Origin of the sequence: Actinotignum timonense (genome assembly GCF_030216305.1) — a bacterium.
GTDB lineage: Bacteria > Actinomycetota > Actinomycetes > Actinomycetales > Actinomycetaceae > Actinotignum > Actinotignum timonense_A.
Genome location: NZ_JASOKT010000002.1, coordinates 173015 through 230452, shown reverse-complemented (window position 1 = coordinate 230452; position 57438 = coordinate 173015). Strand labels below are relative to the sequence as shown.

Below are 57438 nucleotides of genomic sequence, written 5' to 3'. Positions count from 1 at the left end.
TCCGGCGAAGTCGGGGGGATGCGCGCGGATACCACCATGATCATGCATATCAGCGCTGATCGTAGCCGCGTGGATATTGTGTCCGTGCCCCGCGATACCCTCGTAGATATTCCCTCCTGCACGATTCGTACGTCTTCCGGGGGTTCGGAAACGGTCACCACCCGCCCCGCCCCCGAAACCATGTTCAATTCCGCCTTCGCTATTGGCGGCCAGTACGGCGATGTTGCCAGCGCGGCCGCCTGCACCATGACCACCCTCCACCAGATGACCGGCATTACCTTCAACGGTTATATCGTGGTGGATTTTGCGTCCTTTATTTCTACCGTGGATGCCCTGGGTGGGGTTCCCATGTACTTCGCGGATGATCTGTACGACGAGCGCGCCGGCCTCGATATCGCTTCCGGCTGCCGCCTCCTCAACGGCACCCAGGCTCTGGCCCTGGCCCGGGCCCGCTACAGCGTGGGGGACGGCTCGGATATTTCCCGCATTGGCCGCCAGCACGAATTGGTGAGCGCGGTGGCCGCCGAAGCCCTCCGCTCCAATCTGCTCACCGATTTCGGCCGCCTCATGCGCCTGCTCGATGCCGCCACCCAATCCCTGCAAACCTCCCAGGAGATCGGTTCCATCAGCAATATTGTGGGCCTGGCAAATTCGTTGCGTTCCATCGACCCGGCCAATATCCGCTTCTGGACCATGCCTTTCGCGTGGGCCGGGAACCGCGTGGTCGCCACCGATAGCGCCGAATACGTGTGGGAGGCGCTCCGCCGCGACGTTCCGGTACGTGCGGAAAAGAATGCCGACGGCGTTTTCGTTGGCCTTCCCCCGGAAGGCAGCCCCGATGCTCTTCCCAGTACCGCCGCGGGTGCTACGCCAAGTGCCGGCAGCACCGCTGCGGGCAGCGAAGGAGCGGCCGGAGCCGCGGGGGCCACTGAGGGCGATACCGATGCCACCAGCGACGCGAATTCCGAGAGCACGCCTACGCCGGCCGCTCCCGGCACGGATGAGACCGCTTCCGCCACTTCTCCCACCACCGCCCAGAGCACCGAGTCCGCGCCCGTGTGTACCCGAGAGAATGCGATTCCCTGAGCATGAACCGTTTCCATGGGGCTACCCCACCGCCGTCCTTCCCGCCTAAGCGCAGGCTTCCGCGGCCTTCCGCGCAGGGCGCGCAGCCGGTCGGCCGCGGCCGCGCCGTGCCGCCCCAGGCACGCGAACAGCATCCTGATGTTTCCGGGGATCCCCGCGGCGCCGGGATTGCCCCCGCCGCCGGTGCTATCCCCGCTGCCGGAGCCACCCGCAATGCCGGGGCTCCGCGCCGGCCCGCTCCCGTGCAGCCCCCCAGCTTTGCGCCACAGCGCCAGGTAGCGCCCGCTCGCCCGGCTGAATCTTTCGAACAGGCGCCCTCCTACCCGCCGGCTGCTTCCCAGGCGCCGGCTCGCGCCTACGCTCCCCACGCTCCCAACGGTGGCTTTGCGCAGCCCGCCGATTTTGGGCAACCCGCACCGGAGATGCCCGAAATGGGTGCGCCTGCCCGGCGCGCGCGGCGCCGCCATCCGTGGCGCTGGGTAGCTGGCGGCGTCGTCGTTCTTCTTATTCTCGCGGTGACCTGGCCTACCTACCTGTTCTTCTACGGCAACTCCAAGCTCACCCGCGCGGATGCGCTGAGCGGGGCCGCGGGAACGGCCGGGACCACGTACTTGATTGTGGGCTCGGATGTGCGCGAGGCGGACGGCATTGATGACCCGACCGAAGGCGAGCGCGCGGACACCATTATGCTGCTGCACGTGCCCGAATCCGGGGCGCCGGCGCTGGTCTCCCTCCCGCGTGATTCTTACGTGAACGTGCCCGGGGAAGGCGAGCAAAAGCTCAATTCTTCCTTCGCGCTGGGCGGGCCGCGGCTGCTGGTGGAAACGGTGGAGGAACTTTCCGGGATGACCGTGGACCACTACATCCAGATTTCCATGGCCGGGGTGCAACAGATTGTGGACGCCGCCGGTGGGGTGCGCCTGTGTTACGACGCCGACGTGGACGATGCGGACTCGGGCATGGTGTGGGAAGCTGGCTGCCACGATACCAACGGCGCCCAGGCCCTCGCTTTCGCGCGGATGCGTAAATCTGATCCGCTGGGTGACCTGGGGCGTACCAACCGGCAGCGCCAGGTAGTCTCCTCCCTGATTGGCAAGCTGAAAACCCCGGCAACGCTGCTGAATTTCCCGCTGCAGCGGCGCATGGTCGGCACCGCCGGCTCCATCCTCACGGTGGATGAGGGGACCTCGCTGTATAACGTGGGGCGGGCCGGTCTGGCGCTCGGGAGCGTGCTGGGCGAAGGCGGCCTGGCCGGAGTTCCCCCGATTGCCGATCTGGACTACCGGGCCAACGGACAGTCCAATGTGCTCCTCGATCCGCAGCGCACCCCGGAATTCTTCCGGAAGATGCGCGAGGGGACCCTGACTCCCGCCGATATGCTTCCTAGTTTCTAAAGCGTGATAGTCTCAGCGCGATGACTAGCCCAGCACCAGAGCCAACACCAGAACCGCGTCCCTCCGCCCGCGCCCGGGTGGACAAGCTCGTGCGCCGTTTGCTCAAAGGCCAGACCTTCCGGCAGTGGCTCGTGGAATTCATGCAATTCTGCACGGTGGGCTTGGGTGCCTATATCGTCAATGTGGGTATTTTTAATCTGCTGGCGCATACCGGCCTGGTGCGCCTGCCCGGCGATCAGTCCATGACAGCGAAAGTCATTTCCGTTACCCTCTCCGTGATTTTTTCTTGGGTAGCGAACCGCTTGTGGACCTTCCGCACCCAGCGTTCGGCGGAAAAAATGCGGGAATTCCTGCAATTCGTGGCGGTGAATCTGTGCGGGATGGCTATCGAGCTGGGTTGCTTATGGTTCTCCCGCTACGTGCTGGATATGCGCTCCCAGCTGGCCGATAATATTTCTTCCAATGTGGTGGGGCTGATACTAGGGACCGCCTGCCGCTACGTGCTCTACCGCTACGTGGTGTTCCGGGTGCGCGAGTAGCAGATTTTAGAAGCGCCGCCGGCGTGCCCCGACCGAAATTTCCCCGCCCGCGGGGAAAACTTTCGCCGGGTCGAGGGCCGCCGGGAGCGCGGCGAGGACCACCGAAAAAATAGGGGGCTGGGCCTGGGATAATTCCAGGCGCCCGCCGTTGCGTTCGGCTAGTTGGCGGGCCAGCGGCAGGCCGAATCCGGTGGAGCCACCCAGGGAGAATCCCTGCGTGAAAATAGCTTCCACGAATTCGGGGGCTACCCCCTCCCCCTCGTCGCTAATATCGATAATGACGCCTCGGCCGGCTGGGCGCGAGGTGACCGTCGTCGTTCCCGCCCCGTATTTCAGCGAGTTTTCCACGCACGTGGCAATAATTTGGGAAAGCGCCCCGGGATCGGAAAGCACCGGGCCGTGCTCCCCCACCGTGAAAACCACCTCGCGGCCCGCGGCCGCGAAAGCGCGCTCCCATTCCACGCCCTGCTGCGTGAAAATGGGTTGCAGCGCCACCGCTTCCGTAGCGCTTTCCTGGGCGCGTGAGGCGTGCAGCAGATCGGTGACCACCCCGGTGAGGCGCTCCACCTGTTCCAGGCAGCGAGTGGCTTCTTCTTTGACATCCGGATCGTTGCTCAGGTACTGGATTTCTTCCAGGCGCATGGATAGCGAGGTGAGCGGGGTGCGTAGCTGGTGGGAGGCGTCGGCAGTGAATTGGCGTTCGGCGGAAAGCCGCCCGGCCATCCGATCCGCGGCCCGCGCGATCTCCTCAAAAACCAGGTCGATTTCTTCGATACCGGAGGGCGCCATTTGCGGGCGGGTGGTTCCCGCACCCAGCTGTTCGGCGGCGGCCGCCAGGTAGATGAGCGGCGCGGAGATACGGCGCGAGACCCGCATGGCGATCCCCACTGCCACCAAAATAGCCACGATAATCGCCAGGATTTCCGCGCCCAGGAAAAGCAGCATATCCCGGCGGGCCCGCGCCTCATCGAGGGCATTGCGCGGAATCGTCACCCCGCCCATCACCAGCGCCGGAATCCCGACCAGCAAAATGGCGGCCAGCGCGGTGCGGATCGTCATCCGCAAAGAACGTGCGCGCATGGGTTCTTCTTAGCGTGTTTCGAAACGGAAGCCCAGTCCCCGCACCGTGGAGATATAGCGAGGGCTGTCAACGTCGTCGCCCAATTTACGGCGCAACCACGAAATATGCATATCAAGTTTCTTCGAGGCGGAAGCCTTTTCATCCCCCCACACTTCACTGAAGAGCGCTTCACGCGAAACCACATCCCCCGCGCGGCGAATGAGCGCGGTGAGCAATTCAAATTCTTTTGCGGTGAGCGCCAGCTCCACGCCCCCGCGCGTCGCCCGGCGCGCCCCGGTATCCACCGAGATATCTTGGGCGGTGAAATGATCGGTGCCCTGTTCGGTGCGCCGCAGCAGCGCCCGCACCCGGGCCAGCAGTTCCGCGAGCCGGAATGGCTTGGTGACGTAGTCATCCGCCCCGCTATCCAGACCCACCACCATATCGACTTCTTCGGCGCGTGCGGTGAGAATAAGGATGGGGAAGGTGTGGCCTCGCCCACGGGCCTGCCGCGCCACGTCCAGGCCGTCCATATCCGGCAGCCCGAGGTCCAAAACCATAATATCTACTCCGTGAGCGAGCTGTTCCAGAGCATCCAGCCCGGTATCAACACACGTCACGGCATATCCTTCCCGCGTGAGCGCACGGGCCAGCGGTCCGGAAATAGCGGCGTCATCCTCAACAAGAAGCAAAGTAGTCACACTGAAAGTCTAAGCTATTTTCTTTTTTCACTCAGGGGCGTGGCCTGGGGGCGCGAAGCGGCGCCGAAACACCGTTTTTAATGCGCCCGGATGCGGCGCAGCTCCAGCACCTCGGTGGCACCCAGGCCCTGGAGGGTAGGAGTCCCCACCGAGATCGTGGTGAAACGGTTCTCCCCCACCGCCTTGAGCGCGGTAGCCACCGGCCGCGAGGTGAGCACCGTGCCCGGGGAGGCCACATCCGCCAGCCGGGACGCCATATTCACCGAGGGCCCGAACACATCACCGAAACGCCCGAGCACCGGCCCCCAGGTGAGAGAGGCCCGCACCGCCGGAATTTCCGGGGTATCGCGCAGAGCCTGGGTCACATCGCACACAATATCCGCCCCGGTGACGATATCGTCCGCGATAAAGAGGAACGCATCGCCCATGGATTTCACCACGCGCCCGCCCCCGCCGGTGATCACGGCCCGGCAGGTGTAATCGAAACGCTCAATAAACTCCATGAACTGCCGCGATGTCATCCGCTCGGTCCGGTTCGTGAAAGACACAATATCGATAAAGCCGACGGCGCGCGGCAGCTGCGGGATCGCATCATCCTCATTAATATGCGCGATTTCCGCTTCAGTGTGGCGCAGCAGCGCGGCGGCCTGCCGCGACCAGGTGTAGGCCGCGGTGCGCCGCAAAAACTCTTCAATATCCGGGAAATGATCGAGCACCCAGCGCCGCGCATCCACCGGCCCGAGCCCGCCGCTAGTTTCCGCCAGCTCCAGGAGAGTCTCCACATGCCATTGCAGCATGCGATCCACGTTGTGGGCACTGGCGCGCAGCAGCGAGGTGAGGGCCGATTCGGTAAGCGGAGATTCCCCGAGCGATTCCGCCATCGCCCACATCGCCCGAATATCCCCGTCCGTAAACACGAGTTCGCTATCTTCATCCACGATGGAGGGGAAACCGAGGGCCAGCCAAAAACGCCGCACCCCTTCCGTATCCATATTGGTCAGCTCCGCCGCCTGGCGCAGGGTATAGCGCGGCAGCCCGCCCTCGAGGTGTTCCATATAGGCGGAGAAAGCGGTGCCTTCCGTTTCCGCAGGCTGCGGCTCCCGTTGCGTTTCTTTTTGCGGCGACGACGCCGGCGCAGCCGGCAGTGCGGACTGAGAAGCGCGGGTGGCGCCCCCGGGCCGGCTACCAGTATCCGGGAGGGAGGTGCGCGAGCGCTGCGGGGTGCGGGCCGCGGTTTCCCGGCTCGGCACAAAATTACGATCCACCGGGGCTTCCATGCGGGCGGCAGTCCCGGAGCGCGGCACCCCCGATTCGGGGCCAAGGGGCAGATCGGCTGCGGTATTACGCCGCAACTGGGCCATATCATCCGCGCTCAGCTGCGCGCTAGCGGCCGGCTGGACCCCACCCCCGAGGAGGTAGGCGATGAGGTCCGGGCTCATGGCCGGGCCAATGCTGGAGCGCTCCCGCGCGCCGCGGCCCACCCCGGCCCCGGTTCCGCGTGATGTTTCGGATTGGGGTGCGGGGCGCGGCGCGCTAGCGAATTGCTCAGCCACACTCGCCCCTTCCCTAGCTGCTTAGCACCGGCGCGGCGCCACCTCAGGTGAGGAGAACGGGGAGCGCCAACCGCCGGCTATAAATAAAGTGCCTTCCATCACAGTATACTAGTCGTCCTTGACACTAACGTCCATGTTTTCATCCGGGGATTTTGCTGGGAGTGGAGTGGCGGGTAGCCGCGGGCTATTCTGGAGCAGTGGAGAATAAACGAGAACACACAGATATTGATGCCCTCGCGGACCGCTATTTCCAGCGCGTCCTCGATACCTCACCCGAAACGGTGACGTTCACCGGCCTGCCCGGTGCCCCCGAAACCAAACTTGATGATTATTCCCCCGCCGGGATTGCCGCGCATATCGATAACGTGCGGGAGACCCTGGCGGCCCTCGATCACCTTGAGGAACGCGATGCCACGGATCGGGTGACCGCAGCCGGCCTGCGCGATCGCCTCGGCCTGGAAATTGAGCTGTATGAAGCCGGCGAAGAAGTCGGCAAGCTCAATGTTATTGAATCCCCACTCCAGGGGATTCGCGATGTTTTTGATGTGATGCCCCAGGACAGTGCTTCCGATTGGGAAACCATCGCGGCGCGCCTGAGCGATGTGCCGCGGGCCCTGGCCGGCTACCGGGAATCCCTGGCCCAGCGGGCCGCGTCCGGCCCCGTTTTCGCGGCTCGGCAGGTGGAGCGCTGCCTGGAGCAGGCCCTCGCTGCCGCCTCCGATTCGGGTAGTTTCGCCGGCCTGGCCCAGCGCGGTGCGGCCACCGCCCCGGAACTTACTGAGGCTTTGGAGAAGGGCGCAGCTCAGGCCCGCGCCGCTTACGGGGAGCTGGCGGAAACCCTGCGGGGTCTGCTCCCGGGAGCTACCGAAAATGATGCGGTGGGCCGGGATCGTTACGCGCTGCATTCGCGCGAATTCCTGGGCGCCGTCGTCGACCTGGATGAAACATACGAGTGGGGTATCCACGAACTGGAGCGAATCGACGCGGAACAGCAAGCCATCGCGCGCGAGCTGTACGGGGAGGGCGTGAGCGTGAATGAGGCCCTCACCCGCCTCGATGAGGAGGAACGCTACACCCTGCACGGCGTGGAGGAATTGCGTTCGTGGATGCAGCAGACCGCCGATGGTGCCATGGCCGCGGCCACGCAGTACTTCGACATTCCCGAAGCGATGCGCACCATCGAATGCATGATCGCGCCCTCGAATTCGGGCGGTATTTACTACACGGGGCCCTCCGATGATTTTTCGCGGCCGGGCCGCATGTGGTGGTCGGTTCCGGAAGGCGTGACCGAATTCCACACCTGGCAGGAAAAGACCACCGTCTACCACGAAGGGGTGCCGGGTCATCATCTTCAGTTGGGTCTGGCTGTTTATCTCAAGGATCAGCTCAATGCGTGGCGCCGCCAGGCATATTGGGTTTCTGGGCACGGGGAAGGCTGGGCGCTCTACGCCGAAGCTCTCATGGCCGAGCTCGGTTTCCACGAGGATCCGGGGGATCGCATGGGCGTGCTCGATTCCGAGCGGCTGCGCGCGGCCCGCATCGTGGTGGATATGGGCGTGCACCTGGGTAAGGATGCCGGGAAGGTGGCCGGCGGGCAGTTCGGCACCGGCGCCTGGGATCACGACGCCGCCTGGCGTTTCCTGCGCGCGAATGTGGCCATGGAACAGTCCTTCCTCTCCTACGAGCTGGATCGCTACCTCGGCTGGCCGGGGCAGGCCAGCGCCTACAAGGTAGGCGCGCGGATCTGGAAGGAACTGCGTGAGGAGGCTCGGGCCCGCGCGGGTGCCGGTTTTGACCTCAAGGCGTGGCATATGAAGGCCCTGCGCCTGGGCGGGGTGGGCCTGGACGTGCTGCGCAACGAGCTTTCGCGCTAGGCCGGTCTTTCATGCCGATGACTCATAACGGGGGCGGCGCGGCGCATACGCCCGCTGCTAGGAGCACGCCCGCGGGGCATATACCCGCAGGCCACGCGTCCGCCGGGCATACGCCCACAGCGCATATGCCCGCGCTGCCCTCCCTGACCTTGGCACTTGCCAGCCAGTCTCCCGCCCGCCTGGCCACCTTGCGGGCCGCGGGCGTGGAGCCGCTGGTGCAGGTCTCGCACGTGGATGAAGATGCACTGCTCGCCCGGGTGCACGGGGGGCCTTCCCAGGGGGTGCTCGCGCTGGCCGCGGCCAAAGCCCGCGATGTAGCCGCCACCCCCGGGCCGGCCCAGCGCGCCGATTTTGTGGTGGGCTGCGATTCCATGTTCGAGTTCGAGGGCGAGGTCTACGGGAAGCCGCATTCTCCGGAAGTGGCCCGCGAGCGCCTGGCCCGCATGTCCGGCAATTCCGGGATTCTCCACACCGGGCACTGCCTGGTTCACGTTCCTTCCGGGCGTTCCCTAGCCGGGATTTCCCGCGCGAAGGTCACCTTCGCGCACCTGAGCGAGGCGGAGATCGAGGCCTATATCGCCACCGGGGAGCCCCTGGAAGTAGCCGGTTCCTTCACCGCGGACGGCTTGGGCGGCCCCTTTATTGACCGCCTTGAAGGTGATTACCACGGGGTGGTGGGGATTTCCCTACCGCTGCTGCGCTCCCTGGTGGAGCACCTGGGCCTGTCCCTCACCCAATTCTGGGCGAAGCCGGCCCGCCCGGCCCTCGGGGTGCTCCCGGAGGCCGCGCAGCGTTTCTTAGCCGATAGCCACCACGGCACGGTTCATCACGGCGCGGACGGTTTCCTGCTGTGCGGTTGCGGGAAACGCCATTGGGGGATGAACGGGGCAGCCGGGATCGCGGCTTTCCGGAGCCACGCCGGGCATATCCAGATCCTGCTTCAACACCGCTCCCCCTGGAGTCACGGTGGTGCCACCTGGGCTTTCCCGGGTGGAGCACGTGAATGGGACGAGGAACCCTGGGAGGGTGCCCTGCGCGAATTCACCGAGGAAACCGCCCTGGCCCCCACGGATCTGCGCCGCGGCGGGGAGCTCACCACCGCGCATGTGGATTGGTCCTATACCAGTTTCGTGGCGCGCTGCCGCGATGGGCTCGAAGCGGTGGCCGACGGAGAGTCCATGGAGTTGCGCTGGGTGAACGTGGAGGATGTTACCTCCTACCCGCTGCTTCCTTCCTTCGCGACCACCTGGCCGCAGGTGCGCGAGTTGGCCCGCACCACCCTCGATTGGAGCGACGGCGCGCGCTAGGAATCCTCATTAACGTTCGCCGGCAGGCCGGCCACATAGGGGTGGTCGGTGCCGGTGGGCCCCAAGCTTTGTGCCCCGCCCGGGGAGCCCAATTCGGAGAAGAATTCCGCATTGACGGCGGTAAACACTGACCATTCTTCGGGAACATCATCTTCGTAATAGATAGCTTCCACCGGGCAGGCCGGTTCGCAAGCCCCGCAATCCACACATTCGTCCGGATTAATGTAGAGGGTACGGTCCCCTTCGTAAATGCAATCCACCGGGCATTCGTCCACGCACGCCCGATCTTTGGTATCGACGCACGGCAAGGTAATGACATAAGCCAACGGTGTCACCTCCTCCTCTACCGTAATCCGAGCTCACGCCCAGCACCAAATCTAGTGACCGGGCGCGGGGGCTGGAGCTGGTGCGGGAGCACCTTCGGGTTGCGGCGCGGGTGCGGGCGGAGTGGCCGGCTCCGGCTTCGGGCAGGTGCGGCCGTGATCGGGCTGGTAGGTCCAGTCATAGGACGAATCCTCAACGACCTTATCCCCCAATTTCACGGTTCGGGATACCGTCACGGTAAATCCGGGATCACCCAAGCCCTGGGGTTCACAATCCGGGCCCTTACCTTCCGTCATAACCGGCTGGCGGTAATTGCGCGGTTCCGAGGTCCAGGTTTCGACGTCGTAATACTTCGTCGACCACAGCTTCGTGACCACGTAGCCGCCCTCCAGGTAGGTGTCGATCACCGCGCCGTAGGGGGTGGTATTCTTCCATTTCACGTCAATGGAACCGGACCACAGCGTCGATTCGCGGCCCATGGGGTAGCGGGAAAAATGCTTGGTGTGGGGGCGGTGCTCCACATCCTCGTAACCGGCCAGGTAGCCAATATTGAACACATTTGTGGCCAGCTGGGAAAGCCCGCCACCCAGGGCCTCGTTATTAAATCCGTTCATGACCACCCCGGAGGACACGAAGCCTTCCGAATATTCGATGGGGCCCAGCGCTGCTTCCAGGGAGAACGTCTCATCGGGTTTGACCAGGGTATCGGTAATCTTCTGGGTTCCCACCCGCAGGTTGGTGGTGCGCACCGAGTCACTGGTGAGCGGGGTCGAAATCTCAGAAACCACTTCCTTCACCCCGAGCTTTTCCGCATCCGCAGTGCTGAAGGCCGCCGGAATCGGGGCGGGGCTCAGTTCCACGAGGCGCTCGGCGGCAGCGGTGCGCAGCGCGGCCACCTGCGCGCCGGAGGCGAGGGCGGCGTCGTCAATACCCACGCCATCCTGGGAGGGAATAATCGTGGGCGTGGTGTGGTCCACGATCTCAATGCGAGCATCCACACCCGGTTTGAGCAGGTCCGGGGCGGCGGCCCGCACCGCATCGCCCAGCACTTTACCGTCCAGCTTGAGCTGGAGCGCCGCGCCTTCCGGCACGAAAGACGCCGCCTGCGCCAGAGTTGCCGGGCTGAGGTTCACGGCCCGATCCCCCACCTTCGCGGTGAGATCACCGGAGACCAGCGGCCCGGCCAGCTCCGCGCGCGCCTTTTCGGCAGCTTCGGTACTAATAGCCGGTTCTGCTGGCACCGCTTCCAGTTCGATGCGTTCTTGGCCGCGCAATGGTTGCTCAATCAGAGCGGCGCGGGTGGCCTCCGGGTCGACGGCGCGCCCGGCTTGCGCCGGGCTGAGCTGCGCCGTAGTACCTTCCATCACGAGGGTAGCATTACGCGCCTCCACCCCGGTGCTGTTACGAATGGTATCCACCTGGGCGGATAATGCGGCGTCGTCCACGGTGACCTTCGGGGCCACCTCACCCTTGCCCGTGAGTTGGTGGAAAATCTCCACGGGGTTGAGGGTGAAACCGGTCAGGCTCTCCACCGTGGCCGCCGCGTCCACGCCCAGGGAGTAATCGCCCGGGTTCACGCTCACGCTGGTGCCCTCCACAACCACCTCGACCGGGCGAGCCACCCGCGCGGCAACCTCACCACCGAGGTGTTCGGTGGCGGTGGCGGTATTCATCCCGCCGATCTCAATGCCGGCCACCGTGGTACCCCGCGCCACGCGGTCGGCGCTGTACCAGGCATAACCCACGTAGGCGAGCAGCAAAATCGCAATAACCGCGGAAACAATCCAGGGCCAGCGCAGCTTACGGGTAGCTTCCACCTGCCGGAATTCCCCGGTGTCGAAAGGCGTGTCAGAACCCGCGGGGCGCACCGCGGTATCTTCGAGACCTACACTCAGCGGCGTGTGCTCAGGTCGCATGCGTCCTCCTGTGGTTGATCCTGGTTGGCCAGCGGGTGTGGGCCCGGAGGCGTGGAATGCCGGCGGCGCACCAGAGCGCCGATCAGCGGGAATGCCCCGGCGAGCGGAGCCAGAACAAGCCAGAGATTCGCGGCCACCCCGTGGAAGGCCACGATGTCACCGTAGCCGGGTGCGGCAAAAGCCCAGAAGGTGAGGGCCACTTCACCCAGCCAGAATCCAGCCCAGCACCACGATCCTAGCCAATCGCGGGCGAAAGATGCGCCACTGGCAATGAGTAGCGTGGCGAGGAGCGGACCGATCCACACAATATCGGTGGCCAGGCCGGGAATTCCCGCGAGCCCCGCGTGAGTGACCGCGGCCAGCGCCCCGGCGAAGGCCCCGAGCAGCAGGCCGGTGGCGAGCTTCGCGCACGTCCGCAGCGCGGTTCCAAACGCGGCCGAAGGCGCGCCTGAGCGCGGGGTGCGGTTCCTCATCTCACTCCTTGTCTGGGCGGGCGCTACTTCTTCGCGCGCTTCTTCCGCCCGGCGATCTTGCCCCGTTCCACCGCGCTGAGCACGACTTTGCGCACCCGCACGGATTCCGGGGTTACTTCCAGGCATTCGTCATCAGCAGCGAATTCCATAGCTTCTTCTAGGGTAAGCCGTCGGGGCGCTTGCAGGGTCTCAAACACGTCGGCGGTGGCCGAGCGCATATTTGTCATTTCCTTGGCGCGCACCACATTGACGTCCATATCCTCGTCGCGCGGGTTTTCGCCCACCACTTGGCCCTCGTACACTTCCTGGCCCGGGGTCACGAAGAACGTGCCGCGGTCTTCCAGGCGCTGGAGGGCGTAGGCGGTGACCTGCCCGGCCCGATCAGAGACCAGGGAGCCGGTGGCCCGCGAGGAAATCTCACCCATCCAGGGCGCGTAGCCTTCCGAGATGGAGGCGGCGATGCCGGTGCCGCGGGTCTGGGTGAGGAACGCGGAGCGGAAACCAATCATGCCGCGGGCCGGCACCACAAATTCCATGCGCACCCAGCCGGTGCCGTGATTCGCCATCGTTTCCATGAGTCCCTTGCGGGCCGCCATGAGCTGGGTAACCGCGCCGAGGTATTCTTCGGGCACGTCAATGGTGGTGCGCTGCATCGGCTCGCATACAGTCCCGTCAATGGTGCGGGTGACGACCTGGGGCTTGCCCACCGTCAGCTCGAAACCTTCGCGGCGCATCTGCTCCACCAGAATCGCCAGAGCCAATTCTCCGCGATCCTGCACTTCCCAGGCATCAGGGCGGCCGGTGGGGAGCACCCGGATGGACACATTACCCACGAGTTCCTGATCGAGGCGGTCCTTGACCTGCCGCGCGGTGAGCTTATGGCCCTTGCCTTCGGTCCCGGCCAACGGCGAAGTATTAATCCCGATGGTCATAGAAATAGCCGGGTCATCCACGTGGATGGGCGGCAGCGGGCGCGGATCGTCCGGATCCACCAGGGAATCACCAATCGTAATATCCGGAATACCCGCGATCGCCACAATATCGCCGGCCCGGGCAGAGGTGGCCGGCTTACGTTCCAGACCTTCGGTGAGAAGCAGTTCCGAGATATGGGCCGACGACGTCGTACCATCAGCGCGTACCCACGCAACCGTCGCGCCCTTCTTAATGGTGCCCGAATAAATCCGCAGCAGGGCGATACGGCCAAGGAAAGGCGAAGCATCCAGATTGGTGACCTGGGCGGCCAGCGGGGCGTCCGCCTCGAAATGCGGGGCGGGAATATAGTTCACAATCGCCTCAAACAGCGGCTCCAGATCGGCGCTTTCGGGCAGCTGGCCGTCCGCCGGGCGGGTCAGGCTCGCGCGCCCGGCCTTCGCGGAAGCGTAAATCACCGGGGTTTCCAGGAGGGAATCGAGCATATCCGGATCGGGATGATCCAGGTCGGAGGCGAGGGAAAGGAGGAGATCCTGGGTTTCGGATTCCACCTCGGCGATGCGCGCGTCCGGGCGATCCACCTTATTAATAACAATAATGACGGGCAACGAGGCTTCCAGGGCCTTGCGCAGCACGAAACGAGTTTGCGGAAGCGGGCCCTCGGAGGCGTCCACGAGCAAAATAACGCCGTCCACCATGGACAGCCCGCGTTCGACTTCCCCGCCGAAATCGGCGTGGCCGGGGGTATCGATCACGTTAATGGTGATGCCCTCAGGTGCGCCGGCTGCGGCCGCGGCCGGCCCGCGGTAATGGATCGCGGTGTTCTTCGCGAGGATGGTGATGCCTTTTTCGCGTTCCAGTTCTCCCGAATCCATGACGCGCTCCCCGGTTTTCTCCACGGTGGCGCGCTCTCCGAAAGCCCCGGCCTGCCACATGAGCGCGTCCACGAGAGTGGTTTTCCCGTGATCAACGTGCGCCACAATGGCAACGTTGCGAAGATCGTTGCGACTATCCATAACCTACTTCCCTGCCGACCCGCGCCGGCGTTGTGACATACGGGCTGCGCGAGCGCAAACCCCTGGCAATGTTACTCGCCTGGCCGCCGCCGTATACGCCACCATGTCAAGAATCACCACCGCCGGCTGCGGGAATCGGCAATCGGGGCGCGAACGTGGGAAAATATGCTTATGTCTGCACGTTATCGTCTTCGCGGCGCCTCGGCCGCCCCCGCCGCCGGGCTGTGCGGCGCTATCGGAATCATCGCGCTGGTCATGCAGGTGTGGCAGGGCGGATGGGGTTATTTGCCGCCCGCGGCTGTGTTCGCCGCCGGCATGTGCCTGGCCAGGTATGCGCTCTTCTATTTGCCCAGCGTGGACGTAGACGATTCCGGGGTGACGATACGCAATACCTTCCGCGACCTGCGGGTTCCGTTCCCTCGTTTGCGCGGGGTCGAATCCGGGTACGGTCTTGTTATCACGACGACGGACGGAGCAGCCATCCACGCCCGCGCCTTCGGCTCCGTCGGGCGCCCCACCCCGGATACCCGCCGCGCCGTCCCGGTCCACGATTCCGGGGATCATACGGTCACCACGGCAACGCTGCCGGTGCGGAAGTTCATTGAGTCGGTGGCCTCCCGTTATGTTCCCGCGGGTGCCCCGAGCGAGCATCCGCGGGTGGAGCGGCACTGGGCCTGGGATCGGCTCGCCTTCGCGGTGGCCGGGGTACTCGGGGTGCTCGGCGGTATTGCCTGGTCGGTGGCGCTGTGAGTGCGGAAGGTACGCACGCGGGCGCGGCCGGGCACGGGAACGAAACGGCCGGGCACGGCAGAGTGAAACGTCAAGCCGGCGAGGTGACCCTGCGTTCGCGCGGCCAGATCGTCAAAGGCGGCCTTCTCAGTGCCCTTGGCTTCGCACCCCTGATTCTCATCGCGGCCGGGGTTCCTATGCCGCTCTCCGCTCTTGCCGCCGCTTTCCTGGGGGCCGGGGTGGCCGGCGCCGCCTATTCTTTTTTCTTCCTCCCCGAACTGCGCTATAGCGCGGTGGGCCTAACGATTATTAACCCGCTGCGTACCATCTACCTGCCCTGGGGCACGGTGGCGCGTTTCACTACCCGTTTCTATCTCACCACGCACGCCCGGGGCGGGCAGCATTGGGATGCGGCGGCGTTCCCGGCTGGCGGCGCGCTGGCGGCCGGGCGTCGGCTTCTTCCCGCCCGACATCCGGCTGCGGCTCGCCACGCTGATCTTCCCGCGCTGCCCGGGCGTGGCGCTACTACCCGCACCCGCTGGGTCACCCTCGCCCGGGCCGCGCAGCAGCTGCGGGCCGCCCACTCACGTGCCCTTGAGACTGCGGACCACCCAAATAGCACAAACCGCCCGGTACGATCCGTGGATCGCAACCGAGCGGTTCTGTGTGTGGCGTGGGTGGCCTGCCTAGCCGCGGCCTGCGGCCTGGCATTCACCTGAGCGCCGGAGTAACTCTCGCCTAGTTGGCGGCGTCGTCGTTCTCATTCAAACGCAAACGCGAGACTTCACGGCCCTGCTTGCGCAGCAGCGCGTGGCGTTCTTCGCGGCGGCGGCGCTGCTCAATCGGTTCGGGAACCGGGGCGGCGGCCAGGAGGCGCTGAGTGTAGGCTTCCTGCGGGTTGTGGAGAACGTCCTCGCGCTGGCCCGCTTCCACGACCTTGCCGTTTTGCAACACCACCACGCGGTGCGAAAGCATATCGACCACCGCGAGATCGTGCGAAATGAAGAGGCAGGCGAAGCCCATGTCGTCCTGGAGTTCAGAGAGCATGGTGAGGACCTGGGCCTGGACGGACACGTCCAGCGCGGAGGTCGGTTCGTCCGCGATGAGGAGCTTGGGGCGCAGGGCCAGGGCGCGGGCGATGCACACGCGCTGGCGCTGCCCGCCGGAAAGCTCATGCGGGTAGCGGTTGAAGGAGGAACGCGGCAGGCGTACCGCATCGAGCAGGTCGTACACCCGCTGGCGGCGTTCCGCCTTCGTGCCGACCTTATGAACATCGAGCGGTTCCATAATGCAATCGCCCACCGGGAAACGCGGGTCGAGAGACGCGGCCGGATCCTGGAAGACCACACCCACGTGCTGGCGCAGTTCCTGAGCGTGCTTACGCGAAGCACCCACGAGGTCCTCGCCGAAGATCTTCACCTCACCGGAAGCCGCCGGGATGAGCCCGAGCACGCATTTACCGATGGTGGATTTACCCGAACCGGATTCACCCACGAGGCCCACGATCTCACGCTCGGCAACATCCAAGGACACATGGTCAACCGCGCGGAAGGGCTCCTTGCCGGGAATCTCGTATTCGATAACGAGGTCCTTAGCTTCTAGCACCTTCTTATTGAGGTCGATAGAAGCTTCCTTTTCCAGGGAGAAACCGAATTGCTCGCGGCCCTGGCCCAGATGCGGCACGGCTTCCAGCAGTCGGCGCGTATACGGGTGCTTGGGGTGGTTCAGAACCTGAACGACGTCGCCCGATTCCACAATCTCACCCTTGAACATCACATGGACCCGGTCGGCCATATCCGCAATAACACCCATGGAGTGGGTGATAAGCAGAATGCCGGTATTGAGCTGGTCCTTGAGGGAGCGCAGCAGGTCGAGGATATCGGCCTGGACAGTGACATCCAGGGCGGTGGTCGGTTCGTCCGCAATAATGACGGAGGGGTTGGCGATGAGCGCGATCGCGATGACCACGCGCTGGCGCTGCCCGCCGGAAAGCTGGTGCGGGTACTGGTTCATGCGCTCTTCGGCATCGGGCAACCCCACAGCCTTGAGCATGGCAACCGCGCGATTGCGGGCATCTTCCCCGAAGGCGAGCCCGTGGGTTTCCAGGCCTTCCGTCATCTGACGGCCAATGGTGAGCACCGGGTTGAGGGCGGTCATGGGTTCCTGGAACACCATGCCCACTTCGGCACCGCGCAGGGCGCGCATGCCCCGCGAGGTCATCCCGCGCACTTCCCGCCCGGCCACCTGCACGCTTCCGCTAATAACAGCATTGGAAGGGAGCAGGCCGAGGGCCGTGGTGGAGGTGACGGACTTGCCGGAACCGGATTCGCCTACCAGGCCCACCACTTCACCCGGGCGTACATCGATACTCACGCCGCGCACGGCGTGAACCGCACCGAATTCGGTGGCGAATTTGACGTCCAGTTCACCGAAGCCGAGCACCGGCTTATCGGTTTTCGGGTGCGGGGTGACGACGGGCTGGTCGGCCTTCAGCGTGGCCGTGGCCGAGGAGGCAGCTTTATCGTGCGTTGTTGCAGCGCGTTTTCCGAGACGCATTTATTCGCCCTTCCTTTCGGTGGCGTCGGATGCGGGAGCGGCGTGCTCGCCACCCGTCGCGGTGGTGGCCGCGGTGGTCACCGGCATGAGATCAGCTTCGACGTCGTTCTCAATATGTCCTTCCGCAAGGGCCTTCATCTTGCGGCGCGAGACCGCAGAACGCTGGCGCGGATCGAAGGCATCACGCAGGCCGTCACCGATGAAGTTAATGGACAGCGCGATGATGAGGATCAGACCGGCCGGGGCAAAGAAGAGCCAGGGGCGGGTCGAGAACGTGGTCTGGTAGGTAGAAATAAGCAGGCCGAGCGAAGTTGCCGGCGGGCGCACCCCGAAACCGAGGAAGGACAGCGACGTTTCCAGCAGAATGGCCGAAGAAATCGACAGGGTTGCCGAAACAATAATCGTGCCCAGGCAGTTCGGGAGGATGTGGCGGAAAATAATACGCCACGGGGAGGCTCCCAGCGCGCGGGCCGAGGCCACGAATTCGCGTTCCCGCAAGGAGAGCACTTCGCCGCGCACCAGGCGCGCCAGGCCCGTCCAGGAGAGCACACCCAGCATAACCGCGAGGAACAAAATGCCCTGGCTTCCCACCATCTTGCCGATAACCGCGGCGAGGATGAGCAGCGGGATCACGATGAAGAGGTCGGTAATGCGCATGAGGATCGCTTCGGTCCAGCCGCGGAAGTAACCGGCGGCCGCGCCGATAACCGTGCCGATAATGGTGGACACCAGCCCGACGACGAAGGCGATAATAATAGAAATCTGGGTGCCCTTCATGGTCAGGGCGAAGTAGTCCTTGCCGATATTGTCCTGCCCGAAGGGGTGTTCGCCCAGCGAGGTCCAGGTCAAGGTCGGTTTGCCGTTATTGACGACATCCAGAACATCCGTGTAATTGTGGCGCCACAAACCGGAGAAATGCCAGTGCAGCCCAAAGAAGCTCATATTCCAGCCAATGGACAGGAAGGCCACCAGCGTCACAAGAATAAGAACGACGGCGGATACCATCGCGGGCTTATGCCGCAGGAAGCGGCGCAGTACCAGGCGCCCCTGGGAATAGGAGGGGCTGGAGGAAGCGAGCTGAGCGTCGTCGACCTCAACAACGTGTTCCGGGTCGAGCGACGCGACGGTTGTTTTCGAGCGATTCTCACTCATCGGATTCTCCTCGGGCTTGGTGACGATTCATGGGGGTAGTCAGGCTCATGCTTACCGCCTAATCCGAGGATCGACGTAGGCGTACATGATGTCCGCGACCATATTCATGAGCACCGCGGCTCCGCCGGTGACCAAGAAGAAGGCCATAACGGGGGCCGGGTCTACCTGGGCCAGGCCCGTTCGGAAGAGTTCACCCATGCCCTTCCAGCCGAAGACCGTTTCGGTAATAACCGCACCGCCAATGAGGCCTGCGAAATCGAAAGCGATAATGGTGAGCAGCGGCAGCATGGCGTTACGGAACGCGTGCCGGGTGATAACCGTATGTTCGGGCAGGCCCTTGGCGCGCGCGGTACGGATGTAATCCTGACCGAGCACTTCCAGCATGGACGAGCGCGTATAGCGCGTATAGGACGCGATGGACATGAGCGTCAGCGAGATCGTCGGCAGTAGGAGGTGGGTGAAGGAATCCAGGAAGCTGAGCCAGAAAACGTGGCTGCCCTGGAAATTCGGGGTCATCGAACCGATGGTGGAAATCGGGCGGTTCTGGGTGAGCGGCAGGTAGGTGGACCAGTACCGGGCGGCAAAATCGAAGATAATCGCGATCCACACCGAGAACACGGCCCAAATCGAGGCCCAGGTGACCGAACGACGGGCGTAGCCACCGAAGAAGTAGGACACGCCCACGGAGGCGGCGATACCGAGAGCCAGGATCAGGAAGAGGAAGCCCCACGTGGGCTCCCAGAGCATATTCGAGCAGGCCGCCACGATGACGAACATAATCGCGGCATTGGCGCCCACCACAGCAAAGCCGCGCTTATTGGAGAAGCCGAGGAAGAGGCCGGTGAAGAGCACCGTGCCGGCTAGACCCATGAGGGCTTCGATCCACAGCCCGCCGGTGGGTTCCAGGAAGGCACGGGTTACGGAAATGTATTCCATGACGCCGAAGGCGATGGCGAAGCTGATGGCCGCGGCCATGGCGCGCCGCTTCGGGCCTCCGGCCACGAGGGCCTGCACAAAGAGTGCGAAGATACCGGCAAATATGACAATAGTAACCAGTGAGATTGTTGGATCTGCCAGCCAGTCATTAAAGCGAATAGCGCCGTATTCCTTCAGGAGCACCGCGAAGACGAAAGCGGGCAGTGAGTAGAAGGTGAAGGCGAGGAAGGTCACGACGTAATCGAAACCGGTGTAGCGGCGGATAGCACTCATCACACCGAAGAAGATTCCGAAGAAGATCGCGAGGAAGGTGGCCGCCAGCACGAGGCGCAAGGTGGCGGAAGCGGCCTGACCGAGCATGTCATTGACAGACTGTCCGGAACGATTGACGCCCAGGTCGCACTGGCCGATGAAGCATTTTGCGGCTCCGGTCAGCCAAGTCCAATAGCGCTCGTACCAGGGCAGGTCGAGGCCCATGAAGGAGGAGCGCTGCTGCATGAGGTTTTCGCGATTCGGGTTATTGGATTCGCGAAGGTCCTCGAGGGGGTCGCCCGAATTAATCGTAAGAACGAAGATAAGGAGCGACGCGGCCCAGAGGATAAGTACTGAGATGCCAATTCGTTTGGCGATGAATTTATACACCGCGAGACTTCTTTCCGTTCTGTGTGCCGATGGGCGCCGGTTCGGACAATTTTACTCGGTGACTATAGTACATAAGCATTTCCAGACGAAATGGGACGTGGGATGTGACACAGGAAGGGTGATAAAACTGCACGCCCGGAGGGGCCGCAAGCGCGGCCCCTCCGGTGCAGCTAGAAAATAACTATTACTTCCTATGCATAAGGCTAATTACTCAGCCTTGGCGGGTGCGGAGCCCCAGCTCCACTTTTCGGCATTCCAGGCGATACCGGACTGGGTGACGTTGCGCTCAACGTTCTCCATACCGGTGGTGTACGCCGCGATGCCCGGGTGGGTGAAGAGCGGGATACCGAAGAGGTCATTCCACAGTTCCTTCTCAATCACCTTCTTGGCTTCCTTCTGGACCTTCGGATCCAGGCTGGAGGAAACCTTGTCCCATTCGGTGTCAACAGTGGCGTTGGCGTAACCGGTCTGGTTCTGGCCACCGTTGGACTTGTAGATATTCGCGCCGGAAACGATCTGGCCGGAGCCGGACCAGGCGAAGAGCACCATATCGAAGTCGCCGCTCTCATAGCCGCCACCCGGGGCCATGAAGCCCTGGGCCCCGACGTCCTGGACGGTGATGCCGGCCTGGGCGCAGGAGGAGGTCACGAGGGCAACCTCATCGGAACGGCGCTGGTTGGGCTGGTTGTAACCAATGCGGACCACCGGGTTGGCGATACCGGATTCAGCAACCTTGGCCTTGGCCTTTTCGATGTCGACCTTGTCATATTCGCCGTTGTAGGAGGCGGCCACAACTTCCTTGTACTCGGGGTTATCCGGGAAGTATTCACGGGAGTTGAGGACTTCAGCGTTAGCGTTGAGCGGCTTGATAAGCGAATCAACGATCTGCTGGCGCGGGATGCAGTAGGCCATGGCCTGGCGCAGAGCGAGGCCGCCCTTGTCATTGGCGAAGATGGAGCCCGGCTTGAAGTTGAAGTCGAAGTGCTCCCAAATCATGGTGTTACCTTCGAGGACGGTCACGCCCTGGGTGCCGTTGAGGGCATCAAGGGTGTCCTTGGTGGCCTGCGGCTCAATGACGTTCACGTTCTGGTTGGCGAGGGCCTGAACCTGGCCTTCCGGCGGGATGAAGCGGATCACGAGCTCATCGAGGCCGGGCTTCTCACCCCACCAATCCGGGTTGGGAACCATGGTGATGTACTGACCGGCTTCCCAGCCACCTTCCTTGAGGGTGTAGGGGCCGAAGGACGGAGCATCTTCCGCGGAGGGCAGCTGGCCCGGGGTGGGCGAATTCCAGTTGTTCCAGAATTCAGCGGCCTTCTTAGCGGTCTCAAAGTCCTTGTTCTTCAGAGCTTCGAAAAGCTCCTTCTTGGACATGCCGATCTTCTTGGCTACCACGTGCGAGGGAAGCTGACCGGAAACAACGAGCTGCCAATCCGGGTTCGGTTCGGCGTAGGTGATGGTGAAGGAACGGTCGCCAGCATTGCACTGGGGGCCTTCCGGAACGCCGTCCGCATAGGTATCCGGGCTGGACACGTGGTTGAACAGCGGCTCATCGGAGCCGGCCGCAGCCTGGCCATCCATGATCCACTTCGGGTTCTGGGAAACCCAGTCCAGGTAGGCATCTTCACAGGTAATAAGTTCGCCACCCTGGTACTTGGCCTCATCGTTGTAGGTGTACTTCACGGTGAGGGGATTCTCGGAAACCAGTTCGTAGTCACCGAGAGCGGTGCCGTGCTTCCACTCGCCATTGGCGGAGTAGTAGCCGAAGCCGGGCATCATGCGGTCAACAACAAGGGAGTTGGCCGAGCTGTAGGTAGTGGGCGTCAAGCCGTTGTAGCCCAGGAATTCATCGGCACCGACGGTGACCGAAGCGGTCCGGTTGACATTTCCTTCGACCTGGGTGGGGCCACCCTTGCCGTTGGAGGAACAACCAGTCATGACCAGAGCAAGCGCGGCTGCTCCGGCCACCAAGGGATAAGCGGTCTTCTTCACGAAGGAACCTCCTCATTGACTGTTTCCGTACCGCGGGGGCAGTCCCCCGGTACGGAGTGATCATGTTCGCGCTGTGGGCGCGTGGAATATGCAAAAGCGGTGCCGGATTCTCAAGAATCCGGTGCGTTGACGATCTCCACAGGATGGAACACGCATTGGCATCCTGTGCGGATAGCCAGCGCCACCGCTCTAACCATGGAAAAAGCCTACACGAGTCTTGACGATTTCTTTACGTTTAGGCTCAGGCTTTTTTCATGTGCGAATGTTCACGCCCGCAAAAATTGGAGAAATCCGCAGCATAGAGCCATTTTTCGAAGTTGCGAGAGTCTGGACACTTTCAGGAAGGAGTCACGTCTCACGCCGTGGATATCTCATATGCTGAGATAGTTTTTCTCAAAATCATTCCAGAATCGAGATACGGGGCTGTTGCAGGGCGCGGCAGAGGCGTCCACAGGCACCGCGGCCGCGGCTGAAAGCGTGCGGGGCTGTTTTAGAGAGCTACCGGCGCCGCAGGAGCCGGCGCTGCGGTACCGTGCCCGAAGAGCTCCCGCAACCGCGCCCGAGATACTTTCCCGTCGTCATCCACCGGAAGCTCATCGAGAACCACGAGCAGGCGCGGGAGCTTGAAGGAAGCGAGCGCTTGGGCGGCAAAAGCCCGAAGTTGATCGAGGCTGGGCACAGGCAGGCTTTGGGGCACCACCGCGAAACCGCCGGTGGCCGGATCCGGGGTGGCGAAATTTTCGGGGCTGGACTCGTGGGAATCCATGACGATGGCGGCACCCACCACCTGGCCCCACACCGGATCGGGTACGCCCGTGACGAGGGCGGCCCGCACTCCCGGGTACTGGTGGAGCACCCGCTCAATTTCTTCGGGGTGTACGGTATCTCCCCCGGTTTTGATGGTATCGGTGACCCGGGCGACCAGGGTGATATACCCGTCCGCATCCACCCGCGCGTGATCCTGAGAGCAGAACCATTCCCCCGCGAAGGAGGAACGCTGGTAATTATCCCCGTGCCAGTATCCGGCCGAAATGCTCGGCCCGCGCAGTTGCATTTCTCCGATCTCCCCGGGCGCCACCGGGCTATCGGTACCCGGCTCTACCAGGCGAATCTCCACGTGGGGCATGGCGCGCCCCACCGTTTCAGCTTTGTGCGCTACCCGAGCGGTGGGAAGATAGGGGCCGACGCCGCCCGTTTCCACAGACCCCCACATATTAAGAGGATGGAGACCCGCCGCATCCAGGCGCCCCATGAGAGCCGGCGGGACCGCCGCCCCGCCCACGAAGGCGTACCGGAGGCTGGAAAGGTCCCGGGTGAGGAAGGTGTCGTCGTCGAGCATAAAAGAATAGGTGGTGGGGGTGCCGAACATGGTGGTGACCCGGTGTTCTTCAATGAGGTGCAGCAGCCCGGCCGGGGAGGGAGTGCGCGCAATAACAATGCGGCCCCCGCGCGCGAAGTGGAAGAGGGTGCCGCCGTTGAAGCCGGCAATAGAGGAACATCGCGCGCTGTGTAAGAAAATGTCATCACGCCCGTAGCCCAGTGCATCGTGGAAAATACGGTCCGCCCACCACAAATTATCGTGGGTGAGTTCGAGGGCGCGGGGTGCTTCCGGGGGCGCGGGCCGGAACATCATGACGGCCACTCCGCTCGGGTAGCCTTCGGTATTAAAGGCGGGATTTCCGGCTGGGCCATCGGCTACGAAATCAGCGGTGAAACTCCCGGTTGCCGCGCTCAAAGCAATATAGCCGTTGGTGAGGGCGGGAGTGAAGGGTGGCGCGAGGACGTCGTCGTCGATAACAAAATGAATAAGAGTGCCGGTGGAGGTGAAGGCGCCGGCGGTGCCTATTTCCGCGCACGCGATGAGGACGCGCGGAGCCGCGAAATCGACGAGGCGTTGAATTTCTACCGGGTGGAGGCGGGCGTCCACCGGAACGAAAACCGCACCGATGCGGGCGCAGGCAACCGCAACTAGGTAGTGGTAGGGAGAATTATGGGCCACGATCATGACGCGGTCCCCGTGGGAGACGCCGGCCTGGACGAACAGCTGGGCGAGGCGGGAGGTGGTATCGCGCGCTTCGCCGACCGTCAGGGTGGTGGCGTCGTAGTAGAAGCAGGTGCGATCCGGGTTGGCGAAAGCGGTGCGATCAAGCAGATAGGCAACGTTCGTGACGGGGACGCTACTCATTACGCTCACTTTCTACGCCCGGGCCCGCTCCCCCGCCGTTATCCGTGAGATCGGCGAGATCCGCAAGATCCACGTCCGGAAGAATGGCCGCGCCCTGACCGAAGAGGAAACCGCGGATGAGGCGGCGCAGCTGGTAGAGGTCTTCCACGTGGGAGAGTTCGCGCGCGGAGTGCATGGACAGGAGGGGCACGCCCACATCCACCGTGGTGATACCCAGGCGGGTGGCGGTGAGCGGGCCGATGGTGGTTCCGCAAGGGATGGAATTGCGGGAAATGAAGAATTGGTAGGCGGCGCCGGCATCGCTGGCCGCGCGCAGGGCGAGGGTCACCGATTCCGCGTCGGAGGCGTAGCGCTGCTGGGCGTTCATTTTGATGAGCGGGCCGGCACCGGCGCGCGGGGCGGAATCCGGATCGTAAAACTCGGCGTAATTAGGGTTGAGAGCGTGACCGGCATCGGCGGACATGCAGGCCGAGCGAGCCAGCAACCGGTACCAGCTATCCCCGCGCACCCCGAAGCTTTCTGCGATGCGGGCGAGCACGGTTTCCAGGAAGGGCCCGCTGGCTCCGCTGGTGGTTTCCGAGCCAACTTCTTCGTGATCGAAGGCGGCGAAAACGGGGAAGTACGGGAGCTCGGCATCGGCCGCCACTCCGTCGAGGAGCGCCCGCAGCCCGGCGTATACGGAGGACAAATTATCCTGGCGCCCGGCCGATAGGTACATCCCATTGCGCCGCGGCGGCTCAACGTCATAAGCGTAAATATCATGCCAGCCGATCCATTCGGCGCCGGGCGCTTCCCGCCCCTCCGACCCCGGCTTCGCGTAGCGCGCCAGGGTCTCAAAAAGATCGCTATCGGTATCGGCTTCCGCGTGCGCGGCGTTATCGGCGCAATCCGCGCCCGCGGCGCAGCAGGCTTCCCCGCGCGCCCCGGTGAATATCGGGTGGAGATGCTGCTGGCGATCCAAGCTCAGGCTATCCCGATTGCCGGAAATAAGATGCGGGGCGAGCTGCGGGATCACCATGCACGCCGGGGTGCGCACCAGGTATTCCCGGCCCTCCATATCCGTGATGCGCCCGGCCAGGCCGAGGTCACGGTTGAGCCACGAATTGAGCAGCGGCCCGCCGTACACCTCCATATCCACCTGGGTGTAGCCCCCGTGGCGGGAAGTTCCGGCCGGCTTGAGTTTGAGAGTGGGCGAATCCGTATGGGCACCGAGGATGCGGAACGGGGCCAGTTCGCCGTTCCCCGCACCCCGCGGGCTCACCCAGGCGATGAGCGCCCCGCCGCGCCGCACATAGCGCGCCCCGCGCGCCTCCCAGGCTTCCGTTTCCCGCTGCTCGGTGAAACCGTGGGCTTCCAGAATCTGAGCCAGCTGCGCCGCCGCGTGGTACGAGGACGGGGATGCCGCGATGAATTGCGCGTATCCGCGGGCGTGGAGATCAGCGGGGGTGCTCCCCTGCGCCTGCGCCGGATCCGCTGGCGCGGTACCCTCCAGCGCGGTATCCGCCTGCGCGGCATCGGGCGTGGACTCAGCAAACTCAGACATGCTCATGGCCTCCCAGTCTAGTGATTGCCAGGTTCGCCGGCGGCCTCAGCTGCGCCGTCGTTCCCCATCCCATCATTTTCCGAAACTGCACCGGCCGCGACTTCCGCGGGCGTGACCTCCATGGTGCCGCGCGCGGCGTGGCGGCGCGCCAAGAACAGCAGCAGAATCCCGAGGGCCAGCACCAAAACACTAATAACCACCCAGGCGAGGACCTGCGCCCCGCTATTGGCGAGCTGGGCGCCACCGTGCATTGCCATCATTGTTATTGAACTCCTCACCGCAACGATTAGCTTCCTGGGACGATGGTACACCGGGTGACTAGAACATCACACCGGACCTTTTCGATGCTTTTTCGTCAGCGAAGGTGGCTAGGATTCCCGCTCATGACAAAAATTTTTCGCGCTGCGTCGCTGCGGCGTGACGGTGGGGAACACAGTGCCCACCGTGGCGGGACCCTAGCCCGCGCCGGTCTTGGTTTGGCCGCTCTTGGGGTGGTTTTCGGCGATATCGGGACCAGTCCGCTCTATGTTGTGCGCGCGGTTTTCACCGTGCACGGCGGGGCTGTTCCGCTCACGGACGCCTCGATCTACGGAGTGATTTCCCTGGTGGTGTGGATGCTCCTTCTTATCGTGTCCTTCAAATACGTCATCCTTGTGCTGCGCGCGGATAACGACGGCGAAGGCGGCATCATTGCCCTCGCCACCCTGCTACGCACCCTCAGCGGTGGGCGGCCGCGCGCCGCGGCGCTTTTCACGGTGGCGGGCATGTTCGGGGCGGCGCTCTTTTTCGGCGACGCCGTCATCACCCCGGCCATTTCAGTGCTCTCCGCTATCGAAGGTATCCGGGTGGCCTTGCCAACCTTCCCCTCCACCCTCATCGTGCCCATCGCGCTGGTGATTCTTCTCACCCTGGGCTGGATGCAGCGCTACGGCACCGGGCGAGTGGGCGCGATTTTCGGCCCCTTCATGCTGCTGTGGTTCACGGGGCTAGCGCTAATCGCGCTCCCGCATATTGCCGCGCATCCGGAAATTATCGCGGCACTTTCCCCGCACCAGGCGCTGATATTTGTGGGCGGGCACCCGGCTATCGGTTTCCTCGCCATGGGCGCGGTAGTACTCGCGGTGACCGGCGCCGAGGCGCTCTACGCCGATATCGCCCATTTCGGGCGGCGCCCCATTTCCGCGGTGTGGTTCGCGGTGGTGCTGCCCGCGCTGGTGTGTAACTACCTGGGGCAGGGCGCGCTGCTGCTCGAGCACCCGGAGGCTATTGCCGATCCGTTCTTCCACCTGGTTTCTTCCCAGTGGGCCCTGGTGCTCATGCTGCTGGCGACCGGCGCCACGGTCATCGCCTCGCAATCGGTGATCGCGGGGACCTATTCCATTGCCCGCCAGGCTTCCCGGCTCGGATACCTCCCCCACCTGCGGATTCGTTATACCTCCGCGAGCGGGGCTGGGCAGATTTACCTGCCGGATATTACCGGGCTGCTGGTGGCGGCGGTGGCGGCCGTGGTGGTGATTTTCCGTGATTCGGCGCGGCTGTCCTCCGCTTACGGGCTGGCGGTCTCCACCGATTTCCTTCTCACCACCGCGATGCTGCTAGCTCTCACGGTGATCGGCTGGCACTGGCGCTGGTGGCAGAGCGCGGCGCTGGCGGTGGTGTTGGGAGTGGTAGAAGTGCCGCTTTTCGCCGCTAATGCCGCGAAATTGGTGACGGGTGGCTGGCTGCCTCTGCTTATCGCCCTCATTCTCATGGTGGTGATGCTCACGTGGCGGCGCGGGGAGGCAGTGGTGGCGGCCACCCGGGCGCGCACCGAAGGCACCCTCGCGGAGTTCGCGGCGCACTTGCAGAAAAACCCGCTGCGGCGAGTTCCGGGTACGGTTATTTATCCGCATTCCTTGGCCACCACGGTCCCGGCTGCGTTGCGGGCCACCACCGAGCTGCATCGCAGTATGCGCGACCACGTTATTATTCTCTCCATCAAAACAGCCCCGCAAGCCCATATTGAGCGCGCCGAGCGCATTACCCGCACGCAGGTGAGCCCGCGCGTGGAGGGCGTTGTTCACCTCACAATGCGGTACGGCTTCATGGATATCCGCAATATTCCGGCCGACTTGGAATGGGCGCAGCGCGAATACGGGTGGGGTTCCTGGAAGCTGAGCGAGGCCCAGTGGGTGCTCAGTCACTTGGGGGTACGCGCACGCGGGAAGAACGACGACGCAGCTAGCGGCGGTGCGGACTCTGGCAAGAGCGCGGGCTCTGGTAACGGTGCGGGCTCTGGTAGTGCCGGTGATATCCCGCAGCTGCCCCGCTGGCAAGCCTGGCTTTTCGCTCGCATCGCGCGGCATTCCGCTTCGCCGGCCTGGGTGAAGAGCCTCCCGGCGGATCGCACTGTAGAGATTTCCCGCGAGGTCATTGTGTAGATGACAGCTCGGGCGGGAAGGTCACGGGTTTGGTGGGAGGCTCACGGCGCGAAGTGACGCTCGTGGGCCTCCCGCCCGCTGAGAATGTCGAAGCGCCTGGTAGCGTTCCTAGTATGACGACAACAACGCACTATCTCGAGCAGCTTCGCCTCGATGAACTCACCCTCACCGTCCCGCTCACCGCGGATCGGGAAGATACCCGCACCATTGAGGTATTCGCTCGTATCGCCACTCGCCCGGGCGGGGAATCCCTCCCCTATCTCTTCTATCTGCAGGGTGGGCCGGGCTATGAAGCCTGGCGGCCCAGCCTGTCCCCGCTGGAGCCCTCCTGGCTGAACGTGGCCCTGGAACGCTACCGGGTTGTGTTCGTGGATGAACGCGGCACGGGCCGCTCCACACCCGTCGGGGAGGATATTCTCAGCACCGGAAGCACCGCGGAGGTCGCCGAATACCTCAGCCATATGCGTGCCGATGGCATCGTGCGCGATTGCGAGGCGCTGCGCCAAGAACTCGGGGTGGAGAAAATCAACCTCCTCGGGCAGTCCTTCGGTGGTTTCACCACCGTGCATTATCTTTCGGTAGCGCCCGAACATATCGACCAGGCATTCCTCACCGGCGGGCTTACCGCCGTGCGCCGCAGCGCTGATGATGTCTATTCCCTCACGTGGGAAAAGATGCGCGAGCACAGTGAAGAGTACTATCGGCGTTTCCCCGCGCACCGCGACCAGGTGCGGGAGCTGGTGGAGCTGGCGGGTAGCGGTTCCATCGAATTACCCACCGGGGAAATTGTTTCGCCCTCGCGGCTGCGTTCCCTCGGGCACCTCCTTGGTTCGGATAACGGATGGCGGGAACTGTATTACCTGCTGGAAAAGGATCCGGCCTCCACAGCTTTCCGTTATGACCTGGCCGCGGCCATGCCTTTTGATGGGCGTAACCCGCTCTACTACGTGCTGCACGAATCTTCCTACGCGGATGGTGTGGTCACCAACTGGAGTGCGGAGCGCACCCAACCGGAAGCTTTCCGCACCGATACCTCGCTCCTCTACGGCGAGCACGTGTGGGCGGAATGGGCAGATACCGTCCCGGCTTTCCAACCGTGGAAAGATGTAGTTGAAAAACTGGCCACCTGGGAGTGGCCGCAGCTCTACTTCCCGGAAGCTTTGCGGGAATCGGGGGCGCGCGGCGCGGCCGCGGTTTACGTGAATGACGCCTATGTGCCCCTGGAGTTCTCCCTTGAAACAGGAGCGCTACTTTCCGGGATTCACCGGTACGTGACCTCCACCCACGAGCACAGCGGTTTGCGTTCCAGTAACGGGGCGGTGCTGCGCACGCTCTTCGAATTGGCGGATGGCACGCGGCTGCGCTAATCACGCGTAGTGGGCGCGCCACTGCTGGGCTAGCCGGCGCGTTGGACTGCACTAGCCGGGCGCGCTGGGCTGTGTTAGTCGGGTGCCCGGCGCGGCTCCCCAGTTGTCCGGAAATTCCGGACAACTGGGTGCGGGGCGTGCACTCCAGGAATAGTGGCCGGCCCGCACGCGGGAGGGCCGGCGGTAAGAAAGTGAGGATATATATGTGGAATGATGCGGGTACGGACGCTGTGGTGTTCGGGGATAACCTACCGGTACTCCGGGCCCTACCGGCCGAATCATTCCAGCTTATTTACCTCGATCCTCCTTTTAATACCGGCCGGCCCCAGCGCCGCTCCACGGTGGTCACCCGGCGTTCCACCACCGGGGATCGGATCGGTTTCAAAGGCCAACGCTACGAAACTATCGTGGAGCGGGTGCTCGGCTACGACGATAGTTTCGCCGAATATTGGGGTTTCCTGGAGCCGCGCCTCGAAGAAGCCTGGCGGCTCCTGACCGATTCCGGAACCCTCTACCTGCATCTGGACTACCGGGAGGCGCATTACGCGAAGGTGCTTCTCGATGCGCTTTTCGGGCGGGAGTGTTTCCTCAACGAAATTATTTGGGCCTACGATTACGGCGCCCGCACGAAAAAACGCTGGCCCGCCAAACATGACACGATTTTGGTGTACGTGAAGAATCCGGCCAGCTACTACTTCAATTCGGAAGATGTGGACCGCGAACCGTATATGGCTCCCGGCCTGGTTACCAAGGAAAAGGCAGCGCGCGGCAAACTTCCCACGGACGTGTGGTGGCATACCATCGTCTCCCCCACCGGAAAAGAAAAAACCGGCTACCCCACCCAAAAACCACTCGGGATTCTGCGCCGGATTATCACCGCGTCCTCGCGCCCCGGGGACCGCGTCCTTGATTTCTTTGCCGGCTCGGGCACCACCGGGGCCGCGGCGCGCGAACTGGACCGTCACTTCCTGCTTATTGACGCCAATCCGGAAGCCATCGCGGTTATGCGCACCCGCTTCCCCGATCAGGTGCGTTTCGGGGAATGGGATGGCACGGCGGTGAGCTGGGAGTAGCGCGCCAGCGGCACGCGCCCGGCAACTCTCCGGCTCCCCGGCTCAGTTATTCCGCCCCGGCTTAGTTATCCGCCCGCACCTGGGAATACAGGGCGCAGGCCCCCACCCGGTAGGCCGGCTCCAGGGAAAGCTCCGGATCGGCATAGAAATCCGGGGAATGATTCGAGGCTGGCTCCCCGCTGGCTGGGTTCAGCTGCTCGGGTGAAAAACCACCGAACAGCCAGAATACCGATTGTGCGCCAGCGGCCTGGCCGAGCACCGCGAAATCCTCACTGAAACCGAAAGTTTCGCTGGCCAGGTTTTCCTCCCCGAATTCCGCGCCGATCACGTCACGCAAGGCTGCAACAGCGGCGTCGTCGTTCACGGTGGCATCCACCTGGCGGATCTGGCGGATCAGCGGTTCGGGGGCGCCGGCCGCGAGCGCCTCAGCCCGCACGATCCGCTCGATACCGGTGTTGATAATCGCGCGGGTTTCCTCGTCTCGGAACCGGGTATTAATGCACAGGCGCGCGGTGTCCGGAATGATATTGTCCTGGCTGCCGGCCTGGAACACGCCAACGCTCACCACCGCGTTGCGGTCCGGATCCGTCATGCGGGAACGGATTGTTTGCAGGCGGGTGACGATGGCCGAACCGATAACAATAGGGTCGACGGCGCGGTGGGGCTGCGAGCCGTGCCCGCCCACCCCGTGCACAATAATTTCGAAACCGTCCGAGCCGGGCAGCACCCCACCCGGATAGAGATTGACCCAGCCGGCCGGGCGCGGCACCACGTGGCCGCCGTACATGATCTGCGGGCGCGGAGCTTTCTCCCACAGGCCGGCCTCCACCATGGCGCGTGCCCCCAGGCCGTTTTCTTCCGAGGGCTGGAAAACAAAAACAATGGTGCCGCGCCACAGTTGCGGGTGCGCCGCGAAAGCCCGGGCGAGGGCGAGCGCAATCGTCATATGGGAATCGTGCCCGCAAGCGTGCATGACCGGCACATTTTTCCCGGAGGCATCAATTCCGGTGGCCCGCGAGGCATAGGCGAGGCCGGTGCGTTCAGCGACGGGTAGGCCGTCCATATCCGCGCGGTAGCCAACCACCGGGCCGGGGCCGTTGCGCAGCACGCACGCAAAACCGGTATCGGTCACGGGGATGATCTGGCGGGTAATCTCACCGGAAAGTTCGATGGCTTCCAGGCGTTCCCGGAGCGCGCGCGAAGTCTCCACTTCCTGGAAAGACAGCTCGGGATTGGCGTGGAAATACTGGAAATCCGCGGTCATAGTGGCCCGGTCCGAGGCGGTGAGGTGAAATTCCTCGGGAAGATACTGCACGGCGGTCCCTCTCATCCGATGCTAGCGGCGCGAGCGGCCCGGGCACGGGTGCGCACAGGGTCGCTCACCTGGTTTATTTTAGCGCCGGGATCGGTAGCCGCGCCGAACGTCCGTGGCAGGCCGGGGCAGTGACTAGCTAGGCTGGAGGGAGTGCGCGGCCGAGGCGTGCCGGTAAGTGCCGCCGAGGGGCGCCGATACCCGCGGCGGCAGCGCCCAGGCGAGGAGGATTATGTTCCACAACATTATTTGGGATATGGGCGGGACCATGGTGGATACCTACCCGCATGTGGATGCCACCTTGCAGGCGGTGGTTCTTGATTCCGGCCAGGAGGTTTCCCTCCTGGAGGTTGCGCGCCTGACCCGCCGCTCCACCAATCTGGCCATCACCGAGTTATCGCGCCGTTTCGGGATTCCGGAAGCGGAGTTTCGGAAGTGCGAACAGGAGTTGAAAGACTCGTGGAAAATCACGCCACCGCCCGCGATGGCGCATGTGCATGAGGTGCTGGCCGCGGTTCCGGGGATTAATGTGGTGGTCACGCACCGGGATCGCGCGAGTGCCCGCACTCTCCTGGATGGTTTGAATCTCCGGGTTGCCGATATGGTCTGCCCCGAGGACGGCTTCCCGCGTAAACCCGACCCGGCAATGTTCACCCATATGCTCAACAAGCATAGCTTGGATCGGGCCCGCACCCTCGCTATTGGGGATCGGCCTATCGATATCACGACGGCGCATAAAGTTGGCGTGGCCGGTGCCCTCCTGGAAACTCCCGGTATTGAGCTGGAAGCCGATGCCGATTATCGCATCACTGATCTTGCGGAGGTTCTCCCGCTTCTCGGCTGATGAGCTAGCGGAGCGGGCACGCGCCCACGCGGGAGCTTTCCAAGCGCAACAGCTCCTTTTTCATATCCAGCCCGCCCGCGTATCCGCCCAGCCCACCGCGCGCGGCAAGCACCCGGTGGCACGGCAGCACGATAGGTATTGGGTTACGCGCGCACGCCGATCCCACCGCCCGCACGGCCCTCGGGTTGCCCAACATGGCGGCAAGCTCGCCATAGGAGCGGGTCTGCCCGTAGGGAATCTCCGCCAGGGCGCGCTGCACCCGGGCCGCAAAAGGCCCGCGGGTAAGAACCAGATCGGTGGGGAGCGTAAAGCAGGTGCGTTCCCCCGCGAAATATTCGCTGAGCTGGGCGCAGGCCCGCGCGGCGAGCCCCTCCGCCCGGCGCCGATCTTCACCATCTTCTAGTTCGGTTACTGCCTGCGGGCGCGGCCGCCCGGGAAGTACTACCGCGATGAGAGCATGCGCCTGCGCCGCAACGGCGAACTGTCCCAGTGGGGAATCGCACGTCCGCCATATTGCTGCGGCGCAGGCACGTGTCATCGTGGGTCCTCTGATCGCTCCTCTTGCTTTTTACTTCGCTAGCTGAGCGGTGAGCTTTTCGAGGCCGCTCAGCACGGCTTCCACTTCACCCGCGCGGCGTTCCAGCGGGGTGAATGCGCCGTCCGTCCAATCCTCAAACATCATGAAATTCACTTCGGAGCGGATGGCGGGCATATTGAAATTAGCCGTGATCTGGCGCCATTGCTCGATAGCGCGCACGCCTCCGATGGAGCCGTGCCCCACGAAAGCAACCGGCTTATTCATCCACTCCACACCCAGCGCATCCACCGCGTTCTTGAAGGCCCCGGGCACCCCGTGGTTGTATTCCGGGGTCACGAAAATAAAGGCGTCGAATTCGCTGATTGTATCGGCCCAGCGCTGGATGGCCGGATGATCGTACTGGCCGTTCGCCGCGGCTGGAACCACCGGGCTGGTGAGCAGCGGAATATCAAAATCCTTGATATTCACGAGTTCGTACGTAGCCTCCCCCGCCCGCTGGGCTGCGAGCTGAGCGACGTAACCGGCCACACCCTCGGTAGCCTGACCCTCGCGAATTGATCCGGAAATAATGGCGATCTTCATATAAGTGTCCTTTCGTTGAGGTGAGCGACACCCAGATTACCAATCACTCATTTACCTTTCAATCGGATATGTGGCGCTCCCGTTTAGCTCGGTGCGAACATCGCCCGCCTCAGCATCGGCTCCAACATCGCCATTGGCTTCAGCACATAGATCAGTACTGCCCTCCGCAGCGCTGCCGTTTCCAGCCACCCCACCGGCACCCTCGTCCAGATCACTGGCGAGCACGGCGTAGACGATGGTGTCCGTCCACTCCCCTTTGAGCCAGAAATCCTGGCGCATATGCGCTTCCTTATACATTCCCGCGTGCTGGAGCATGAGCTCACAGACCCGATCCCGCGCATCCATTTGCGCGGCAACGCGATGCACCCCACACTCCAGGCAGGCGTAGCGAATCATGGCTCGCATGGCCTCCGAAGCATAGCCGTGCCCGCGAAAATCCGGGTGGAGCACGGTGGCAATTTCCGCGACGCCGTGCTGCGGATCGGTCATCCACAGGCGCACGTCCCCGATGGGTTGCGCATCAAGTTCGATAACGACGGCGAGCGCGGCCTGCGGGCCGCGCAAATCCCGCGCCTGGGCGCGCTGGGCAGCTTCGTTGACCGCCCGTTCGGGATTCCAGGCATCGGTCATGAGGTATCTGGTGACATCTTCGCGGCTGTAAATGCTATGCAGCCACGGCGCATCATCGGGCCGGTGCAGCCGAAGCCGCAACCGCGCAGTTGTCACCGAAAATTCTTCAGGTGTCGTGGTATTCATAACTCCTTAAGTGTAACGAAAAACACTTTTGAGGGAAGAGGTTCTGAGCTGGTTATCCGCGAAACGGGACGGGGCGGTAGTGCGGCAGCGGATCGCTTGCCAGCCTCCCGTACAGATCAACGTCAATCCGCTGCCCGTTGATCAGGAATTTCCCGCGTTCGGTGCCTTCCTTAAGGAATCCAGCCGCGCGGGCCACCCCGCCGGAGGCGGGGTTATTCACCCGGTGCCCAAGTTCCAGGCGCTCCAAGCCGCACTCACGCAGAGCCCAATCCGCCACCGCTGCCGCGGCCCGGGACATCATCCCACGCCCCCAGTAGTCGTGGTGCAGCCAATAGGAAAACCACCCGTTTTTCTCATCCCAATCCGCATCGATACGGACCATGCCGATGAGTTCATCGCTATCGTCCCGGGCAATTACCCAGGCCAGCTGCGAGTCCGGGGCCTCCAAAATACGCGCGATATAGCGGCGGGCACCGGCCAGATCCGTAATATTGCCCTGCCGGATCATATCCGGGTGGGAAGCGAAGGCCGCCGCGATAGCTGCGGCGTCGCCCTCACGTACCGGACGCAACGCAATATCAACATTCATGGCCATTCCCGCGCGCTACCTACACATTAAAGCGGAATTCGACCACGTCGCCGTCCTGCATCACGTAGTCCTTGCCTTCTTGGCGCAGTTTTCCGTGTTCGCGAGCGGCGGCTACCGAGCCGTATTCCACCAGGTCATCGAAGGAGACCACCTCCGCTTTAATGAAGCCGCGCTGGAAATCGGTGTGGATCACACCGGCGGCCTGCGGGGCGGTATCGCCCTTGTGGATGGTCCAGGCGCGGGCTTCTTTGGGGCCGGCCGTGAGGTAGGTTTGCAGGCCGAGGGTATCGAAACCCACCCGGGCCAGCTGGTCCAGGCCGGATTCTTCCTGACCGGTGGCCTCCAGCATTTCCCGGGCTTCTTCTTCGCTGAGTTCCACCAGTTCCGCTTCGAATTTAGCGTCGAGGAAAATGGCTTGGGCAGGTTTCACAAAGTCACGTAGTTCCTGCTGCATGGCAGTGTCAGCGAGGCCGTCGTCGTCGGTATTAAAAACGTAGATGAAGGGCTTCGAGGTCATGAGTTGGAAGGAACGCAGGGTGTCGGCGTCGAATTCGGCGGCATGGTTGGAGAGCACCTCCCCCGCCTCGAGGAGCGCGTAGGCTCGCTGCGCGGCATCGAGCGTTTCCTTCGGGGTTTTCTTCCCCGTCACTTCCTTGGTCAGGCGCGGGATCGCCTTTTCCAGGGTTTGCATATCGGCGAGGATGAGTTCGGTGGTGACCGTTTCGATATCATCCTTCGGATCCACGCGGCCTTCCACGTGAACCACGTCCGGATCCGCAAAAGCGCGGGTGACCAGGCAAATCGCATCCGCTTCGCGAATATTGGCGAGGAATTGGTTGCCCAGGCCCTCCCCCTTGGAGGCCCCGCGCACAATCCCGGCGATATCCACAAAATCAACCGTCGCCGGCAGAATTTTCTGCGACCCGAAAATTTCGGCGAGCTTGGTCAGCCGCGCATCAGGGAGGGGCACCACGCCCACATTCGGCTCAATCGTCGCGAAGGGGTAGTTCGCCGCGAGCACCGTTGCGCGCGTGAGCGCATTAAATAGGGTCGATTTTCCGACGTTGGGAAGTCCTGCAATACCAATTGTTAAAGCCACGCCCTCCATTCTAGCTAAGAGAAAGGAGGGCGGGCTGCTATTCCCCGGACTCGCAATCCGGGCGCGGCACTACCGGGCTGCGGCGTTGCGCTACCGCGTTACCGGGGCGTTCACGCTACCGGGCCGTTGAGGCTACCGCGCGGGCGCGTCCATGGACTTCGGGGCGTGCCAAATATCTTCGCCGCGCAAAATCGCATCCGCGCCGCCGTCGATATAGAGAATCTGCCCGGTGATGGTCCGCGAGAGGCCGGTCACGAAGAAAACGAGTGCGTCGGCAATATCGCGAGCTTCCGAGGCGCCGTGGTACGGGGCGGGTAGCGCACCGAATGCCTGCTTGCGCCCTTCCTCGGTGGAGAGAAGTTCCTTCGTCATCGGGGTGGCAACCACGCCCGGCCCCACCGCATTGAGCCCCACGCCCCGACCGGCAAATTCCTCACTCACGGCCGCGCGGCGCACCCACGTGGCAATAGCGCGCTTGGAGGAGGCGTAATTGGCGTAGCCCTGCATCGGACCCTGATCAGCCAGCTCCTTGCCGTAAGCGAGGGCTTCTTCGCGCTGATCATCGAGGAGCAGCTGCACGAGCTTGGGATCGCTGGGCTGCAAACTTGCGCAGGAGGCGGTAATGACCGCGCGCCCGTTTTCCGCCTTTTCCAGGTAGGGAAGGAAAGCGCGCACGGTATCGCGCGCGCCGAAGTAATTCACCTTGAGATCGAGAGGCGAATTGCTCTGGGTGCCCGCATTCGCGATCACCCCGTCAATCTGCGGGTACTTTTCCACCACCCGAGCGACGGCATCCGCAATCCCCTCCGGGGTGGACAGATCCGCTTCAAATTCTGCCCCGCGCAAATCAACACCGACGGGCGTATGCCCGCGTTCTTCCAGAATCTGCCCGCAAGCAGCGCCAATACCCGAGCCCATTCCGGTCACGACGATAGTAGACATGGTGTTCCTTTCTCCCCGGCGCCGCTTCCTCGCGGCACCGCCCGCGGAGCCGTACGTCCTAACTCTGATGTGAGCTGCGTTATACCCCGCTTTTTGAAAGCTATCAGAGTTTTTTGCGGGGAACAAGGGGCGACGACGCCGCCAGCCCGCTTCCCTCCCATTTTTCTGTCGTAGGTGGATGTTTGAATACCGCTATGGATATTTCGATTGTTCTAGGTGCTCTTATCGCGGTGGGATGCGCGTGTTTCGCCCTGGGGTTCTTGAGCGCGCGGGTGCGCTCGGGCGGGGCGGTTTCGGGCCGGGAGCTGGCACTGGTACGCCAGCAACTGGAGGAAGCCCAGCGCGATGCCGGAGCGGCGCGGGCGCAGCTGGCGGCCGCCCAGGCTCGTTCGGATCGTTTAGAGGAGGAAAATAACGGGCTCATCGCCCGGGCTAAAACCGATAACGATATTTTGCGTTCCCTGGCTCCTATTACCCAGCAGCTTGAGGTGATGGAACAGCGGGTTCGGGATGTGCAGGTTCTCCAAGGTGAGCAGCGCACCGAAATCCGCACCCAGCTCAGCGCGGCGGCGCGCACCCAGGAAGATCTGGCGCGAGCCACCCAGGCGCTGCGCGGGGCGCTCAGTTCTACCTCCGCGCGCGGCATGTGGGGTGAAGTGGAATTGCGCCGGGTGGTGGAAGCCGCCGGGATGCTCCCCCACGTTGATTTTTCGGAGCAGGTTTCCGCGCCCGCGGGCGGTGGGCGCGCGGCGGGATCGCGCCCGGATATGATTATCCACCTGCCCGGCGGCGCTCATCTCCCCCTCGATGCCAAGGTTCCCCTCACCGCGATGCTCCAGGCTCAGGCCGCCCCGGCCACCACGGCGGAGGAAATCGCGCGGCGCCAGGATCTTCTCAAACAGCACGCCAAGGCGGTGCGTGCTCACGTGAACGCGCTAGCCAAACGAGATTACCCCGCGCTTTTCCCGGGTTCACCCCGGATCACCATCATGTTCCTCCCGGGGGAATCCCTCCTCGCGGAAGCGCTGCGGGAAGATCCTCCCCTCCTCGAGGATGCCCTGAACCTCGGGGTGGTCCCTGCTTCTCCTGCCTCGTTGCTAGCGCTGCTACGCACCGTGGCAACGCTGTGGGCCTCCAGCAAAGTGAGCGAAGAAGCCGGGCATATTATTGCGCTGGGCCGGGAAATGACGGACCGGCTGCGGGTGGTGGCTGGCCACCTGGAAAAGCTCGGGAATTCCCTTACCTCAGCGGTGAAGAACTACAACTCGGCGCTCTCTTCTTTCGATACGCGCGTGCTGGTCACCGCGCGGCGCCTAGAAAGCCTCGATGCTGATTTTGCTACCCCGCCGGCCATTGCCGCAGAAGAAGGCCAGGTCAAACGTTTCCACGATGCTGCTTTGCGGGAAGCACTGGACGGCGAAGAAGATCATGAAACTCGGATTGTCCCGTAGCAGTGCGGGGCAAAACATGGCACGATAACTGATATGGCTTCAACAACTCCGGTACCCGCCAACCTGCCGCAACGGGCTGCGCAGACAACACCGGATCACCCGTGGCCGCTGCGCCTCCTCTCGGTAAAAATCCGGGAATACGTGGCGAAAATGTCACGCCTCTGGGTGGAAGGTGAAGTCATTACCCTCCAGCGCCGCCCCGGAGCCAAAGTCCAGTTCCTCACCTTGCGGGATCTGGAAGAAAACGTCTCCATGACGGTGAAAATACTCAGCCATTTGCTTCCCGCAACCGTCACCTCCGGAAGCCGGGTGGTGGTGTGGGCGGTCCCGGATTTTTATACCGGTAATGGCTCGCTCTCCCTGTGGGCACAGGAAATCCGCCCGGTGGGCGTGGGCGATATTCTGGCCCGTTTGGAAGCCCTGAAAGCCAAACTCGCCGCCGAAGGCCTGTTCGCACCCGAACGGAAAAAGCCGCTCCCCTTCTTACCGCGCGCGGTGGGTCTTATTGTGGGGCGCAATACCAAAGCCAAAGAGGATGTCATTATTAACGCCTCGCTGCGCTGGCCCGGAGTTCGTTTCGAGGTACGCGAAGTAGCGGTCCAGGGCCGGGATGCCGTGGCCCAGATGATTCCCGCATTGCGTGAACTCGATGCCCATCCCGGGGTGGATGTTATTGTGCTGGCGCGCGGGGGCGGTTCCGTGGAAGATCTCCTTCCCTTCTCCGATGAGCACCTTGTGCGTGCGATTGCGGCCACCCGCACTCCGGTGGTCTCCGCTATCGGGCACGAGGGAGATAATCCCATCAGCGATTATGTGGCGGATCTGCGGGCCTCCACCCCCACGGATGCCGCCAAGCGCATCGTCCCGGATCGGGAAGCTGAACGTGAAGGCGTGCAGGCGGCGGTACGCCGCTTGCGCCAGGGCATGCGCCACCGGGTGGAACGCGCCACTAAGGAACTCGAAGCATTACGCGCCCGGCCGGTACTGGCCCGCCCCCGCACCATGGTGGAGGTACGCGAACAGGATATTCATTCGCTGCGCTCCTGGCTGCGGGCCCATATTCGGCGCGATATGGCCTCCAATTCCCAAGATATTTCCTCGCTGCTTTCCCAGCTGCGGGCCCTCTCCCCCCAGGCCACACTGCAGCGCGGGTATTCGGTTATCCTAAGCGAGGATGACAGAGTAGTCTCACAAGAAAACGATGTCCGAATCGGAGAACACCTGCGTGCCATTTTGGCCGCGGGAAGCCTCCATCTCGAAGTGAAAGGGAGCGCGCATGGCAGCTAAGGGAACCACTCCTGAGGGATTCACACCCCCGGCGCCAGCGCCGGGCTCCTCCCAGCCCCACGCAGCGGGCGCCTCCGCGTCCCAGGTACCCGGATCACCCGGCCCTCAGATACCCGGCGCCTCCGCACCCCACCCGCGCGAAGATATTGAGGCGCGCGTGGCCACCCTCAGCTACGAAGATGCCCGGGCCCGGCTGGTTGATATCGTCTCCCGCTTAGAACAGGGCTCCATTCCCCTCGAAGAATCCCTGCGCTTGTGGGAAGTTGGCGAATCCCTAGCTCGCCACTGCCAAAGCTGGCTTGATGGCGCTGCGGCCCGGATCGATGCTGCCGAACGCGGGGAAAGCCTCGCGGCTGCTCCGATGGCAGCCCCGCAACCGGCAGCCGCCGCTGCTCCTGCCACAGGGACCCCGCCCGTGAACCAGGGCGCGCCTGTGAACCAGGCCGCGCCGGCCGCAACGCACACGGGTGGCTATCAAGCACCCGCACCCGCGATCTCGCCGCAGGCCTCCAAGGAGGATCGAGTGGCAGCCCTGCGGGAAGCGGTGCGCGAAGTACGCGCTGAAGATGTACCGGCTATTCAGCCAGCTCCGGAAGCCGTGGCTGAAACGGCACCCGCACCCGCCACCCCGCGCGGCGCCTCCGTTCCCGCGGGTGGTCCTGCCGGTACACCCGCTGGTGGCCCCGTCGGCGCTCCCGCTGGTGCCCCCGCCGCCGCACCACCCTCCACTGCGGAACCCGCGGCCGGCGAAGATGACGATGATTTCGATCCGGAAGAATTCGCGGACGGAACAGGCCTGGATACCACCCCGCTCACTCGCCACCCCGAGGATTTCGCATGACGATTCTCGTAATTGGCGATGCCATCGCCAACCAGCGTGAAGCGGAGACCCCATTTCGCGCCGGCACCATGTTTAAGGTGGCTGTCAATCTAGCCCACCTGGCTCGCGAAGTTCGGATGGTCACCAATATTTCCGAGGCTTCCGACCCGCAAGTCGTACGCGATTACGCCGCTGCCCACGGTGTCGAGCTCCTCTTGCGCCCCGCCACAAGCCCGGTCAGCGCTGCCTCAAATCCGCTCAGCGCGGCTTCATCCCCGGTCAGCGCTGCCTCAAACTCGGTCAGCGCAGCTCTCACCTCTGGCCTGCCCACCCCGCACCCGGCGGCTTTCACCGATGCTCATTACGGGGACTCACACGCAGACCCGGAAGAAAGCTGGGATATTTTGCCAGCTCCAGAACGCGGCGCCCGCAAACTCGATTTTGATCTCTTCAGCCCCTCCGCCACCATTTTCGGTGGAGACGCCTGCCATGCCATGCCCGCGGCCCACACCGTGCGCGAATGGCTGCGAGTATGCCGCTCCACCTCCACGATCATTTACTCGCCGGCGCTGCGCCACCCCCGGGCCCGCAACCTGGACCGAGTCCGTATTCAAGCCGAAAGTTTCTTGCAGCTAAGTGACGTCGTCGTCGCAACCTCAAAAGACATCCGGCTGCTTTACGGTATTAGCGGCCCCGAAAACGAATTCGCCGCGGTGGCCGAACACTGGTTTAGTTTCGGGCCGCGGCTCGTCGCCATTCTTCTTGAGGACGGTGCCGCGCTCATGATCACCGCTTCGGGTGACCGCCTCCACGTGGCATCCCTCCCGCGCCCCTTCGTGGACGTGGCCGGGGCTCGCAGCGCTTTTATAGCAACCACCATCGACACTCTGGACCGGGTGAGTCTGCTCGGACGGGAAGCAAGCCCCGGCCTGGCCACCATGTCCATGTCACACCTGTATACCGTGGGTGCTTTCGCCACCACCGCGCGCAGCCTCATGACCGCGCATGCCGGCTGGGAGCCACTGACCCGCAACGAACTGAGCGAAGGATTCTTCGAATACCAAAGCCGCGAAGGGCTTATTTAGCGCACCTTTCGGTGTGAACGCCCCACTCCGGCCGCGGCCACGTGCTCGCAGCTTAGCGGCCGCGGCGCCGGTCACGTTGCGTATAGTCACGCAGCGCGCGCAAAAAATCCACGCGCCGGAAATCCGGCCAGTAGGTTTCACAGAAATACAGCTCGGTGTGGACGGACTGCCAGAGCATGAAGCCGCTCATGCGCTGCTCCCCGCTCGTGCGGATAACCAAATCCGGATCGGGCTGGCCGCGGGTGTAGAGATGATCGGTAATATCCGCGAGGGAAAAATCTTCCGCGACCTCCGCGAGGCTGCGCCCGGCTGCCGCCTCATCGCGCAGGTAGGAACGCACCGCGTCGGTAATTTCCTGGCGCCCGCCGTAGCCCACCGCGATATTCACGTGTAAACCGCGGCAAGATTCAGTACTCGCCGCGGCGGCACGCAGGCGCTGGGCGTACTCCTCAGGAAGAAGATCAAGATTACCCACCGCGACCAACCGGAAACGACCCGAGCGCGCCAGATTTTCAACAGTTTCACAAATGATGGTGAGCAGCGGGCCTACTTCTTCAGCCGCCCGGGAGAGATTATCAGTGGAGAGCAGCCACAGAGTAACCACCTCAATGCCGGCATCTTCGCACCAGCCGAGCACCTCGGCAATGCGCTCGGCCCCGGCCCGATGCCCGAACGTGGCAGATTCACCCAGCTCACGCGCCCAACGCCGATTGCCATCCAACATAATGGCCACGTGCTGCGGCATGCGTTTGCCGGCCAGCTCCCGCACCAAGCGGCGTTCGTATGCGGCGTAGAGCCATGATGACATCCCCACGCTGTCTCCCTCCCTCGTTCTAGCCAGGGCAACCTAAGCCGCGCCGGCCCGAGCCGCGCCGATCACGCGCCACGACTAGCTGCCTAACCGTTTAACTGTAGCCCGCCCATCCTGAGCGAACAGGAAAAGATACCCGGAAAATACTCAGGCAAGCAGCGTACACTTGCGCCAGCGGCTCAGACCGGTGTGGGGAACCGGAGCCACACGTCCCGCTTCACCCACCGCCGCGTTGTGCCGGCCTGCGGACACCCCGGAGGCATACACCGATTACGTGGGGAGCACCATGACCCGTCTTTGTCACGCCACTAGCGAACGCCACCGCGGTAGTGATTCCCCCGCGCCTCGCGGTGCGACTCGTGGTGAGAAGAAAACCGGCGCATCGAAGGCCGGGGCGGCACAGCCCGCGGTAGCGCGGTCCAGCGCACGCAGCGCCCGGCGGCGCCTGCCCGCATCGGCGCTACCGAAGCCAGTATTGCGCGGCTGGCAGCACGCCATTATTGCCCCGCTCGCGCTGGCGAATATGATCGTCCAGATTGTTTTTGCACCCACCGCCGCACTCACCATCGGAGTCATTGTGTTCGGGCTGAGCGCCGTGGTGCTCTTCGGGCATTCCGCGGTGTATCACCTGGGATCCTGGGGGCCGAAAGTCCACGCGATTCTGCGCCGCCTGGATCACTCGAATATTTTCCTGCTCATTGCTGGAACCTACACTCCGCTCTCCCTCGCCCTGCTGCCGGGCAGTACCGCCGCCCTAGTGCTCGCCATTGTGTGGGGCGGGGCGTTCGGCGGGATCGCGCTCTCCAATTTCTGGCCGGCCGCCCCGCGCTGGCTGTATGTTCCCCTCTATATTGCTCTCGGCTGGGTGGCCATCTGGTTCCTCCCGGATATGTGGGAGGCCGGTGGCCCGGGCATCGTTTGGCTCATTATTGCCGGCGGCATCTGCTACACGGTAGGCGCGCTCGCCTACGCTTTCCGCTGGCCCAATCCCTGGCCGCGCACCTGGGGATTCCACGAATTCTTCCATTCGGGAACAGTCGCCGGCTACGCCTGCCATGCGGTGGCGGTCTGGCTCACTCTCTTCGCCGTCGCCTAGTGAGCGCGCGCCGCACACGGTCAGCTCAGAGCTCAACGCGCTGAGCGCTCCTCAACCTGCGTGCCTAGCGAGCCCGCTTGGCCGATCCCGCGGCCCGGAGGGCCGCGGCGGCGTCGTACCCCTCCTTTAGACTGGTACCCAGCACCACACGAAACAACAACGCACAGGAGCACGGATGAGTAAAAAGAAGAACCCGGAGGCGCGCGAGCACGCCGGCACCTGGAGCACGGCGCCCGGGATTGCGCTGCGAGTTCGGGAGGGTTTTCAGATAGCGTCGGTTGATACCGGTTCCACGCCGGGCTGGCACGGGGATAAAAAGGCCGGGAAAGCCGCCATGAAAGAGCGCGGGAAGCTGCTGGCTGAGCTGCAAGAACGTCTCTATGCTGAAGCGCGTCAGGGAGGCGAGCGGCGGGTGCTGCTCGTAGTGCAGGGCATGGATACGGCCGGGAAGGGCGGGATTTGCCGGCACGTGCTCGGCATGGTCGATCCGCAGGGCGTACATCTGCGCTCTTTCGGGGTGCCCACCGCGGAGGAACTCTCCCACGATTTTCTGTGGCGGATCCGGCGCGCGCTACCGCCGGCCGGCATGATCGGGGTTTTTGACCGCTCGCATTATGAGGATGTGCTGGTCGGGAAGGTTGATGAGCTCGCCACGCCCGCGGAAATTGAAGCGCGCTACGAAAAAATCAATGAATTCGAGCGGGAGCTGGTGGATGCGGGCTATACGCTCGTCAAGGTCGCCCTGCTTATCGGCTACGAGGAGCAGGGGCTGCGGCTGCTGCGCCGGCTGGCGCGCCGCGATAAGCACTGGAAGTATTCGCCCTCCGATGTGGAGGCGCGTGCCCAGTGGCCTGCCTATATGGATGCCTACCAGGCTATGTTCGAGCGCACTTCCACGGAGTACGCGCCGTGGTATGCGGTGCCGGCGGATCGCAAATGGTTCGCGCGCCTCGCGGTGACCGAGCTCCTTGCCCAGGCGCTCGCCCGGCTGGCCCCGCGCTGGCCTGAGGTCTGTTGGGATCCGCGCGCCCAGGCCGAGCAGGTGCTCGCCACCATGCCGCGGCACACCGCGCAGCTCTCCGCGGAGGAACTGCGCAAGGAAGCGGAGGAAGTTGCCGCCGAATCCGAAGATTATCGGAATGGCGTAGAAATGCTTATCACCCGGGATTCCCGCAAGGATGCCGGGGAGCGGGTCGGGAACGGGCAGTAAATAGCGGTTGCGGGCTCAGGCCTGGTTGCGCGGGGTGGTTAACGGTACCGCGCCGCCGCTTGCTCTTCGCTCTCCAGCCCGGGCACCCGCGCGAACAGATCCGTCTCCCCCTCCGCGGGCGCCGGGCCCACGGTGGAAGCCGCCAGGTAGAAGTCCTCATGCGGCCACACCTGCGCCTCCAGGTCCCGCGGCGCCGCGAAGAACAGCCCGTTCGGGTCAATTTGGGAGGCGTGCGCGCGCATGGCCGCGTCGCGCTGCGGGAAATATGCGACGACGCCGACCCGCGTGCTTGCGGCATGCCGCGGGCGCGGGAATTGCGCGGCCTCTTTCAGCCACTCGGTAAAAGGGCTGGTGCGGCCGGCCGCAAGAATTGCTTCGTGCAAGGTGGTGAGCCGGGTGAAAGAAAGATTGGCGTCGTAATACAGCTTGGAAACCTGCCAGGGCTCGCCCAGCTCCGGCCAGCACGGCTCCCCCGCCAGCCGCACCGCCGCGAGGGTGGCGGTATGGGTGCGCAGGTGGTCGGGATGCGGGTAGCCACCGTTTTCGTCATAGGTGGTCACCACCTGGGGGCGGAACTCGCGGATCTGCGCCACGAGGGCGCGGTGCACATCCGCGTCCGCGGCCCGGGCGAAACTATCGGCGGGGAGCTCCGCATCCGGGTAGCCCTCGGGCAGCCCGGAATCCACAAAGCCGAGGAAAACGTGCTCAATGCCGATGATGCGGGCAGCGGCAGCCATTTCTTCCCGGCGTAGCTGCGCCATGGTGCGCCCGGCCAGAGCTGCGTCGTCGAATAAAGGATTGAGGATATCCCCGCGTTCGCCGCCCGTGCAGGTGACCACCCGTACCCGGCCGAGGCGGGCGTATTTCGCCATGGTTGCCGCGCCTTTCGATGATTCGTCATCCGGGTGGGCGTGGACGCAGAGGAGGCGGCGTTCGTCCATCATCCTTCTCCTTCCGCAGCTGGTGCTCTTCCGCAGCTGGTGCTGGCGCTGGCGCTTATCGCGCGGGCTTTCTGGCAATCGATGCGGGCTCGCGGCCGCGTTTTCGCGGCGCGGCGGCACCAGCCCGATTCACCGCGCTACTCTACCAAGGAGGCCCGCGCGCTGCCCCGCGGTGGTAGCGGAGTGGAACGCGGCCCCCGCCAGCAGAAAATCCAGGGTCATGTTGCATCGCCCGGAAGGCTGGTATGCTTAGCCGGAGAAACATGCCTGTCAGGGCATGAATTTTTTTATCCGAGTGGGGCGTCCCACCCGCGCCCAGCGCTCGGGCCCCCGCAACCGCATCGCCGCACGAAGGCGTGCCGAGCTGCGCCGCGCGAGCGCGGGCTCATAACAGAATGACCAACCGGGCAGGTGCGCGGAGCACCCGCCCGCCGTGACGAGAAAGAGAAGAGATGTCTGAAAACACCAAGGGGGCTTGGCTCTCCCCCGAAACGTACGAGCACCTCAAGGCCGAACTCAATGACATGATTACCGTGCAGCGCGCGGAGATCGCCAAGAAGATCGAAGCGGCGCGCTCGGAGGGCGACCTGCGTGAGAACGGCGGCTACCAGGCGGCTCGCGAAGAGCAGTCGAAGCTGGAGGGGCGGATCGTGGAGCTGACCGCGCTGCTGGAAAACGCCCACGTATCCGAGCCACCCTCGGGTGATGAGGTGGCTTCCGGCACGGTTGTGACGGCCACGATTGGCGGGATGGAAGAAACCTTCCTCCTCGGTTCGCGCGAAGCCGCGGATATTGTGGGAATGGAAGTGTATCCGGAGAGCGCGCCGCTCGGGCAGGCGATCCTGGGCCTGAAGAAGGGGGAGAAAACCACCTTCAAGAACCGCCTGGGCCGCCCCGTCAAGGTCGAAATTCTCGATATCAAGCCCTACGAAGGCTAGAAGGCCAGAACGCTAGGGCGCGACCAGAGAGCTAAGGAGCTGATCGTGAATCTATCTGCTACCCCCGCACTGCCGGGCCGGCCCGACCCGATTAATCCGAATCCGGCGCCGCATGTTGTTCTGGGCACGCCCGTCCTTGCCGAACCCGGCCCGGGCGAGGAGCTCATCTACCTGGCTTCCGGGTGTTTTTGGGGCGCGGAAAAGCTGGCCTGGGAGGCGGGCGCGCTGAGCACCGCGGTTGGCTATATGGGCGGCACCACACCGAATCCCACCTACGCGGAGGTGTGCACGGGTCGCACCGGGCACGCGGAAACGGTGCGGGTGGTATTTGATCCGCGCGAGCTTCCGCTGGAAAAGTTGCTCCAGCTTTTCTTCGAGTCCCATGACCCCACCTCGCTGAACCGGCAGGGAAACGACGTGGGCACCCAGTATCGCAGCGCTATTTTTACGACGACGGACACCCAGGAGCGCACCGCCCGGGCCATGATTGCCGGCTATGAAGATGTGCTTCGCCAGGCCGGGCGCGGCGCTATTGTGACGGAGGTGGTGCCGGCGCTGGCCGCCGGGCCTTTCTACCTGGCCGAAGAAGAACACCAGGGGTATCTCCATAAGGTGCCCAACGGCTACCAGTGCCATGCGCGCACCGGGATCGCCTGCCCGCTCCCGGGCGCGGGCCCGCTCGGCTAGCAGCCCCGCGGCCGGCGGCTCGGCTAGCACCGGGCCATAGCGCTACCGGGTCGGGCCATCCCCCGAATAACGCCACACGGAACCACGAAGGCCGGGACGGAGAAACATCCGTCCCGGCCTTCGTTATCGCTATCAGCCTTAGTTCCGCAGTACTGCCAGTTCCCCGGGGCTAATCCTGCCCGCGGTACTGGCTAGTTCCGCGATTCTCTTAGTTCCGCGAGGAGGCGGCCAGGTAGGCCACGATGCGCAGCACTTCGAGGTAGATCCATAGCACCGTCATGACGATGCCGAAGGCTGCCGTCCACGCGAATTCCTTCGGGGCGTGGCGTTCCACCGCGAGCTTGGCGGTTTCCAGATCGGAGATGAGCACGTAGCCGGCCACCGCGATCATGACCAGCCCGAGGATGATCCCCAGGTGGAAGCCACCCACCGTAATATTGCGCAGCGAGTTGGTCACGCCGGTCAGCATCAGGATGAGATTGACGAAGCCGAAGATAATGTAGGCGATCATAATGGTGAGGACCACCCGCCGGCCCTTGGCCGTGGTGCGGACCTTCCCGGACATGTGGAGGAATACCGCCACACCCACCACAATCGCGGTACCCAGAATGGCCTGGAAGGCCACCCCCGGGTAGAGAGTGTCAAAAGCATTGGTGATCGCACCGAGGGCCACACCCTGGAACAGGGAGTAAGCAATGGAAATACCCGGGCCGACCATCGGGCGCCAGGCCCCGAACATGCCCACCGCGAAAGCGATGAGGGAAGCCGGAATCGCGAGCATCATCGCCGAATCCAGCGGCACGAAGAGCATGGTAGCCGCGCCGGCAACAATGGAGACCGCCAGCAGAATCGCGGTTTTCACCATGGCATCGTCGTAGGTCATGGTGGCAGTTGCCGGAGCCCCGAAAGTACCGGGCTGGCCGGAGCCGCCCGCGTACTGGTCATAGCCCTGCTGCGGATACGCCTGGCCAGAGCCCTGCTGATCGAAGCCGTACTGGTTGTACCAGCCGGGCTGCTCCGTACCGTAACCGCTCGGCTGTTCATAAACACCCGGGCCGGCCTGGTAACCCTGGCGCGGTTCCGTTGCAATATTGCCACCGCGGAACTGCTGGTTCGGTGTGGCAGCACCCTTGCGGAAATACGGGTTGTTACTCATCACGGGATTCGACAAAATACCCTCCTGTATTGTGGTGGACCGCCGGATAGGCGGCCCGCCTACTGTCAGACGCGACCATCGTCCGGTTAGCATCCAGGTCATGTACAAACTTGGTTATAACTCGTCCAATATCGTCTCCAGGGTTATTCTCAAGCCCCTGCCTGAATTTTTCCTGAAAGACTTCTCGGTTTCCTCCATCAGTACCCCCGGACGGACTCGAACCGACACTGAACCGATTTTAAGTCGGGTGCCTCTGCCAATTGGGCTACGGGGGCTGAACATGCGAGCCCAACGGGCGCGTATGAACATCCCTAGAATACTACCTTGTTGCGCCACCCTGTAGAGTAGGAGGGATCCTAAGCGCGTCGCTTCACCGGCTTTACCTGCGTCGAGGGCCGCCCGCCGGTAGCTGCGCCGTCGTACCACCAAAACCTGGGCAGACAGAATCGAGAGGGAATGACACAGCGCGAGAACCGCGACACCACCGCGCACGAATCCGCCACCGCCGAAAGCGCCGAAACTCCGGAAACCACCGCGCAAACCGGGCAGCGCAAGCTCCGCACCGGGCTGCGCCGGGTGGGGAAACTCGCCGCACCGGTCACGCGTTACAGCCAGGCGCTGCGCAATGAATCTTTTGCCGGGCTGGTGCTGGTGATTTCCGCGCTCGTGGCGCTCATCTGGGCAAATTCCCCGGGCCGCGATACCTATTTCGCGCTGGCCGCCACAAAAATCGGGCCGGAGAGCTTAGGGCTCCACCTCGATTTAGCGCACTGGGCCGCGGATTTCGTGCTCGCGCTTTTCTTCTTCGTGGTGGGCATGGAACTCAAACAGGAATTCACCATCGGCTCCCTCAACGACCCGCGCAAAGCCGCCCTGCCGGTGCTGGCCGCGCTCACCGGCATGCTCGGCCCCATCGGGGTGTATTGCGCCACCCAGGCGATTTCCGGCGCACATATTTATGATGGCTGGGCCATTCCGGTGGCCACCGATATTGCTTTCGCGCTCGGGGTGCTGGCGCTGGTGGGTAAAGGGCTGCCAAAAGCCGCCGGTATTTTCCTCATGACGCTCGCGGTGGCCGACGATCTGGGCGGAATTATCGTCATCGCGATTTTCTTCTCCGACGGCGTCAATTTCCTCTTCCTGGGCGGCGGCTTGCTGGTGGCGGCGCTTTTCGGCCTACTGTGCTGGAAAGGTTGGAACCGCTGGTGGCTGCTGTGGCCGCTGGCGCTGGTGTGCTGGTACTGCTTCTTCCGCGCCGGCGTGCACGCCACGATTTCCGCGGTGGTCCTCGGTTTCATGATCCCCACCTCCACCACCGACGCGGACGACACCCCGCTCACGGAACGCTATAGCGAACGGCTGATTTTCTGGTCGGCCGGGATTGCGCTGCCGATTTTCGCGTTCTTCGCCGCGGGCGTGAATATTACCGAGGCCGGCGGGATCACCGCGCTGCTCGCCGACCCGGTCGCTATCGGCATCTACCTGGGCCTCCCGCTGGGCAAATGCATCGGAATTTTCTGCGGCACCTGGCTTTTCGTGAAAGTCTTCCGCCTCAAATTGGGCGAGGGCCTGCACCTGGGCGATATTTTCCCCATGTCGATCCTGGCCGGAATCGGCTTCACGGTCTCGCTGCTTATCGCGCAGCTCTCCTTCGCGCCCACCGACCCGCACGAAGCCCACGCGCGCGTGGGCGTACTCCTCGGCACGTTACTTTCTGTGATTCTCGGGGCGCTCGCTACCCGGATACGGGTGCGGCATCACCGCGCTTCCGGTACCTTGCACGACGACGCCGCCCGCGGCAGCGCGGACTCGGCCGCCTAAACGGCGGGCCGGGCGGGAGGCTGGGGTTCGCGAGCGGCCCAGAGGGCCAGGCCGTCAAGGATGTCGTGTTCCGAGGTGGTGATGGTGGCGAGCGGGCGACCCGCGGCGGCGCGGCGCTGGGCGATGCGGCGCACCACTTCTTGCCAGACCAGCGCCCCGGCTCCGATCACGGGGGCACGCCCCGGGTGCATAAAGCCGAGCGCGGCGCGTTCTTCCAGGGTGGCGTGGATAAACCAGTCGGTAACCTTCTCAATATCGGCGAGCGGCATCGCGGTGCCGTGCACGGCCGCCGAATCGTAGGTATCGAGCCCGAGCCAGGTGGCGGTTACCGAGGTGACGGTACCGGCCACCCCGACCACCTCTTCGGCTTGCCCGAGGGGAACGTGCTTTTCTGCTTCGTCCAAGGCCGCGCGGATATCGGCGCGGGCGCTTTCTAGCTCCGCCGGGGTGGGTGGATCGTGGCGCAGGTGGCGTTCGCGCATCCGCACCGAGCCAATATCCATGGAGTGGCTGGCGATCACGCTGCCGTCCGCGCGCCCGAGCACGAGTTCGGTGGAGCCACCGCCCAGGTCAATGAGGAGTACCGGGGAGGCCGGTGAGCTCAGCGCCGAAATTGCGCCGGAGAAAGAGGTCTGGGCTTCTTGGGTGCCGGTGAGCACCTGGGGGCGCACCCCGATCCGGGCCACTACCCCATCGAGGAAGTCCGCCCGGTTGGAGGCATCGCGGGTGGCGGAGGTGGCAGCGAAACGAATCGAGGTCACTCCCGCTTCCCGGCACAGGCGCGCGTATATATCAACCTGGTTGAGGGTACGCTCAAGAGCTTCGGGGGCGAAGTGCCCGGTGGCATCCACGCCCTGGCCCAGGTACACAATTTCCATCTGGCGGGTGATATCGCTCAGGGAACTGCCGTCTTTTCCGGGAACGTCGGCGATGAGGAGGCGGATGGAATTGGTGCCGCAATCGATGCCGGCAACCCGCTGCGCAGGCGTGGTAGGAGTGGAGGTAGCTGAAACCGCCATGGTCGGTTCTATGTCCTTTCTAGTGTGCTGCCGCGCTGGTTTCATCATCGCGGGAATTAAGCACGTCCTCGCAGTGGCAGGTGGTGCCATCCCAACCGACGAGGTCAAGGGCACGATCCCCCAGCGGGCATACTCCCCGCCCCGCGCTCAGCGCGTAGCCGGCCAGCGCGTGCAGGCATTTGACCCGCTCGGGCATGCCCCCGGCGGATACCCCGGCAATTTCCGGGACCTCACCGAGCAGGGAGCGGCGCGCTATATAGGATTCGTGGGCTGCCTGGTGGGCGGCCCGCAGTGCGGCGTCGTCGGATAAAGCAGCGGTCATGGTGGCCATTTCCCCGCGCGCTTCCAGGCGAGAAATTTCTTTGACCAGGTAGGGCAGGCACAGGTAGAAGAGGGTCGGGAAGGGTTCGCCGTGGCCGAGGCGCGGCAGGGTGATGGTGACCGCGGGGCGGCCGCAGGCGCAGCGTGCCCCGATGCCGACGAGGCCGCGCGGGACGCGCCCGAGCTGGGCGGCTACCTCGGCGCGGTCGGTGGGGCGCAGCGGGGTGGCGTTCGCGGCGATGCGGGTGAGAAGCTCCGGGGTGACGTCGCGCTCGGTGAGGACATCGGTCATGCTTATTCTCCTTCGGGGGCGGGCGCGGTATCTTGGGCAGGCGCGGTATTAGGGGCCTGGTTTGCGGCGTCTTCCGGCGCGGGTTCTTCTGCGGGCGGTTCTGCGGGTTGTTCTGCCGGGGCGGGAGCCGAGCCGTCCGCCGGTGTTTCACCTGCCGGCTGCGTGGCATCTTGCGGTTGCGGCGTGGGCGGCGTATACATCGGGGCTTCGTCCGGGTTATCGATCTGCCCGTCCACAGAATTACCCGCGATGGTGATGGAATCCCAGCCGGTAATGTACCACGGGGTATTCGCGCGGCGTTCCCGATTGACGGTGGCCACGCGTTCTTCCAGCTGCTCCTGGGCGGTGCCCTCATTCGGATCCGCGCCCACGAAGAGCCGCTGGCCGGGAACAACGTAGCCAAGCCGCACCCGAGCCTGGGCCCGCACGTAATCCGGGTCGTTCCACAGGGCTTTTTCCACTTCGAGTTCGCGGGTGTGCTGCTGCACATTTTCCAGCTCCGCGCGCACCGCCCGCAATTCATGCTGCTGTTCTGAGAAACGCGAAACCGTGGGGGTCACAATAATAATGGCGAGGATCGCGAAAAGCGCGATGGCCACGGCTCGCAAGCTCACGGTGTGCTGGCGCTGGCCGGATTCCACTTTTATGGCGCGGCGCTGGCCTTTTCGCCCGGCTTTCTTCCCCCGCGAACCGCCCGGCCCGGAATGGCTGGTTTTATCCGAGCGGTTAATGGTGGCTTGGCGCTGATTGCCGCCCTGCCACGGCTTCCCTCCGGTGCGGGGCTTGGTTCCGGGCCGCGGGGCAGCCCCCGGGCGTGATGACGTTTCACTGCGGTAAGCAGCCCCGGCTCGCGCCGGGGAGCTGGCTGAACGAGCAGCTGAGTGAGGTGATCGAGCTGTGCGGGCTGAGCGTGCCTGCGCATCGCCGCCCGCTCCCCTACCGGGTCGCTTCGGTTTCCGACTACCTGCTTTACCGCGCGGCATGAGGTCGGATGCTTTTCGCGGGGTACCACTTGAGTGGGGGTTCGCCCCGGCTTCCCGGGGATTCAGCGCCGCATCTCGGGGGCGCAGCGCAGCATCCCTGCGTTTCAGCGCCGCGTCGCGGCGCTTCGCCTGATTTCCTTGGTTCGCTTCAGATCCTTGATTCCCCTGAACTCCGCGCGCGGAGATGCGGCGGTTGCGCTCGGGGCGCGAGGGTGGACGGCGAACACTCATGACTACCAGTCTAGGCGCCTGGCATCACCGCCCGCGAATAGGGCGCGCCCCCGCCAAGCTCACACAATGCATCCGGGTGATCAAGTCCCTCACAGGATGCAACCTCACGGCAGCGAGCCCCACAGGATTCAACCTGGCGACATCAAAACAATTTCTTAACGTAGCTGCCGTTGCACTTTGATTTCGACAAGCCTCAGCGACCAGCCCGCGCGAATCTCACGAGCCTCACAAACCTCAATAGTCACACCAGCACCTGGGGAGGGGGCATGTGTTGTTCGCGCTGTAGTGCATATGTCGTACACGCGAAGTACACCTCGGAAAAAGCACCCCACCTCCCGCCGGGGCGGTGAACCGGCGGGAGCCAAAGTGCGCATTTCGAACCGTGACCCCCGTCAAGTGCGCATTTCGAACCATGCCCCCCGTCAAGTGCGCGTTAGAGACAGGAAATCGCCCCAAAACGGTGCTCTTAAGCGCACTTCACTTCGGGACCGCCGGGGCTAACCCGCTGACACCCGCCGCTACCCAACAAAGTGGTACTCCACGACAGCGGAACGAACAGAGTGGTACTGCACGACAGAAAATCGGGTGTTGGCTGTAGCTCCAGTACCACTTTGTGAACCGCCCCAATGATAGGCGGTCAGTTCTGCCGAGGGTTCACAAAAAGCAACTGGCCGCACACCCGCCCCATAACAAAGCGCCGCCCCTTCCCCGAAGAGAAGGAGCGGCACTCAGCGCTATATATGCAAGCCAGCAGCGCTACGGGCAGGCCAGCAGCCCTATCAGCAAGCAGCGCGCTATAAGCGAACCGGAAAACCGACCACCCGGCTACTCGCCACCGGCTACCTGATTACCCAGCTAGCCAGCCCGGAGCTTCCAGAGCCTTAGGCCTTGAAGCGCGGGAAAGCAGCGCGGCCGGCGTAGACTGCGTCTTCACCGAGTTCGTCTTCGATGCGCAGCAGCTGGTTGTACTTGTTGATGCGCTCGCCACGGGCCGGAGCACCGGTCTTGAGCTGGCCGGAGTTGGTGGCCACCGCGAGATCCGCAATCGTGGTGTCCTCGGTTTCGCCGGAGCGGTGCGAGGTCATCGTGCGGAAGCCGTTGCGGTGCGCGAGCTCCACGGCTTCGAGGGTTTCGGTCAGCGAACCGATCTGGTTCACCTTCACCAGGAGCGCGTTCGCGGCCTTGGTTTCGATGCCCTTCTGGAGGCGGGTGGGGTTGGTGACGAAGAGGTCGTCGCCAACGATCTGGACGCGATCACCGATTTCGGAGGTGAGCTTCTTCCAGGCATCCCATTCGTCTTCCGAGAGCGGATCCTCGATGGACACGAGCGGGTACTTCTCCACGAGCTCTTCGTAGTAGGCGATCATTTCGTCCGAGGACTTGGTGCCGCCCTCAAACTTGTAAACACCGTTCTCGAAGAATTCGGTGGCGGCAACGTCCAGGGCGAGACCGAAGTCCTTGCCCGGGGTGTAGCCGGCACGCTCAATAGCCTCGACGATGAGGTCCAGAGCTTCGGCGTTGGAATCCAGGTTGGGGGCGAAGCCGCCTTCATCGCCCAGGCCGGTGGCCAGGCCGCGTTCCTTGAGAACGCTCTTGAGGGTGTGGTACACCTCAGCACCCCAGCGCAGCGCTTCCTTGAAGGTTTCGGCGCCGATCGGAGCGATCATGAATTCCTGGATATCAACGTTGGAATCGGCGTGCGAGCCACCGTTGAGGATGTTCATCATGGGAACGGGCAGGATGTGGGCGTTCGGGCCGCCAATGTAGTGGTAGAGCGGCAGGCCGGCCGATTCGGCGGCGGCGTGCGCCACGGCGAGGGACACACCCAGGATGGCGTTCGCGCCGAGCTTGCCCTTGTTATCCGTGCCGTCCAGGTCAATGAGCAGCGCGTCAAGAGCGCGCTGATCGTTGGCGTCCATGCCAATGATTTCCGGAGCGATGATTTCGTTCACCGCTTCCACTGCCTGCTCGACACCCTTACCGAGGTAACGACCCTTATCACCGTCACGCTTTTCCACGGCTTCAAAGGCGCCGGTGGACGCGCCGGAGGGAACCGATGCGCGCTTGTAGGTGCCATCATCCAGGACAACTTCAACCTCAACGGTGGGGTTGCCACGGGAGTCGAGAATTTCGCGGGCGTTAACTGCCTCAATGAATGCCACAGGTACTCCTTCATATAGACCGTGCCACATAGTTGTGGCTACCTGCGCGGAATATCCGCTGTTTCTATTGTCTCTCAAAACACCCGCGCGCGTCATGTTCAGGCCGTGATTAACTCGGCGTTTTCGCCCTGAGCCGCGAAGATTTTCGCCCACTCGGGACTTTGGCACCGCGCGCGAACCACCCGGGTGCTAACTAGCTCACGAACACGTGGGGAGAGTTTAGTGCGCCGCGGTTTCTTCCGCTGCGCCGTTAGGTACGACGACGCCGCCCGCCCCGCTTTCTTCCTCTTTCACCACCGAGGTCAGCACGGGGTGAGCCAAGAAGGCGATGAGCGCGGCAACGCCGGCCAACTGCAGGGTAAAGATATCCATGAGCACCTTGACCACATATGCCAAGCCAACCTTCACCGGATCCGCGGTGCCAGCGGGAAGCTCATTGAGCTCCAGCATGGCGAAGGGCCCCGCAATCTGGAGGAAAATCGCGATGACCAGCAGCGCCCCCGCGACGCCGTACGTGCGCCGCGCAAAACTCTTGAGAAGATTCGGACTCACGTTCATCGTCATAACAACTCCTTTGTTGTGCTTTCCATCATTCTAAAGCAAGAAAATGTAACGTCACTAGTTTTTCAAAAAAGCGGGCCCGGCACGCGCTTGTATATCGCACGTGCCGGGCCCGCCCGAGCATCAGCTCATTTAATGGTCGCGTTTAGGCAGCACGACGCCGCCGCACCGCGAGCGCCCCACCGGCGAGCAGGGCACCGGAGAGGAGCGCCAAGGAAGCGGCTTCCGCACCGGTATTCGGGAGCTTCTTCGCCGACTTCTTCACCACGGTCTTGCCGGGCTTAGCAGGAGTGGCCGGTTTGGCGGATCCTGCCGGGGCCGGGTCCGCAGGAGCCGGCGCAGTGGGCTGCGCAGGCTGCGTCGGTTCCGCAGGCTGGGCCGGCTGAGTCGGTTCGGCCGGCTGGGTCGGGGCCGGGTCGGCCGGCGTGCATTCCTTGAGGGCGGAAACCTTCTGCACGATGCCGCGCACGGTTGCCTCGTGCTCGGCACGAATCGAGGTCAGCACGCCTTCGTCCACAACCGGCTTGAGCTTCTCGAGCGCCGCAGCGGTGGCTGCCTGAATATCGGCTTCGGCCTGGGTACGCGCGGCTTGCGGAGCGCAATCCAGCGCGGCCAGGGCCTTGAGCTGGGCGGCCTGTTCGGCTTCAATAGCGGCTTTCGCTTCACTCAGCTTGGTAGCCCAGGCATCAAGGAGCGGAAGCACATGAGAGAAGGTATCGGCAGCATAGTTATCCGGGGAAGCATCGAAAAGCTGCTGGGCCGCATTGCGTACCACCGGGTTCTGCAAGCCCGCGATGAGAGCAGCGGTATCCGCCTTGGCCTTGAGGGAGCCGGCCTTGCGGACCAGGTCACGCACCCGGTCCGAGCTCTGCCCGTAAGTGGTTTTCACGCCGTTGAATTCTTTTTCACCGGAGATAATCCAGCGCAGCTGTTCCAGGCGAGCATAATCGGCATCCCCAAGCGGGGTAATGGTGGCGGGATCAATATCCTTCCACCACGTCTTACCGGTCAGCTTCTCAGCTTCGGGGCGGTACGCGGTAGCTTCACGCAGGTAAGCAACATCCTTCTTGAGCTGGGCGAGGGTCTCCGCATCAATATAGGAAACATCCCCGTTGAGCACCGCGTCACCGGCGATG

Annotated in this window: 52 protein-coding genes and 1 tRNA gene (2 of these 53 only partly in view); 22 read left to right on the top strand and 31 right to left on the bottom strand. The window is 63.7% G+C overall.

Annotated features, from left to right (window positions below; genetic code table 11):
- The 3 genes in view from QP305_RS02720 to QP305_RS02710 are tightly spaced (at most 20 nt apart) and all read left to right on the top strand, a layout consistent with a single transcriptional unit that may run on beyond the window.
- Positions 1 to 1086, top strand: the 3' portion of a protein-coding gene (locus QP305_RS02720) for an LCP family protein (RefSeq protein ID WP_284903849.1). The gene continues 291 nt to the left of window position 1, outside the view; only the last 1086 of its 1377 coding nucleotides appear in the window; its start codon lies beyond the left edge, outside the window; its stop codon occupies positions 1084 to 1086.
- A 2-nt stretch (positions 1087 to 1088) separates the two neighbouring features.
- On the top strand, positions 1089 to 2480 hold the full coding sequence (locus QP305_RS02715; RefSeq protein ID WP_284903848.1) for an LCP family protein: 1392 nt from the start codon (positions 1089 to 1091) through the stop codon (positions 2478 to 2480).
- 20 nt (positions 2481 to 2500) lie between these two features.
- Positions 2501 to 3019, top strand: coding sequence for a GtrA family protein (locus QP305_RS02710; protein WP_284903846.1), 519 nt, complete (start codon positions 2501 to 2503; stop codon positions 3017 to 3019).
- A gap of 6 nt (positions 3020 to 3025) precedes the next feature.
- On the opposite strand, the gene QP305_RS02705 is transcribed toward QP305_RS02710, so the two are convergent.
- The 3 genes from QP305_RS02705 to QP305_RS02695 all read right to left on the bottom strand — a co-directional run bounded on the left by QP305_RS02705 (position 3026) and on the right by QP305_RS02695 (position 6333).
- Positions 3026 to 4099, bottom strand: coding sequence for a sensor histidine kinase (locus QP305_RS02705; RefSeq protein WP_284903844.1), 1074 nt, complete (start codon positions 4097 to 4099; stop codon positions 3026 to 3028).
- A 9-nt stretch (positions 4100 to 4108) separates the two neighbouring features.
- Entirely contained in the window at positions 4109 to 4780 is a 672-nt protein-coding gene (locus QP305_RS02700) for a response regulator transcription factor (RefSeq protein ID WP_284903841.1), read from the bottom strand.
- A gap of 77 nt (positions 4781 to 4857) precedes the next feature.
- Positions 4858 to 6333, bottom strand: coding sequence for an adenylate/guanylate cyclase domain-containing protein (locus tag QP305_RS02695; RefSeq protein ID WP_284903839.1), 1476 nt, complete (start codon positions 6331 to 6333; stop codon positions 4858 to 4860).
- Positions 6334 to 6530: 197 nt separating this feature from the next.
- Between QP305_RS02695 and QP305_RS02690 the strand changes: the two genes are divergently transcribed.
- Together QP305_RS02690 and QP305_RS02685 are read left to right on the top strand one after the other, a co-directional pair.
- The gene (locus QP305_RS02690) at positions 6531 to 8207 is read left to right on the top strand and encodes a DUF885 domain-containing protein (RefSeq protein ID WP_284903837.1); all 1677 of its coding nucleotides are present in this window, start codon (positions 6531 to 6533) and stop codon (positions 8205 to 8207) included.
- 11 nt (positions 8208 to 8218) lie between these two features.
- On the top strand, positions 8219 to 9514 hold the full coding sequence (locus tag QP305_RS02685) for a Maf family nucleotide pyrophosphatase (RefSeq protein WP_284903836.1): 1296 nt from the start codon (positions 8219 to 8221) through the stop codon (positions 9512 to 9514).
- Here QP305_RS02685 and fdxA read toward each other — a convergent pair.
- Genes fdxA through typA form a run of 4 tightly spaced genes read right to left on the bottom strand, consistent with a single transcriptional unit; the run spans position 9511 to position 14173 of the window.
- Complete coding sequence (gene fdxA, locus QP305_RS02680) at positions 9511 to 9840, bottom strand: ferredoxin (RefSeq protein WP_026428348.1); 330 nt, start codon at positions 9838 to 9840, stop codon at positions 9511 to 9513. The genes QP305_RS02685 and fdxA overlap by 4 nt on opposite strands.
- A gap of 51 nt (positions 9841 to 9891) precedes the next feature.
- Positions 9892 to 11754: a VanW family protein gene (locus QP305_RS02675; RefSeq protein WP_284903833.1), complete on the bottom strand. Its 1863-nt coding sequence runs from the start codon at positions 11752 to 11754 to the stop codon at positions 9892 to 9894.
- Positions 11730 to 12227, bottom strand: a complete 498-nt coding sequence (locus QP305_RS02670; protein WP_284903831.1) for a hypothetical protein — start codon at positions 12225 to 12227, stop codon at positions 11730 to 11732. The genes QP305_RS02675 and QP305_RS02670 overlap by 25 nt, the downstream gene beginning before the upstream one ends.
- 23 nt (positions 12228 to 12250) lie before the next feature.
- A complete protein-coding gene (typA, locus tag QP305_RS02665) occupies positions 12251 to 14173 on the bottom strand; it encodes a translational GTPase TypA (RefSeq protein ID WP_284903828.1) in 1923 nt (640 codons plus the stop codon).
- Positions 14174 to 14344: 171 nt separating this feature from the next.
- Between typA and QP305_RS02660 the strand changes: the two genes are divergently transcribed.
- Both QP305_RS02660 and QP305_RS02655 read left to right on the top strand, forming a co-directional pair.
- Entirely contained in the window at positions 14345 to 14923 is a 579-nt protein-coding gene (locus tag QP305_RS02660) for a PH domain-containing protein (protein WP_284903826.1), read from the top strand.
- Positions 14920 to 15621 (top strand): hypothetical protein, encoded by a 702-nt coding sequence (locus QP305_RS02655; RefSeq protein ID WP_284903824.1) that lies wholly within the window; start codon positions 14920 to 14922, stop codon positions 15619 to 15621. Before QP305_RS02660 ends, QP305_RS02655 begins: the two co-directional genes overlap by 4 nt.
- Before the next feature lie 19 nt (positions 15622 to 15640).
- Here the strand turns inward: QP305_RS02655 and QP305_RS02650 are convergent, their stop codons facing one another.
- From QP305_RS02650 to QP305_RS02620, 7 genes are all read right to left on the bottom strand, one after another.
- Positions 15641 to 17458, bottom strand: coding sequence for an ABC transporter ATP-binding protein (locus QP305_RS02650; RefSeq protein WP_284903821.1), 1818 nt, complete (start codon positions 17456 to 17458; stop codon positions 15641 to 15643).
- Complete coding sequence (locus QP305_RS02645; protein ID WP_284901476.1) at positions 17459 to 18610, bottom strand: ABC transporter permease; 1152 nt, start codon at positions 18608 to 18610, stop codon at positions 17459 to 17461.
- 51 nt (positions 18611 to 18661) lie between these two features.
- The gene (locus QP305_RS02640; protein ID WP_284903820.1) at positions 18662 to 20188 is read right to left on the bottom strand and encodes an ABC transporter permease; all 1527 of its coding nucleotides are present in this window, start codon (positions 20186 to 20188) and stop codon (positions 18662 to 18664) included.
- Positions 20189 to 20395: 207 nt separating this feature from the next.
- Positions 20396 to 22180: an ABC transporter substrate-binding protein gene (locus tag QP305_RS02635; protein WP_284903819.1), complete on the bottom strand. Its 1785-nt coding sequence runs from the start codon at positions 22178 to 22180 to the stop codon at positions 20396 to 20398.
- 490 nt (positions 22181 to 22670) lie between these two features.
- Positions 22671 to 24365: a class I adenylate-forming enzyme family protein gene (locus tag QP305_RS02630; RefSeq protein WP_284903818.1), complete on the bottom strand. Its 1695-nt coding sequence runs from the start codon at positions 24363 to 24365 to the stop codon at positions 22671 to 22673.
- Positions 24358 to 25914: a M18 family aminopeptidase gene (locus QP305_RS02625; protein WP_284903817.1), complete on the bottom strand. Its 1557-nt coding sequence runs from the start codon at positions 25912 to 25914 to the stop codon at positions 24358 to 24360. Before QP305_RS02625 ends, QP305_RS02630 begins: the two co-directional genes overlap by 8 nt.
- A gap of 11 nt (positions 25915 to 25925) precedes the next feature.
- The gene (locus QP305_RS02620) at positions 25926 to 26168 is read right to left on the bottom strand and encodes a hypothetical protein (RefSeq protein ID WP_284889342.1); all 243 of its coding nucleotides are present in this window, start codon (positions 26166 to 26168) and stop codon (positions 25926 to 25928) included.
- Positions 26169 to 26291: 123 nt separating this feature from the next.
- Between QP305_RS02620 and QP305_RS02615 the strand changes: the two genes are divergently transcribed.
- The 3 genes from QP305_RS02615 (at position 26292) to QP305_RS02605 (ending at position 30768) form a co-directional block, all read left to right on the top strand.
- Positions 26292 to 28328, top strand: a complete 2037-nt coding sequence (locus QP305_RS02615; protein ID WP_284903816.1) for a potassium transporter Kup — start codon at positions 26292 to 26294, stop codon at positions 28326 to 28328.
- A 113-nt stretch (positions 28329 to 28441) separates the two neighbouring features.
- Positions 28442 to 29695 carry an alpha/beta fold hydrolase gene (locus QP305_RS02610; protein WP_284903814.1) on the top strand — a complete coding sequence of 418 codons (1254 nt, stop codon included), beginning with the start codon at positions 28442 to 28444 and terminating at the stop codon, positions 29693 to 29695.
- 203 nt (positions 29696 to 29898) lie between these two features.
- Positions 29899 to 30768 carry a DNA-methyltransferase gene (locus QP305_RS02605; RefSeq protein ID WP_284903811.1) on the top strand — a complete coding sequence of 290 codons (870 nt, stop codon included), beginning with the start codon at positions 29899 to 29901 and terminating at the stop codon, positions 30766 to 30768.
- A 61-nt stretch (positions 30769 to 30829) separates the two neighbouring features.
- On the opposite strand, the gene QP305_RS02600 is transcribed toward QP305_RS02605, so the two are convergent.
- Complete coding sequence (locus tag QP305_RS02600) at positions 30830 to 32083, bottom strand: amidohydrolase (protein ID WP_284903808.1); 1254 nt, start codon at positions 32081 to 32083, stop codon at positions 30830 to 30832.
- Between the two features lie 229 nt (positions 32084 to 32312).
- Between QP305_RS02600 and QP305_RS02595 the strand changes: the two genes are divergently transcribed.
- A complete protein-coding gene (locus QP305_RS02595) occupies positions 32313 to 32924 on the top strand; it encodes an HAD-IA family hydrolase (RefSeq protein WP_284903807.1) in 612 nt (203 codons plus the stop codon).
- Positions 32925 to 32928: 4 nt separating this feature from the next.
- On the opposite strand, the gene QP305_RS02590 is transcribed toward QP305_RS02595, so the two are convergent.
- The 6 genes from QP305_RS02590 to QP305_RS02565 all read right to left on the bottom strand — a co-directional run bounded on the left by QP305_RS02590 (position 32929) and on the right by QP305_RS02565 (position 37430).
- Positions 32929 to 33462, bottom strand: a complete 534-nt coding sequence (locus QP305_RS02590) for a methylated-DNA--[protein]-cysteine S-methyltransferase (RefSeq protein ID WP_284903805.1) — start codon at positions 33460 to 33462, stop codon at positions 32929 to 32931.
- A gap of 30 nt (positions 33463 to 33492) precedes the next feature.
- A complete protein-coding gene (locus tag QP305_RS02585; RefSeq protein ID WP_284903803.1) occupies positions 33493 to 34044 on the bottom strand; it encodes an NADPH-dependent FMN reductase in 552 nt (183 codons plus the stop codon).
- 51 nt (positions 34045 to 34095) lie between these two features.
- Positions 34096 to 34800: a GNAT family N-acetyltransferase gene (locus QP305_RS02580; RefSeq protein WP_284903801.1), complete on the bottom strand. Its 705-nt coding sequence runs from the start codon at positions 34798 to 34800 to the stop codon at positions 34096 to 34098.
- 52 nt (positions 34801 to 34852) lie between these two features.
- Entirely contained in the window at positions 34853 to 35395 is a 543-nt protein-coding gene (locus QP305_RS02575) for a GNAT family N-acetyltransferase (protein ID WP_284903800.1), read from the bottom strand.
- Positions 35396 to 35408: 13 nt separating this feature from the next.
- Positions 35409 to 36488: a redox-regulated ATPase YchF gene (gene ychF / locus QP305_RS02570; RefSeq protein ID WP_284903799.1), complete on the bottom strand. Its 1080-nt coding sequence runs from the start codon at positions 36486 to 36488 to the stop codon at positions 35409 to 35411.
- Positions 36489 to 36620: 132 nt separating this feature from the next.
- Positions 36621 to 37430, bottom strand: a complete 810-nt coding sequence (locus tag QP305_RS02565) for an SDR family oxidoreductase (protein WP_087070460.1) — start codon at positions 37428 to 37430, stop codon at positions 36621 to 36623.
- A gap of 194 nt (positions 37431 to 37624) precedes the next feature.
- On the opposite strand from QP305_RS02565, the gene QP305_RS02560 reads away from it, so the two are divergent.
- From QP305_RS02560 to QP305_RS02545, 4 genes are read left to right on the top strand one after another with little or no spacing between them, the layout of a single operon-like run.
- Complete coding sequence (locus tag QP305_RS02560; RefSeq protein WP_284903798.1) at positions 37625 to 38881, top strand: DNA recombination protein RmuC; 1257 nt, start codon at positions 37625 to 37627, stop codon at positions 38879 to 38881.
- 33 nt (positions 38882 to 38914) lie between these two features.
- Positions 38915 to 40168, top strand: a complete 1254-nt coding sequence (xseA, locus tag QP305_RS02555; RefSeq protein ID WP_284903796.1) for an exodeoxyribonuclease VII large subunit — start codon at positions 38915 to 38917, stop codon at positions 40166 to 40168.
- Positions 40158 to 41009, top strand: coding sequence for an exodeoxyribonuclease VII small subunit (locus QP305_RS02550; protein ID WP_284903793.1), 852 nt, complete (start codon positions 40158 to 40160; stop codon positions 41007 to 41009). The genes xseA and QP305_RS02550 overlap by 11 nt, the downstream gene beginning before the upstream one ends.
- Positions 41006 to 42073, top strand: coding sequence for a hypothetical protein (locus tag QP305_RS02545; protein WP_284903792.1), 1068 nt, complete (start codon positions 41006 to 41008; stop codon positions 42071 to 42073). Before QP305_RS02550 ends, QP305_RS02545 begins: the two co-directional genes overlap by 4 nt.
- Before the next feature lie 52 nt (positions 42074 to 42125).
- On the opposite strand, the gene QP305_RS02540 is transcribed toward QP305_RS02545, so the two are convergent.
- Positions 42126 to 42881: an isoprenyl transferase gene (locus QP305_RS02540; protein WP_284903791.1), complete on the bottom strand. Its 756-nt coding sequence runs from the start codon at positions 42879 to 42881 to the stop codon at positions 42126 to 42128.
- A 289-nt stretch (positions 42882 to 43170) separates the two neighbouring features.
- Between QP305_RS02540 and trhA the strand changes: the two genes are divergently transcribed.
- Positions 43171 to 43980 (top strand): PAQR family membrane homeostasis protein TrhA, encoded by an 810-nt coding sequence (gene trhA, locus QP305_RS02535; RefSeq protein WP_284903790.1) that lies wholly within the window; start codon positions 43171 to 43173, stop codon positions 43978 to 43980.
- Positions 43981 to 44155: 175 nt separating this feature from the next.
- Positions 44156 to 45190 (top strand): PPK2 family polyphosphate kinase, encoded by a 1035-nt coding sequence (locus tag QP305_RS02530; RefSeq protein WP_284903789.1) that lies wholly within the window; start codon positions 44156 to 44158, stop codon positions 45188 to 45190.
- A gap of 38 nt (positions 45191 to 45228) precedes the next feature.
- On the opposite strand, the gene mca is transcribed toward QP305_RS02530, so the two are convergent.
- A complete protein-coding gene (mca, locus tag QP305_RS02525; protein ID WP_284903788.1) occupies positions 45229 to 46134 on the bottom strand; it encodes a mycothiol conjugate amidase Mca in 906 nt (301 codons plus the stop codon).
- 449 nt (positions 46135 to 46583) lie between these two features.
- Between mca and QP305_RS02520 the strand changes: the two genes are divergently transcribed.
- Positions 46584 to 47069 (top strand): GreA/GreB family elongation factor, encoded by a 486-nt coding sequence (locus tag QP305_RS02520; RefSeq protein ID WP_016443212.1) that lies wholly within the window; start codon positions 46584 to 46586, stop codon positions 47067 to 47069.
- A 45-nt stretch (positions 47070 to 47114) separates the two neighbouring features.
- Positions 47115 to 47756 carry a peptide-methionine (S)-S-oxide reductase MsrA gene (msrA, locus tag QP305_RS02515; RefSeq protein ID WP_284903785.1) on the top strand — a complete coding sequence of 214 codons (642 nt, stop codon included), beginning with the start codon at positions 47115 to 47117 and terminating at the stop codon, positions 47754 to 47756.
- 208 nt (positions 47757 to 47964) lie between these two features.
- On the opposite strand, the gene QP305_RS02510 is transcribed toward msrA, so the two are convergent.
- Together QP305_RS02510 and QP305_RS02505 are read right to left on the bottom strand one after the other, a co-directional pair.
- The gene (locus QP305_RS02510) at positions 47965 to 48912 is read right to left on the bottom strand and encodes a Bax inhibitor-1/YccA family protein (RefSeq protein WP_234984467.1); all 948 of its coding nucleotides are present in this window, start codon (positions 48910 to 48912) and stop codon (positions 47965 to 47967) included.
- Between the two features lie 201 nt (positions 48913 to 49113).
- A tRNA-Leu gene (locus tag QP305_RS02505) sits at positions 49114 to 49187 on the bottom strand.
- A 181-nt stretch (positions 49188 to 49368) separates the two neighbouring features.
- Here QP305_RS02505 and nhaA point away from each other — a divergent pair.
- Entirely contained in the window at positions 49369 to 50733 is a 1365-nt protein-coding gene (nhaA, locus tag QP305_RS02500; RefSeq protein WP_284903782.1) for a Na+/H+ antiporter NhaA, read from the top strand.
- On the opposite strand, the gene QP305_RS02495 is transcribed toward nhaA, so the two are convergent.
- Genes QP305_RS02495 through QP305_RS02485 form a run of 3 tightly spaced genes read right to left on the bottom strand, consistent with a single transcriptional unit; the run spans position 50730 to position 52964 of the window.
- Positions 50730 to 51752 (bottom strand): Ppx/GppA phosphatase family protein, encoded by a 1023-nt coding sequence (locus tag QP305_RS02495; protein ID WP_284903780.1) that lies wholly within the window; start codon positions 51750 to 51752, stop codon positions 50730 to 50732. The two genes, nhaA and QP305_RS02495, sit on opposite strands and share 4 nt — an antisense overlap.
- Positions 51753 to 51771: 19 nt before the next feature.
- Positions 51772 to 52365: a DUF501 domain-containing protein gene (locus QP305_RS02490; RefSeq protein ID WP_284903778.1), complete on the bottom strand. Its 594-nt coding sequence runs from the start codon at positions 52363 to 52365 to the stop codon at positions 51772 to 51774.
- A gap of 2 nt (positions 52366 to 52367) precedes the next feature.
- Positions 52368 to 52964, bottom strand: a complete 597-nt coding sequence (locus QP305_RS02485; protein WP_284903775.1) for an FtsB family cell division protein — start codon at positions 52962 to 52964, stop codon at positions 52368 to 52370.
- Between QP305_RS02485 and QP305_RS02480 the strand changes: the two genes are divergently transcribed.
- Positions 52957 to 53112 (top strand): hypothetical protein, encoded by a 156-nt coding sequence (locus QP305_RS02480; protein WP_284903773.1) that lies wholly within the window; start codon positions 52957 to 52959, stop codon positions 53110 to 53112. The two genes, QP305_RS02485 and QP305_RS02480, sit on opposite strands and share 8 nt — an antisense overlap.
- Positions 53113 to 53179: 67 nt before the next feature.
- Positions 53180 to 53350, top strand: a complete 171-nt coding sequence (locus QP305_RS02475) for a hypothetical protein (protein WP_284903771.1) — start codon at positions 53180 to 53182, stop codon at positions 53348 to 53350.
- A 1110-nt stretch (positions 53351 to 54460) separates the two neighbouring features.
- Here QP305_RS02475 and eno read toward each other — a convergent pair.
- The 3 genes from eno to QP305_RS02460 form a co-directional block, all read right to left on the bottom strand.
- Positions 54461 to 55741 (bottom strand): phosphopyruvate hydratase, encoded by a 1281-nt coding sequence (gene eno, locus QP305_RS02470; protein WP_016443220.1) that lies wholly within the window; start codon positions 55739 to 55741, stop codon positions 54461 to 54463.
- Between the two features lie 219 nt (positions 55742 to 55960).
- On the bottom strand, positions 55961 to 56305 hold the full coding sequence (locus QP305_RS02465) for a hypothetical protein (RefSeq protein ID WP_284903770.1): 345 nt from the start codon (positions 56303 to 56305) through the stop codon (positions 55961 to 55963).
- Positions 56306 to 56447: 142 nt separating this feature from the next.
- Positions 56448 to 57438 carry the 3' portion of an LPXTG cell wall anchor domain-containing protein gene (locus tag QP305_RS02460; RefSeq protein ID WP_284903768.1) on the bottom strand. It continues 614 nt past the right edge of the window, so only the last 991 of its 1605 coding nucleotides appear in the window; its start codon lies off the right edge, out of view; it ends in the stop codon at positions 56448 to 56450.

Excerpts from the sequence above, each read along its gene's own strand:
- QP305_RS02715 (WP_284903848.1), top strand. The coding sequence starts at position 1,089 with ATGAACCGTTTCCATGGGGCTACCCCACCGCCGTCCTTCCCGCCTAAG.
- QP305_RS02710 (WP_284903846.1), top strand. The coding sequence starts at position 2,501 with ATGACTAGCCCAGCACCAGAGCCAACACCAGAACCGCGTCCCTCCGCC.
- QP305_RS02705 (WP_284903844.1), bottom strand. The coding sequence starts at position 4,099 with ATGCGCGCACGTTCTTTGCGGATGACGATCCGCACCGCGCTGGCCGCC.
- QP305_RS02685 (WP_284903836.1), top strand. The coding sequence starts at position 8,219 with ATGCCGATGACTCATAACGGGGGCGGCGCGGCGCATACGCCCGCTGCT.
- QP305_RS02675 (WP_284903833.1), bottom strand. The coding sequence starts at position 11,754 with ATGCGACCTGAGCACACGCCGCTGAGTGTAGGTCTCGAAGATACCGCG.
- QP305_RS02670 (WP_284903831.1), bottom strand. The coding sequence starts at position 12,227 with ATGAGGAACCGCACCCCGCGCTCAGGCGCGCCTTCGGCCGCGTTTGGA.
- typA (WP_284903828.1), bottom strand. The coding sequence starts at position 14,173 with ATGGATAGTCGCAACGATCTTCGCAACGTTGCCATTGTGGCGCACGTT.
- QP305_RS02660 (WP_284903826.1), top strand. The coding sequence starts at position 14,345 with ATGTCTGCACGTTATCGTCTTCGCGGCGCCTCGGCCGCCCCCGCCGCC.
- QP305_RS02650 (WP_284903821.1), bottom strand. The coding sequence starts at position 17,458 with ATGCGTCTCGGAAAACGCGCTGCAACAACGCACGATAAAGCTGCCTCC.
- QP305_RS02645 (WP_284901476.1), bottom strand. The coding sequence starts at position 18,610 with ATGAGTGAGAATCGCTCGAAAACAACCGTCGCGTCGCTCGACCCGGAA.
- QP305_RS02630 (WP_284903818.1), bottom strand. The coding sequence starts at position 24,365 with ATGAGTAGCGTCCCCGTCACGAACGTTGCCTATCTGCTTGATCGCACC.
- QP305_RS02625 (WP_284903817.1), bottom strand. The coding sequence starts at position 25,914 with ATGAGCATGTCTGAGTTTGCTGAGTCCACGCCCGATGCCGCGCAGGCG.
- QP305_RS02620 (WP_284889342.1), bottom strand. The coding sequence starts at position 26,168 with ATGATGGCAATGCACGGTGGCGCCCAGCTCGCCAATAGCGGGGCGCAG.
- QP305_RS02615 (WP_284903816.1), top strand. The coding sequence starts at position 26,292 with ATGACAAAAATTTTTCGCGCTGCGTCGCTGCGGCGTGACGGTGGGGAA.
- QP305_RS02610 (WP_284903814.1), top strand. The coding sequence starts at position 28,442 with ATGACGACAACAACGCACTATCTCGAGCAGCTTCGCCTCGATGAACTC.
- QP305_RS02605 (WP_284903811.1), top strand. The coding sequence starts at position 29,899 with ATGTGGAATGATGCGGGTACGGACGCTGTGGTGTTCGGGGATAACCTA.
- QP305_RS02595 (WP_284903807.1), top strand. The coding sequence starts at position 32,313 with ATGTTCCACAACATTATTTGGGATATGGGCGGGACCATGGTGGATACC.
- QP305_RS02590 (WP_284903805.1), bottom strand. The coding sequence starts at position 33,462 with ATGACACGTGCCTGCGCCGCAGCAATATGGCGGACGTGCGATTCCCCA.
- QP305_RS02585 (WP_284903803.1), bottom strand. The coding sequence starts at position 34,044 with ATGAAGATCGCCATTATTTCCGGATCAATTCGCGAGGGTCAGGCTACC.
- QP305_RS02580 (WP_284903801.1), bottom strand. The coding sequence starts at position 34,800 with ATGAATACCACGACACCTGAAGAATTTTCGGTGACAACTGCGCGGTTG.
- QP305_RS02575 (WP_284903800.1), bottom strand. The coding sequence starts at position 35,395 with ATGGCCATGAATGTTGATATTGCGTTGCGTCCGGTACGTGAGGGCGAC.
- QP305_RS02565 (WP_087070460.1), bottom strand. The coding sequence starts at position 37,430 with ATGTCTACTATCGTCGTGACCGGAATGGGCTCGGGTATTGGCGCTGCT.
- QP305_RS02560 (WP_284903798.1), top strand. The coding sequence starts at position 37,625 with ATGGATATTTCGATTGTTCTAGGTGCTCTTATCGCGGTGGGATGCGCG.
- xseA (WP_284903796.1), top strand. The coding sequence starts at position 38,915 with ATGGCTTCAACAACTCCGGTACCCGCCAACCTGCCGCAACGGGCTGCG.
- QP305_RS02550 (WP_284903793.1), top strand. The coding sequence starts at position 40,158 with ATGGCAGCTAAGGGAACCACTCCTGAGGGATTCACACCCCCGGCGCCA.
- QP305_RS02545 (WP_284903792.1), top strand. The coding sequence starts at position 41,006 with ATGACGATTCTCGTAATTGGCGATGCCATCGCCAACCAGCGTGAAGCG.
- QP305_RS02540 (WP_284903791.1), bottom strand. The coding sequence starts at position 42,881 with ATGTCATCATGGCTCTACGCCGCATACGAACGCCGCTTGGTGCGGGAG.
- trhA (WP_284903790.1), top strand. The coding sequence starts at position 43,171 with ATGACCCGTCTTTGTCACGCCACTAGCGAACGCCACCGCGGTAGTGAT.
- QP305_RS02530 (WP_284903789.1), top strand. The coding sequence starts at position 44,156 with ATGAGTAAAAAGAAGAACCCGGAGGCGCGCGAGCACGCCGGCACCTGG.
- mca (WP_284903788.1), bottom strand. The coding sequence starts at position 46,134 with ATGATGGACGAACGCCGCCTCCTCTGCGTCCACGCCCACCCGGATGAC.
- QP305_RS02520 (WP_016443212.1), top strand. The coding sequence starts at position 46,584 with ATGTCTGAAAACACCAAGGGGGCTTGGCTCTCCCCCGAAACGTACGAG.
- QP305_RS02510 (WP_234984467.1), bottom strand. The coding sequence starts at position 48,912 with ATGAGTAACAACCCGTATTTCCGCAAGGGTGCTGCCACACCGAACCAG.
- nhaA (WP_284903782.1), top strand. The coding sequence starts at position 49,369 with ATGACACAGCGCGAGAACCGCGACACCACCGCGCACGAATCCGCCACC.
- QP305_RS02495 (WP_284903780.1), bottom strand. The coding sequence starts at position 51,752 with ATGGCGGTTTCAGCTACCTCCACTCCTACCACGCCTGCGCAGCGGGTT.
- QP305_RS02490 (WP_284903778.1), bottom strand. The coding sequence starts at position 52,365 with ATGACCGATGTCCTCACCGAGCGCGACGTCACCCCGGAGCTTCTCACC.
- QP305_RS02480 (WP_284903773.1), top strand. The coding sequence starts at position 52,957 with ATGGCCACGGCTCGCAAGCTCACGGTGTGCTGGCGCTGGCCGGATTCC.
- QP305_RS02465 (WP_284903770.1), bottom strand. The coding sequence starts at position 56,305 with ATGACGATGAACGTGAGTCCGAATCTTCTCAAGAGTTTTGCGCGGCGC.